Origin of the sequence: Mariniflexile sp. TRM1-10 (genome assembly GCF_003425985.1) — a bacterium.
Taxonomy (GTDB): domain Bacteria; phylum Bacteroidota; class Bacteroidia; order Flavobacteriales; family Flavobacteriaceae; genus Mariniflexile.
In genome coordinates this window covers 729,557-787,227 of the sequence record NZ_CP022985.1, presented here as the reverse complement: position 1 = coordinate 787,227, position 57,671 = coordinate 729,557, and the positions used below count along the sequence as shown (strand labels likewise).

At 35.6% G+C, this 57,671-nt stretch carries 42 protein-coding genes and 1 tRNA gene (2 of these 43 running past the window's edge); 24 read left to right on the top strand and 19 right to left on the bottom strand.

Translation table 11 applies throughout. The features are described 5' to 3' along the window. Positions 1 to 645 carry the 5' portion of an alpha/beta fold hydrolase gene (locus CJ739_RS03615; protein ID WP_117172684.1) on the bottom strand. It extends 120 nt beyond the left edge of the window, so 645 of the gene's 765 nt are visible here — the first part of the coding sequence; the start codon lies at positions 643 to 645; its stop codon lies beyond the left edge, outside the window. Positions 646 to 937: 292 nt separating this feature from the next. Here CJ739_RS03615 and mraZ point away from each other — a divergent pair, with 292 nt between their 5' ends. The 13 genes from mraZ to ftsZ all read left to right on the top strand — a co-directional run bounded on the left by mraZ (position 938) and on the right by ftsZ (position 17,066). Then, on the top strand, positions 938 to 1,408 hold the full coding sequence (gene mraZ, locus CJ739_RS03610; protein WP_117172683.1) for a division/cell wall cluster transcriptional repressor MraZ: 471 nt from the start codon (positions 938 to 940) through the stop codon (positions 1,406 to 1,408). Continuing rightward, positions 1,395 to 2,291 carry a 16S rRNA (cytosine(1402)-N(4))-methyltransferase RsmH gene (rsmH, locus tag CJ739_RS03605; RefSeq protein ID WP_117172682.1) on the top strand — a complete coding sequence of 299 codons (897 nt, stop codon included), beginning with the start codon at positions 1,395 to 1,397 and terminating at the stop codon, positions 2,289 to 2,291. Before mraZ ends, rsmH begins: the two co-directional genes overlap by 14 nt. A 114-nt stretch (positions 2,292 to 2,405) precedes the next feature. Further along, positions 2,406 to 2,723, top strand: coding sequence for an FtsL-like putative cell division protein (locus CJ739_RS03600; RefSeq protein ID WP_117172681.1), 318 nt, complete (start codon positions 2,406 to 2,408; stop codon positions 2,721 to 2,723). A gap of 62 nt (positions 2,724 to 2,785) precedes the next feature. Beyond that, positions 2,786 to 4,747 carry a PASTA domain-containing penicillin-binding protein gene (locus CJ739_RS03595; RefSeq protein ID WP_117172680.1) on the top strand — a complete coding sequence of 654 codons (1,962 nt, stop codon included), beginning with the start codon at positions 2,786 to 2,788 and terminating at the stop codon, positions 4,745 to 4,747. Continuing rightward, positions 4,744 to 6,207 (top strand): UDP-N-acetylmuramoyl-L-alanyl-D-glutamate--2,6-diaminopimelate ligase, encoded by a 1,464-nt coding sequence (locus CJ739_RS03590; protein ID WP_117172679.1) that lies wholly within the window; start codon positions 4,744 to 4,746, stop codon positions 6,205 to 6,207. The genes CJ739_RS03595 and CJ739_RS03590 overlap by 4 nt, the downstream gene beginning before the upstream one ends. Positions 6,208 to 6,269: 62 nt before the next feature. Then, positions 6,270 to 7,511 carry a phospho-N-acetylmuramoyl-pentapeptide-transferase gene (mraY, locus tag CJ739_RS03585; RefSeq protein WP_117172678.1) on the top strand — a complete coding sequence of 414 codons (1,242 nt, stop codon included), beginning with the start codon at positions 6,270 to 6,272 and terminating at the stop codon, positions 7,509 to 7,511. Between the two features lie 176 nt (positions 7,512 to 7,687). Continuing rightward, positions 7,688 to 9,019, top strand: coding sequence for a UDP-N-acetylmuramoyl-L-alanine--D-glutamate ligase (gene murD / locus CJ739_RS03580; RefSeq protein ID WP_117172677.1), 1,332 nt, complete (start codon positions 7,688 to 7,690; stop codon positions 9,017 to 9,019). A 69-nt stretch (positions 9,020 to 9,088) separates the two neighbouring features. After that, complete coding sequence (locus CJ739_RS03575; RefSeq protein WP_117172676.1) at positions 9,089 to 10,282, top strand: FtsW/RodA/SpoVE family cell cycle protein; 1,194 nt, start codon at positions 9,089 to 9,091, stop codon at positions 10,280 to 10,282. Between the two features lie 251 nt (positions 10,283 to 10,533). Beyond that, positions 10,534 to 11,640, top strand: a complete 1,107-nt coding sequence (gene murG / locus CJ739_RS03570; protein WP_117172675.1) for an undecaprenyldiphospho-muramoylpentapeptide beta-N-acetylglucosaminyltransferase — start codon at positions 10,534 to 10,536, stop codon at positions 11,638 to 11,640. Beyond that, positions 11,637 to 12,989, top strand: a complete 1,353-nt coding sequence (murC, locus tag CJ739_RS03565; protein ID WP_117172674.1) for a UDP-N-acetylmuramate--L-alanine ligase — start codon at positions 11,637 to 11,639, stop codon at positions 12,987 to 12,989. The genes murG and murC overlap by 4 nt, the downstream gene beginning before the upstream one ends. Before the next feature lie 16 nt (positions 12,990 to 13,005). Then, complete coding sequence (locus tag CJ739_RS03560) at positions 13,006 to 13,698, top strand: cell division protein FtsQ/DivIB (protein ID WP_335645418.1); 693 nt, start codon at positions 13,006 to 13,008, stop codon at positions 13,696 to 13,698. A 3-nt stretch (positions 13,699 to 13,701) separates the two neighbouring features. Beyond that, entirely contained in the window at positions 13,702 to 15,012 is a 1,311-nt protein-coding gene (gene ftsA, locus CJ739_RS03555; protein WP_117172672.1) for a cell division protein FtsA, read from the top strand. A 56-nt stretch (positions 15,013 to 15,068) separates the two neighbouring features. Beyond that, complete coding sequence (gene ftsZ, locus CJ739_RS03550) at positions 15,069 to 17,066, top strand: cell division protein FtsZ (protein WP_117172671.1); 1,998 nt, start codon at positions 15,069 to 15,071, stop codon at positions 17,064 to 17,066. A 301-nt stretch (positions 17,067 to 17,367) separates the two neighbouring features. Here the strand turns inward: ftsZ and CJ739_RS03545 are convergent, their stop codons facing one another. After that, positions 17,368 to 20,031 carry a rhamnogalacturonan lyase family protein gene (locus CJ739_RS03545; RefSeq protein ID WP_117172670.1) on the bottom strand — a complete coding sequence of 888 codons (2,664 nt, stop codon included), beginning with the start codon at positions 20,029 to 20,031 and terminating at the stop codon, positions 17,368 to 17,370. Between the two features lie 423 nt (positions 20,032 to 20,454). Between CJ739_RS03545 and CJ739_RS03535 the strand changes: the two genes are divergently transcribed. Then, on the top strand, positions 20,455 to 20,679 hold the full coding sequence (locus CJ739_RS03535; protein WP_236951591.1) for a hypothetical protein: 225 nt from the start codon (positions 20,455 to 20,457) through the stop codon (positions 20,677 to 20,679). 432 nt (positions 20,680 to 21,111) lie between these two features. Here CJ739_RS03535 and CJ739_RS03530 read toward each other — a convergent pair whose 3' ends face one another. From CJ739_RS03530 to CJ739_RS03505, 6 genes are all read right to left on the bottom strand, one after another. Further along, entirely contained in the window at positions 21,112 to 23,892 is a 2,781-nt protein-coding gene (locus tag CJ739_RS03530) for a DUF8487 domain-containing protein (RefSeq protein WP_117172668.1), read from the bottom strand. 193 nt (positions 23,893 to 24,085) lie between these two features. Beyond that, the gene (locus tag CJ739_RS03525; protein WP_117172667.1) at positions 24,086 to 25,288 is read right to left on the bottom strand and encodes a glycoside hydrolase family 27 protein; all 1,203 of its coding nucleotides are present in this window, start codon (positions 25,286 to 25,288) and stop codon (positions 24,086 to 24,088) included. A gap of 82 nt (positions 25,289 to 25,370) precedes the next feature. Then, on the bottom strand, positions 25,371 to 26,483 hold the full coding sequence (locus CJ739_RS03520) for a hypothetical protein (protein ID WP_117172666.1): 1,113 nt from the start codon (positions 26,481 to 26,483) through the stop codon (positions 25,371 to 25,373). Between the two features lie 17 nt (positions 26,484 to 26,500). After that, positions 26,501 to 28,105 (bottom strand): RagB/SusD family nutrient uptake outer membrane protein, encoded by a 1,605-nt coding sequence (locus tag CJ739_RS03515; RefSeq protein WP_117172665.1) that lies wholly within the window; start codon positions 28,103 to 28,105, stop codon positions 26,501 to 26,503. A gap of 12 nt (positions 28,106 to 28,117) precedes the next feature. Continuing rightward, positions 28,118 to 31,309 carry a SusC/RagA family TonB-linked outer membrane protein gene (locus CJ739_RS03510; protein ID WP_117172664.1) on the bottom strand — a complete coding sequence of 1,064 codons (3,192 nt, stop codon included), beginning with the start codon at positions 31,307 to 31,309 and terminating at the stop codon, positions 28,118 to 28,120. 296 nt (positions 31,310 to 31,605) lie between these two features. Then, complete coding sequence (locus tag CJ739_RS03505; protein ID WP_117172663.1) at positions 31,606 to 32,484, bottom strand: helix-turn-helix domain-containing protein; 879 nt, start codon at positions 32,482 to 32,484, stop codon at positions 31,606 to 31,608. A 208-nt stretch (positions 32,485 to 32,692) separates the two neighbouring features. On the opposite strand from CJ739_RS03505, the gene CJ739_RS03500 reads away from it, so the two are divergent. From CJ739_RS03500 to CJ739_RS03475, 6 genes are read left to right on the top strand one after another with little or no spacing between them, the layout of a single operon-like run. Then, the gene (locus CJ739_RS03500; protein ID WP_162880118.1) at positions 32,693 to 33,820 is read left to right on the top strand and encodes a glycoside hydrolase family 26 protein; all 1,128 of its coding nucleotides are present in this window, start codon (positions 32,693 to 32,695) and stop codon (positions 33,818 to 33,820) included. 14 nt (positions 33,821 to 33,834) lie between these two features. Beyond that, on the top strand, positions 33,835 to 35,673 hold the full coding sequence (locus CJ739_RS03495) for a sodium:solute symporter family protein (protein ID WP_117172661.1): 1,839 nt from the start codon (positions 33,835 to 33,837) through the stop codon (positions 35,671 to 35,673). 20 nt (positions 35,674 to 35,693) lie between these two features. Continuing rightward, entirely contained in the window at positions 35,694 to 36,869 is a 1,176-nt protein-coding gene (locus CJ739_RS03490; protein ID WP_442914938.1) for a glycoside hydrolase family 130 protein, read from the top strand. Positions 36,870 to 36,871: 2 nt separating this feature from the next. Then, positions 36,872 to 38,050 carry an AGE family epimerase/isomerase gene (locus tag CJ739_RS03485; RefSeq protein WP_117172660.1) on the top strand — a complete coding sequence of 393 codons (1,179 nt, stop codon included), beginning with the start codon at positions 36,872 to 36,874 and terminating at the stop codon, positions 38,048 to 38,050. Between the two features lie 23 nt (positions 38,051 to 38,073). Further along, positions 38,074 to 39,315 carry a glycoside hydrolase family 26 protein gene (locus tag CJ739_RS03480; RefSeq protein ID WP_236951590.1) on the top strand — a complete coding sequence of 414 codons (1,242 nt, stop codon included), beginning with the start codon at positions 38,074 to 38,076 and terminating at the stop codon, positions 39,313 to 39,315. Positions 39,316 to 39,324: 9 nt separating this feature from the next. After that, complete coding sequence (locus CJ739_RS03475) at positions 39,325 to 40,656, top strand: glycoside hydrolase 5 family protein (RefSeq protein ID WP_236951589.1); 1,332 nt, start codon at positions 39,325 to 39,327, stop codon at positions 40,654 to 40,656. Here CJ739_RS03475 and bglX read toward each other — a convergent pair. The 4 genes from bglX to CJ739_RS03455 are packed head-to-tail and all read right to left on the bottom strand — an operon-like array spanning position 40,640 to position 46,455. Further along, complete coding sequence (gene bglX / locus CJ739_RS03470) at positions 40,640 to 42,928, bottom strand: beta-glucosidase BglX (protein WP_117172658.1); 2,289 nt, start codon at positions 42,926 to 42,928, stop codon at positions 40,640 to 40,642. The genes CJ739_RS03475 and bglX overlap by 17 nt on opposite strands. Before the next feature lie 18 nt (positions 42,929 to 42,946). Beyond that, the gene (locus CJ739_RS03465) at positions 42,947 to 44,320 is read right to left on the bottom strand and encodes a sialate O-acetylesterase (protein WP_117172657.1); all 1,374 of its coding nucleotides are present in this window, start codon (positions 44,318 to 44,320) and stop codon (positions 42,947 to 42,949) included. Then, entirely contained in the window at positions 44,320 to 45,414 is a 1,095-nt protein-coding gene (locus tag CJ739_RS03460; protein ID WP_117172656.1) for an SGNH/GDSL hydrolase family protein, read from the bottom strand. Before CJ739_RS03460 ends, CJ739_RS03465 begins: the two co-directional genes overlap by 1 nt. 30 nt (positions 45,415 to 45,444) lie before the next feature. Then, on the bottom strand, positions 45,445 to 46,455 hold the full coding sequence (locus tag CJ739_RS03455) for a glycoside hydrolase family 5 protein (RefSeq protein WP_117172655.1): 1,011 nt from the start codon (positions 46,453 to 46,455) through the stop codon (positions 45,445 to 45,447). Positions 46,456 to 47,175: 720 nt separating this feature from the next. On the opposite strand from CJ739_RS03455, the gene CJ739_RS03450 reads away from it, so the two are divergent. Beyond that, entirely contained in the window at positions 47,176 to 47,625 is a 450-nt protein-coding gene (locus CJ739_RS03450; RefSeq protein ID WP_117172654.1) for a GatB/YqeY domain-containing protein, read from the top strand. A 62-nt stretch (positions 47,626 to 47,687) separates the two neighbouring features. After that, a tRNA-Arg gene (locus CJ739_RS03445) sits at positions 47,688 to 47,761 on the top strand. Here the strand turns inward: CJ739_RS03445 and CJ739_RS03440 are convergent. The 4 genes from CJ739_RS03440 to CJ739_RS03425 form a co-directional block, all read right to left on the bottom strand. After that, on the bottom strand, positions 47,715 to 49,277 hold the full coding sequence (locus tag CJ739_RS03440) for a recombinase family protein (RefSeq protein WP_117178693.1): 1,563 nt from the start codon (positions 49,275 to 49,277) through the stop codon (positions 47,715 to 47,717). The two genes, CJ739_RS03445 and CJ739_RS03440, sit on opposite strands and share 47 nt — an antisense overlap. A 39-nt stretch (positions 49,278 to 49,316) precedes the next feature. After that, entirely contained in the window at positions 49,317 to 49,760 is a 444-nt protein-coding gene (locus CJ739_RS03435; protein WP_117172653.1) for a MarR family winged helix-turn-helix transcriptional regulator, read from the bottom strand. Between the two features lie 319 nt (positions 49,761 to 50,079). Continuing rightward, positions 50,080 to 51,540: a recombinase family protein gene (locus CJ739_RS03430; protein ID WP_117172652.1), complete on the bottom strand. Its 1,461-nt coding sequence runs from the start codon at positions 51,538 to 51,540 to the stop codon at positions 50,080 to 50,082. Beyond that, positions 51,506 to 51,652: a hypothetical protein gene (locus CJ739_RS03425; RefSeq protein ID WP_162880117.1), complete on the bottom strand. Its 147-nt coding sequence runs from the start codon at positions 51,650 to 51,652 to the stop codon at positions 51,506 to 51,508. The genes CJ739_RS03430 and CJ739_RS03425 overlap by 35 nt, the downstream gene beginning before the upstream one ends. A gap of 804 nt (positions 51,653 to 52,456) precedes the next feature. On the opposite strand from CJ739_RS03425, the gene CJ739_RS03420 reads away from it, so the two are divergent. Beyond that, the gene (locus CJ739_RS03420) at positions 52,457 to 52,921 is read left to right on the top strand and encodes a MauE/DoxX family redox-associated membrane protein (protein ID WP_117172650.1); all 465 of its coding nucleotides are present in this window, start codon (positions 52,457 to 52,459) and stop codon (positions 52,919 to 52,921) included. A gap of 33 nt (positions 52,922 to 52,954) precedes the next feature. Then, positions 52,955 to 53,215 (top strand): hypothetical protein, encoded by a 261-nt coding sequence (locus tag CJ739_RS03415; RefSeq protein WP_162880116.1) that lies wholly within the window; start codon positions 52,955 to 52,957, stop codon positions 53,213 to 53,215. A gap of 36 nt (positions 53,216 to 53,251) precedes the next feature. Here the strand turns inward: CJ739_RS03415 and CJ739_RS03410 are convergent, their stop codons facing one another. The 3 genes from CJ739_RS03410 to CJ739_RS03400 form a co-directional block, all read right to left on the bottom strand. Beyond that, positions 53,252 to 54,748, bottom strand: a complete 1,497-nt coding sequence (locus CJ739_RS03410) for a TlpA family protein disulfide reductase (protein WP_117172648.1) — start codon at positions 54,746 to 54,748, stop codon at positions 53,252 to 53,254. A 99-nt stretch (positions 54,749 to 54,847) separates the two neighbouring features. After that, entirely contained in the window at positions 54,848 to 56,233 is a 1,386-nt protein-coding gene (locus CJ739_RS03405) for a RagB/SusD family nutrient uptake outer membrane protein (protein ID WP_117172647.1), read from the bottom strand. 10 nt (positions 56,234 to 56,243) lie between these two features. Beyond that, positions 56,244 to 57,671, bottom strand: partial view of a SusC/RagA family TonB-linked outer membrane protein gene (locus CJ739_RS03400; protein ID WP_117172646.1) — the end only. 2,100 nt of this gene lie beyond the right edge of the window; only the last 1,428 of its 3,528 coding nucleotides appear in the window; the start codon falls outside the window, past its right edge; the stop codon is at positions 56,244 to 56,246.

Genomic DNA, 57,671 nt, shown 5'->3' with positions numbered 1-57,671 from the left:
GTCAAATTCTTCGGCGACTTCCGGCGGTGTTACGGTGTCGTTTTTACCCCAAATAATACAGGTGGGGATGTTCATTTTTGGTAAATCCTTTGCCATGTTATGCCGAATGGCACTTTTGGCAATGGCTAATGTTTTTATAAGCTTGTTACGGTCGTTTACGGTTTCGTAAACTTCATCTACAATGGCCTTGGTTGCAATAGAAGGATCGTAAAAAACATCCTGTGCTTTCTTTTTAATAACTTCATAATCGCTGCGTTTGGTGTAACCACCACCCATAGCGCTCTCGTATAGGCCAGAACTTCCTGTTATGACCAATGCTTTTACTTTATCGGGGTATTGTTTTGTGTGATATAAACCAATGTGTCCGCCCAACGAATTACCTAGTAAAATAACTTCTTCATAGCCTTTGAATTCTATAAAGTCGTGTAGGTATCTAGCAAAACTTTTTACATTGGTTTTAAGTAAAGACATGGAGTAAATAGGAAGTTCAGGAATAACAACATTATATCCTCTTTGGCTAAAATATTTAATTACCGAATCAAAATTACTTAAGCCGCCCATTAATCCGTGTAATACTATAATTGGTGTGCCTTCACCAGCTTCAATATAGCTGTAATTCTTCTCTTTTTTTAAACTATGGGTCATTAATCGGATGTCATTGCTTTAAAAACAAATATAGTTATTTCATTCATATTTCAATCATTTTATTGATTTTCAAAAATAATATTTCGAAACTGAGATGTTAACAATCGTGGCATTGTTGAAAAGTTATGTTTAACCTATTGATACTAAGTGGTAGTGGGTGTTGTTGTGATTTAAAAACCCTCATAAGTTGCGTTTAGTCGAAAAATTATTAACAAAGTGGTATAAAGTGGTAAAAAGTGGTAAAATTTTCAATATATTTGAAACATAAACACAAAAAAGCTCACAAATCACATTGGACTTATTAACAGGAACATACGATTGTAAAGTGGATGCAAAAGGCAGGCTAATGATGCCTTCTCCGCTTAAAAAGCAACTGTCTTCGGTTTTGCCAGATGGATTTGTGTTGCGACGTTCTGTGTTTCAAAAGTGTTTGGAATTGTACCCCATGAGCGAATGGCAGGTGCTTATGCAGAAAATGAATAAGCTTAATCGGTTCAATAAAAAGAACAACGATTTTATCCGTCGTTTTACAGCAGGTGTTAAAATGGTTGAGGTAGATGTGAACGGACGCTTATTGATTCCTAAAGATTTAACGGTATTTGCAAATATTTCAAAAGACATCGTGGTAACCTCTGCCATTAATATTATTGAGATTTGGGATAAGGATTTATATGAACAAGCCATAGATGATGCTGCTGTAGATTTTGCAGATTTGGCAGAAGAAGTTATGGGACAAGATGATGACGACCATGGAATATCATAACCCAGTATTATTGAAAGAAGCTGTTGACGGGTTGAATATTAATCCAGATGGTATTTATGTAGATGTCACTTTTGGTGGTGGTGGGCACAGTAAAGAAATATTAAAACGACTTGGTGATAAAGGAAAATTATTTGCTTTCGATCAAGATCAAGACGCTCTTAAAAATACGATTGACGATTCAAGATTCACCTTGATAAATGAAAACTTTCGTTACATAAAACGCTTTTTAAGATTTTATGGTGTAAAGAAAGTGGATGGGGTTTTGGCGGATTTTGGTGTGTCGTCACATCAATTTGATGTTGCGGAACGTGGTTTTTCAACGCGTTTTGAGGCGGATTTGGACATGCGAATGGATCAGCAAAATATGTTGTCAGCTTTTCAGGTTGTAAATAAATACGAGGAAGAGCAATTGAAACAGGTGTTTTTGCAGTATGGCGAATTGAGGGCGGCACCAGCGATGGCAAAATTAATTGTTGAACACCGGGAATCGCAACCTATTGTTACTAGTGAAGAGTTGAAAGCAGTATTGAAAAAGTTTTTGCCACCACGACATGAAAATAAAGTGTTGGCCCAAATATATCAAGCGATAAGAATTGAAGTGAACCAAGAAATTGAGGCTTTAAAAGAGTTTTTGGAGCAAACGCCAGAGCTTTTAAATGAAGGCGGCCGATTAAGTTTGATTTCTTATCACTCGTTGGAAGATAGATTGGTAAAGCGTTTTATAAGAAATGGCTTGTTTGAAGGGGAGCCTGAGCGCGATATGTATGGAAATTTTGAAGTACCACTTAAAAAAGTAAATGGTTTAATAGTGCCTTCAAAAGAAGAAATAAAAAATAATAGTAGAGCAAGAAGTGCAAAACTTCGAATTGCGGAAAAAATATAATGCATCCTAACTCTTTCCAAAAGGAAGGAGTTCTGCTAAAAGCAGTGAGGATTTTAGTGATAATTAAATAACTAATTCTCTCCTTTGGAGAGATGTCTAGGAGAGGCAGGGAGGATGAAAACAAACATCTATAAAATATTAAAAGGCACTTTTTTGGTAAGTGATGACTCTTTTAAGAATTGGAGGTTTATCATATTTATTTCGGCTTTGGCTATAGTGATGATTGCGAGTTCACACAGTGCTGATAAAAAGGTGTATGAAATAGCGCGATTAAAAAATGAAGTAAGCGAAATGCGGTCGGCCTTTATTGATGGTCGCTCAAGGCTTATGAAATTAAAAATGGAATCGCATGTTATGGAAGTTATGTTGCAAAAAGGCATAGAACCATCGGTAATTCCACCAAAAAAAATAAAAGTAAAATCTCAAAAATAACATAGGGCTTAGTGATAAACGAGAAAAGCATATTAAACCGATTGTATTTTGTGGCAGGGTGTATGTTCATCTTCGGACTTGCTGTGCTGTTCAAATTGGTTAGTCTTCAGTTTTTCCAAGGCGATAAGTATAGAGCTTTAGCTGGCGAGCGTGTCATTAAAAATGTGGTGATTCCTGCAAATAGAGGTAATGTGTATTCTCTTAAAGGAAATTTGCTGGCAACTTCCATTCCTAAATACGATATTAGGTTTGATGCGTTAACGCCAACAGCGAAAACCTTCGAAAAATACGTAAAGCCTTTAAGTGATTCGCTTTCAAAATATTATGGAAAACCTTCTGGTTATTATCAAAACGAACTTAGAAAAGCACGTGTGAATAAAAATAGGTACCACTTAATCGCTAGAAATGTTGGGTACTTTGATTATATCCGTTTACGCAATTTCCCATTGTTGGAGTTGGGGGCATACAAAGGCGGGTTGATTGTAGAGCAAACGACCAAGCGTGAACATCCTATGGGTGGTATTGCACAGCGTTCTATTGGTTATGAGCGTTTTGATGAAAAGGGAAATGTGACTAGAGCGGGTATTGATGGTGCTTTTGGAGTGAAGTATTTACGTGGAACCGATGGGCAACGAAAAAAACAGCAAATAGGAAAAGGGCAGTGGAAGCCTTTGAATGATGCCAATGAAATTGATCCTAAAAACGGCTATGATGTTTATACAACCATCGATGTCAATATTCAGGATATTGCGCACCATGCACTTTTGGAGCAATTGGAAAAATACAAAGCAGATCATGGTTGTGTAGTGGTGATGGAAACAAAAACTGGCGAAGTTCGTGCTATTTCAAATTTAGGAAGAAACAGCGATGGCTATTATTACGAACGTTTAAATTATGCGGTTGGTGAATCCCATGAGCCAGGTTCTACTTTTAAATTAATGGCCTTAACTGCTGGCATTGAGGATAAAGTTATTGATACCAGCGATGTCGTAGATACCGAGAAGGGGATTATAAAATTCTACGGTGAATCGGTTGAAGATTCGCATCGTGGTGGTTATGGTAAAATTACGGTATCTAAAGCGTTTGAGGTGTCTTCGAACACAGGAATTGTAAAGGCTATTGATAAAGCTTATGGTAAATCACCGAGCAAATTTGTTGATAGGTTATACGCCATGAATCTTAATAATGATTTAGACCTACCTATTATTGGAGAGCCTAAGCCTGTTATTCCAGACCCACGAGTTAAAAACGGGCGTTGGAGTGGTATTGCTTTGCAGTGGATGGCTTATGGTTATGGCGTGTCTCTCACACCTCTACAAACTTTAACCTTTTATAACGCCATTGCTAATGATGGAGAAATGGTTAAGCCTCAATTTTTAAGGGAGGTAAAAGAGTTTGACGATGTGGTGGTGCCTTTTAAAAAGGAAGTGTTAAACGAGCAAATTTGTTCAAAAGAAACCATTTTAAAAGTAAAGCAATTACTTAAAAATGTCGTGGAGAAAAAACATGGTACTGGACACAGGTTGTATTCTGAAAACTTCTCGATGGCAGGGAAAACAGGAACCAGTCAAAAAGATTATGCTAATAAAGATAAGTTAAGTTATATCTCATCATTTGCAGGTTATTTTCCTGCTGAGAACCCAAAATATTCATGTATTGTGGTTATTCACGAGCCCGATAAAAGTGTGGGGTATTATGGTGCCGATGTATCTGGTCCAGTATTCAAAAGAATAGCCCAGAAAATATTTACTGATACGCCCATTATAGACGAGGTGAAGTCTTTGGATGTTAGAGTAGCTTCGGTAGAAACCGAATATGAAAGTTTCTATAAAACAGCCCAAACGTACAAAACCATTATGCCAAATGTGGTTGGTTTACCCGCTATGGATGCTTTGGCATTGCTGGAAAATATGCAGGTTAAGGTAAAAGTGAAATTAGAAGGAAATGGTATTGTTAAAAAGCAGTCCGTAGAACAAAATATAAAGTTAAAGAATAACCAAGTAGTCGTTTTAAAAGCTTCATGACCATATTAAAAGACATATTATATAAAGTAACTATTAACGCTGTGGTAGGTTCTACGGGTGTTGGAGTGACTGCTATTGATTTCGACTCTAGGAATATTAAGGGCGGCTATGTGTTTGTTGCTATTAAAGGAAGTGTTTCAGATGGTCATAAGTTTATTGATGTTGCCATAAAACAAGGCGCGGTTGCCGTGATTTGTGAAGTTTTGCCCGAAAAACTAAGTGATGGAGTTACGTATGTTGAGGTAGACAATAGCAGTAAAGCCTTAGCGATAATGGCTTCAAATTATTATGAAAACCCTTCAGGGAATTTAAAGTTGGTTGGTGTTACGGGTACTAACGGAAAAACGACAGTCGCAAGTTTGTTGTATCAGTTATTCAAAAAAGCAGGTTATAAAGTGGGATTGTTGTCTACCGTAAAAATTATGGTTGATACTATCGAGTATAAAGCCACCCATACGACTCCCGATTCTTTAACTATCAATAAGTATTTACAAGCGATGAATACTGAAGGTGTTGAGTTTTGCTTTATGGAAGTAAGCTCTCATGGCATTCATCAACATAGAACAGAAGGCTTGCGGTTTGAAGGTGGTATTTTTACCAATCTAACGCACGATCATTTAGACTATCACAATACATTTTCCGAATACCGCGATGTGAAAAAATCCTTTTTTGATGCGCTTCCGGAAAAAGCATTCGCTCTTGTGAACACGGATGATAAGAACGGATTGGTGATGCTGCAAAATACCAAAGCACGAAAATACACTTATGCTTTAAAAGGGTATGCCGATTATAAATCCCAAATTTTGGAAAATCAATTTGGAGGCTTATTGTTAAAGATAAATGATGCTGAAGTTTGGACACGACTTATAGGGAATTTTAATGCTTATAATATCTTGGCAATTTACGCAACAGCAGAATTGTTAGGTCTTGAAAAAGTGGAGATTCTGCGTTTTATAAGCGAATTGGAAAGTGTAAGTGGCCGTTTTCAGTATGTCATTTCAAACGAAAAAATCACAGCGATTGTTGATTATGCACATACACCCGACGCACTTAAAAACGTATTGGAAACCATTAATAGCATCCGTACAAAAAACGAAGAGTTAATAACTGTTGTAGGTTGTGGTGGTGATAGAGATAAAACCAAGCGTCCTAAAATGGGGCATATTGCTACGGCTTTAAGCACCAAGGTTATTTTTACTAGTGATAATCCACGAAGTGAAGAGCCAGAAGCCATTCTAAAAGACATTGAAAAAGGAGTAGAACCTCAAAATTATAAAAAAACATTAACCATTACCGATAGGCTTCAGGCTATAAAAACAGCCTGCCAAATGGCACAGCCAAATGATATTATTCTTATAGCAGGCAAAGGGCATGAAACCTATCAAGAAATAAAAGGCGAACGTTTCGATTTTGATGATTTTAAAATAGTACAAGAGTTTTTAAACCAGTTAAGTAAATAACATAATTGTTACACCTCGAGCACAGTCGAGAGGTTTCATAATAATAAATAACCAATAACCAAATGCTGTATTACCTGTTTGATTATTTAGAAAAACAATTTCAATTACCAGGAGCATCTCTTTTTGGGTTTATAACCTTTAGGGCTGCCACAGCCATGATTTTGTCGTTGTTAATTTCTACTATTTACGGAAAGCGAATCATTCGTTTTTTACAAAAACAACAGGTAGGTGAAACCATTAGGGACTTAGGTTTGGTAGGACAGAACGAAAAAGCAGGTACCCCAACAATGGGCGGAATTATCATTATTCTTGCAACGCTCATTCCGGTATTATTATTAGCAAAATTAGGTAATGTTTATATTATTTTATTGATCGTCACCACGATTTGGATGGGGGTTATTGGGTTTATAGATGATTATATCAAGAAATTCAAAAAAGATAAAGAAGGATTAAAAGGACGTTTTAAAGTACTTGGTCAAGTAGGTTTAGGGATTATTGTGGGCGCTACCCTGTATTTTAATCCAAACGTCACGATTAAGGAGAAGCTACCCGTTGAAGTACGTCAGCAAATGTTAATAGAGGACCCTAATGTGTCTCCAACTCAATTTTTTAAAGCAGAAACAAAATCAACCAAAACAACCATTCCTTTTGTAAAAGGAAATGAGTTTGATTATAAGAATATAATCACTTGGATAAGTCCTAAGTTGGAAGATTATGGCTGGGTTATATTCATAATAATTTCGATTTTCATCATTACAGCGGTTTCAAATGGAGCAAATCTAACCGATGGTATCGATGGGTTAGCGGCAGGAACTTCCGCTATCATCGTACTTACCTTAGGCATTTTTGCCTGGGTGTCGGGTAATATTATTTTTTCAGATTATCTCAATATTATGTACATCCCAAGGGTCGAGGAAATCACCATTTACATCGCTGCTTTTGTGGGTGCGCTTATTGGGTTTTTATGGTACAATACCTATCCGGCACAAGTATTTATGGGAGATACGGGTAGTTTAACTATTGGAGGTATAATAGCGGTTATTGCTATTGCGGTGAGAAAAGAATGGCTGATTCCGGTACTGTGCGGTATCTTTTTAGCAGAAAATTTATCGGTGGTTATGCAGGTGAGTTGGTTTAAATATACCAAGAAAAAATGTGGTGAAGGACGACGCATTTTTAAAATGGCACCATTACATCATCACTATCAAAAAATTGGATACCATGAAAGTAAAATAGCTACTCGTTTTTGGATTGTAGGCATTTTGCTAGCCATCCTATCTATAGTGACATTGAAAATAAGATAAATGAATTTACGAATTACGATTTTAGAATTACGAATTGTTAATGAAAGAAGCTTTAAAGAATAGATTTCACAATTACAGAAAAAAATAGAATTAAAAAAAGTGATAAAAGAAGTTCACATAAAAGAAATTAACAAAAGCAGAGTGGTAAGTCCTTACCCTTTGGGGAAGGATTTAGGATGGGGCGTTTAGTTGTATTAGGAGGCGGAGAAAGTGGTGTAGGAACAGCACTTTTAGGAAAAGCAAAAGGCTACCACGTTTTTGTTTCCGATAAAGGAAAAATTAAAGATAAGTACAAAGAAGTTCTTATACATAATGAGATTGAATGGGAAGATGAAAAGCATTCAGAAGAGAAAATACTGAATGCCGACATCGTAATGAAAAGTCCAGGAATCCCAGATAAAGCACCTTTGTTAAAACAAATTCGCAAACAAGGAATTTTAGTGGTTTCTGAAATAGAGTTTGCTGCCAAATTTACAAACGCAACCATCGTGGGTATTACAGGAAGTAATGGTAAAACAACCACGGCAACTTTAACGCATCATCTTTTAAAAGAAGAGCTGCAAGTGGGGCTGGCAGGTAACATAGGGGATAGCTTTGCAAAACAAATTCTGGAAAAAGATTATCCAAACTATGTGTTAGAGATCAGTAGTTTTCAGTTAGATGATATTGTTGATTTTAAACCGAAAATAGCTGTAATCACAAACATTACGCCCGACCATTTAGATAGATATGATTACAAATTTGAAAATTATATCGCTTCAAAGTTTAGGATTACTGAAAATCAAACGAAAGATGATTATTTGATTTACGATGCCGATGATGAAGTGCTAACAAATTGGTTAAAAAACCACCCAGTTCAATCCACATTATTGCCCTTTTCATTAACAAAAACTATTGAAAATGGCGCCTATTTAAAAGATAAAAATATAATAATAACAATAAATAACACACAAATAATTATGCCAACATCAAGTCTTACTTTAGAAGGAAATCATAACGTTAAAAATGCGATGGCTGCTTCTACTGTGGCTCACTTATTAAAAATTAGAAAGCAAACCATACGCGAAAGCCTTGAAAATTTCCAAGGAGTAGAACATCGTTTGGAGCATGTGCTTAAAATTAATAAAGTGCAATACATAAACGATTCTAAAGCAACCAACGTAAATGCGACCTATTACGCCTTAGAAAGTATGGATGCACCAACGGTTTGGATCGTTGGAGGAGTAGATAAAGGCAATAACTATGAAGAGTTATTTCCCTTTATTAACGAAAAAGTGAAAGCTATTATTTGTTTAGGTGTTGATAATGAAAAACTTATGAATGCTTTTGGAGGGATGGTTGATGTTATTATAGAAACCCAGTCAATGAATGAAGCTGTTAAAATAGCTTATAAGCTAACCGAGGCAGGTGATAATGTGTTATTGTCTCCAGCATGTGCCAGTTTCGATTTATTTGAAAATTATGAAGATAGAGGGCGCCAATTTAAAGAGGCTGTAAGAAACTTATAATAAATTATGTTTTTGTCATGCTGAGCTTGTCGATGCATCTCATTATAATAGAAATTAGAAATATAAAAAGTGCAAACACTGTTTAATAACATAAAAGGCGATAGGTTAATTTGGGCAATAGTTGCGTTGTTAGCAATTGTGTCGTTCTTGCCAGTTTATAGTGCTGCTAGTAATTTGGCATATAAAAGCGTTGGCGGAAATACGTTTACCTTTTTTGTTAAGCATTTAGTGCATTTAGGATTAGGGTTTGGGATTATGTATGGTGTTCATAAAATACCGTACAGATATTTTAAAGGCTTGTCGTTGATCATGATTCCTATTGTATTGGTTTTATTGGGAATTACTATGTTGCAAGGAACCACCATTGAGGGCGCAAGTGCTAGTAGATGGATTCAAATACCCATAGTAGGCGTGTCTTTTCAAACATCTACTTTGGCATCGGTGGTGCTCATGATTTATGTGGCGAGGTATATGTCCAAAATAAAAGATAAAGACATCACTTTTAAGAGCTCAATTTTACCGCTTTGGGTGCCTGTGTTTATGATTTTGGCATTAATACTGCCTTCAAATTTTTCAACCACTGCCATTATATTTTTAATGGTGTTGATCTTGGTTTTTTTAGGAGGCTACCCCATGCGTTATATAGGAATTATACTGGGGTTGGGTTTAATAGCCTTAGTGCTTTTTGTAATGGTTGCCAAATTAACGACGGGGCCATTAAGTGTTAAAGTTGAAACTTGGGAAAACAGAATTAAGAACTATTCAAACAATGAAGATACCGAAGCTGATTATCAAATAGAAAAAGCTAAAATAGCGATAGCCTCGGGCGATGTTTTTGGTGTGGGTCCGGGTAAAAGTATTCAAAAAAACTTTTTACCACAATCATCCTCCGATTTTATTTTCGCCATTATTATAGAAGAATATGGTATTGTAGGCGGTTTTTTTATAATGATACTTTACATGTGGTTGTTGTTTAGGGTTGTTATAGTAGCGCAAAAAGCCGATACCATTTTTGGGAAATTATTGGTGTTGGGTGTAGGGCTGCCCATTGTATTTCAGGCATTAATCAATATGGCGGTAGCAGTGGAGCTATTTCCAGTAACAGGGCAAACATTACCTTTAATAAGTAGTGGAGGAACATCTATTTGGATGACCTGTTTAGCAATAGGAATTATATTAAGTGTTAGTTCTAAGAGGGAAGAAATAAAGGAGCAAGAAACTATGGAAGATAACCCTTTGGAAATTCTTTCGGAAACGATATGAGGAATGAAGATTTACGATTTGTGAAGATGAAAGAAAATAGAAAATAGAGAAAAGAATAAAGAGAAATAATACAAACATGTTATATTAAGGTGTTTTTTATTCTAAAAAAGAGCAATGTAAAATGACGTTTAGTTTGTCAGACTGAGCTTGTCGAAGTCCTAATTTAAAAGCGTCATTGGTAGCATGTTGAAGTGTAAACTGGAATTTTGAATTTATTTTTCTGAAGTTATAAAACAAACATTTGTGCATTAGTGGAAAAATCTAAAACATATAAAATCATATTATCGGGTGGGGGCACAGGTGGTCATATCTATCCTGCTATTGCTATTGCAAACGAGTTGAAGTTGCGTTTTCCAGATGCAGAATTTTTGTTTGTTGGAGCCAAAGATAGAATGGAAATGGAAAAAGTGCCACAAGCGGGATACGAAATCAAAGGGCTTTGGATTTCTGGAATTCAGCGGCAGTTAACATGGAAGAACTTAAAGTTTCCTTTTAAGTTGATCAGTAGTCTTTGGAATGCTAGAAAAATAGTTAAGGCGTTCAAACCAGATGTGGCGATAGGTACAGGTGGTTTTGCAAGCGGACCCTTGTTACAGATAGCTGCTGCCAATAAAATTCCGTACTTAATACAAGAGCAAAATTCTTACCCCGGAATTACCAATAAAATGCTTGCTAAAAAAGCTCAAAAAATTTGTGTGGCTTATGATGGGTTGGAGCGTTTCTTTCCAAAAGATAAAATCATAAAAACGGGAAATCCGGTTCGTAAAGGCTTATTGGATGTTGAAACAAAAACTGTTGAAGCCAAGAACTTTTTCGATTTAAAACACGGAAAATATACGCTCTTGGTTTTGGGTGGTAGTTTAGGTTCTAGACGTATAAATCAGTTAATTGAAAAAAAACTGGATTTTTTGGATACACAAAACGTTCAAGTTATATGGCAATGCGGTAGGCTGTATTATAGTCAGTATAAAATTTATAACAACACGAATAACGTGCAGGTTTACGAATTTTTAAATAATATGGATTTTGCTTATGCTGCTGCCGATATTGTGATTTCAAGAGCAGGCGCGAGTTCTGTTTCAGAGCTTTGTATTGTTGGTAAGCCAGTCATTTTTGTGCCATCGCCAAATGTTGCAGAAGATCATCAGACAAAAAATGCTATGGCGATTGTAGATAAAGATGCTGCTATGATCATTAAAGAAGAGGATTTAGAAGCCGATTTTGAAAATAAATTTTCGCAGCTTATTGCTTCGCCAGAAAAACAAAAGAAATTAGGAAGTAACATAAAAAAGTTAGCATTAGTAAATGCAACAAAACAAATAGCCGATGAGGTTGAAAAGCTTTTAAAGAGTAAATGAATTTAAAAACCAAACATAACGTTTATTTTATTGGCATTGGCGGTATTGGCATGAGTGCTTTGGCACGCTATTTTGTTGCCAATGGGAAGGTGGTTGCTGGTTATGATAAAACACCTTCTGATATTACCGATAGTTTAAGAGCTTTAGGTATTGAAGTTCATTTTGAAGATGCGGTTAAAAATATTCCTCAAGCTTGTTTAAATAAGGAAAACACGTTGGTTGTTTATACACCAGCAATTCCACAAGGTCATTTTGAATTGGAATATTTTAAAACCAATAATTTTCAAATATTAAAACGTTCCCAAGTTTTAGGCTTAATAACTGAAAACACCTTTTGTTTAGCGGTTGCAGGAACGCATGGAAAAACAACAACCTCCAGTATTTTGGGGCATTTGTTGAATGAATGCGATGTGCCGTTGACTGCTTTTTTAGGAGGCATTTGCGAAAATTATAACTCCAATTTAATTATTAATGGTACCGAAGTTTCGGTGGTTGAAGCAGACGAATTCGATCGCTCATTTTTAACCTTATCGCCAAATTTAGCCTGCATTACCTCTATGGATGCAGACCATTTGGATATTTATGGAGATGCTTCAGAATTAATAAAGTCATTCGAGGATTTTTCAAAAAAAATCAAGCCTAACGGGAAATTATTTGTTAGGAACGGTTTACCTATCCATGGCATTACTTACGGTATTGAAGACGACTCCGATTATTCGGTTCAAAACATAAAAATAAAGAACGGTAGTTATGTTTTTGATGTGAAAACACCAAAAACAGTGCTTGAAAATATACAATTTAACCTACCTGGTAGACATAATCTGTCTAATGCACTAATAGCCTTGGCGATGGCTGTAGAATATGGTTGCCCTCACCGGCAGCTCGCCAAAGCATTAGCGTCTTTTAAAGGCGTAAAGCGACGATTCACCTATCAAATTAAAACGGATAATTTCGTTTATATTGATGATTATGCGCATCATCCGGAAGAGATTAATGCTGTGCACCAAGCGGTGCGGGAAATGTATCCTAACAAAAAAGTGTTGGCCATTTTTCAACCACATTTATTCAGTCGAACCCGCGATTTTATTGATGGTTTCGCAAAAAGTTTATCGCAGTTTGATGAGGTCTTATTATTGGATATTTATCCAGCTAGGGAATTGCCAATGGAAGGGGTCACTTCGGCGTGGCTATTAAGCAAAATGACTAATGAAAACAAACAACTAGTTAGCAAAGCAGATTTATTGCAAAAAATACATGAAAGTAATGCGCAGATTGTACTAACTATTGGTGCAGGAGATATTGGGGAAGAAGTAAAACACATAAAAAAAGAATTTAGCCTTGAAAATTAACTGGAATTACATAAAGATGTTTGCTTTACTAGGTTTAGTAACCTTTTTGTTTGCTTTTGCATCAGCAAGAAATTCTGTTAGAAAAATATCTAAACCTAATGTGGTGTTTATTGGAGAAAACAATCTGTTTATAACAAACGAGAATGTTAGTAAATTGTTAATACAAAGTTTTAAAGGAGCTAAAAATATACCTAAAGAAACTTTAGATTTGAATGAGTTAGAAATTGCCCTAAAATCTAATCCAATGATAAAAACGGCAGAAGTGTATGTTACTGTAAATGGTACACTTAATGCTGAAGTTGAACAAAAAACGCCTATTGCAAGAGTAAGTACAAGTGCGTCTTATTATATAGATGATGACGGTTTTTATATGCCATTATCTGATAATTATTCTGCTAGAGTGCCACTAGTTACTGGTTATGTTGAAAAAAATAATTTAAAAAACATTTATATCGTTGCAAGTAAAATTAACAAAGATGAGTTTTTAAAAAAGCATGTAATAGAAATTCATCAAGGCATAGACAAGGTTGTGTATTTAAAACTGAGACAATGCCAATTTTTAGTGCAACTGGGAGATGTGACATTTTTAGATAAAAAAGTTAATAACCTAAAAGCGTTTTATCAAAAAAACCTAAAAGATAAAGCACTCGATAGTTATAGTAAAGTCAATTTGCAGTTTGATAACCAAGTAGTATGTACCAAAATATAAGCCATGGAGCATAATTTAGCAGTAGGATTAGACATAGGAACCACAAAAATTGTGGCTATGATTGGTCGTAAAAACGAGTACGGAAAAGTTGAAATTTTAGGCATTGGTAGGTCTAAAAGCTTGGGCGTGCATCGTGGTGTGGTAAATAATATTACACAAACCATTCAATCTATACAGCAAGCGGTTCAAGAGGCAGAAGTGGCTTCCGATATTAAAATTGAAGGTGTAACAGTAGGTATTGCAGGTCAGCATATACGTAGTCTGCAGCACAGCGATTATATAACCAGAGCAAATTCTGAAACGGTTATTGATGAAGAAGATATTGACAAGTTAATAAACCAAGTGCATAAACTAGTAATGCTTCCGGGTGAAGAAATTATTCACGTATTGCCACAAGAATATAAAGTAGATGGGCAAGGTGAAATTAAAGAACCTATCGGGATGTATGGCGGCCGTTTAGAAGCCAATTTCCATGTGGTAGTCGGTCAAGTATCGTCTATAAGGAACGTAGGTCGTTGTGTGCAAAGCTCCGGTTTAAATTTAGAAGGCATTACGTTAGAGCCTTTAGCATCGGCAAATGCCGTATTAAGTCAGGAAGAAAAAGAAGCAGGTGTTGCACTTATTGATATAGGAGGCGGTACAACCGATTTAGCCATTTTTAGAGATGGTATCATCCGTCATACAGCGGTCATTCCTTTCGGCGGAAACGTTATTACGGAAGACATCAAGGAAGGGTGTTCCATTATAGAAAAACAAGCCGAATTATTAAAGATAAAATTTGGTTCTGCATGGCCAGGAGAAAATAAGGATAATGAAATAGTATCCATTCCAGGTTTACGTGGCAGGGAACCAAAAGAGATAACCCTTAAAAATCTCTCTAAAATAATTCATGCGCGTATTGTTGAAATCATTGAGCAAGTATATGTAGAAATTAAAAACTACGGACACGAAGAACAAAAGAAAAAATTGATTGCCGGTATCGTTTTAACAGGTGGTGGTAGTCAATTAAAACATTTAAAGCAGTTAGTGGAGTACATAACAGGAATGGACACCAGAATAGGTTACCCTAACGAACATTTGGCGGGTAATAGTGATGATGATGTTACAAGTCCGTTATACGCCACTGCCGTTGGTTTGGTTTTAGATGGTTTAAAGCGTAACGAACGAAAAAAGATTGAACTGCAAGAGAAAAAGCAAGAGGCGGAAAATGAAAAGCCTATTGAAGAAATTAAAGAAAAACCAGTAAAAGAACGCCGTTCTTTTCTAGACAAATTAACCGAGCGTGTTAAAGATTTTTTAGACAACGCAGAGTAATAGAAAAATATCCATAGAACAAAAAGTAAAAGTATAATACCAGTAAAACAGAATTTATGAGCAGCAAGAAAGAATTCGAAAGTATTGCATTTGATTTACCAAAAAATCAATCAAATGTTATTAAGGTTATTGGTGTTGGCGGTGGCGGCAGTAATGCCATTAACCACATGTTCCAACAAGGCATTAAAGGCGTCGATTTTTACATCTGTAATACAGATGCACAAGCGCTTCAAAATAGCGGTGTACCAAACAAAATTCAATTAGGGGTAAACCTGACTGAAGGGCTGGGAGCAGGAGCAAACCCACAAGTTGGAGAACAATCTGCGGTTGAAAGTTTCGAGGATATTTCAAATATGCTTGATACCAATACCAAAATGGTTTTCATAACAGCGGGTATGGGAGGTGGAACGGGCACCGGTGCAGCACCTATTATAGCTAAAATGGCTAAAGATTTAGATATCTTAACCGTAGGAATTGTAACCATGCCATTTCAGTTTGAAGGCAAAATGCGTATTGAGCAATCCCAAATTGGCATTGAGAAATTAAGAAATGTGGTGGATTCGTTAATCGTAATAAATAACAACAAGCTTCGTGAAGTATATGGCAATCTTGGTTTTAAAGCAGGATTCTCTAAAGCCGATGAGGTGCTTTCCACAGCTGCTCGTGGTATAGCAGAAGTTATTACACACCACTATACACAAAATATCGATTTACGCGATGCTAAAACCGTATTAAGCAATAGTGGAACAGCTATTATGGGATCTGCATTGGCATCAGGGAAAAGCCGTGCACAAGATGCTATCCGTAAAGCTTTGGATTCACCATTGTTAAATGACAATAAAATTACTGGAGCTAAAAATGTATTGCTGCTAATAGTTTCTGGAACTCACGAAATTACCATTGATGAAATAGGTGAAATAAACGACCACATTCAAAATGAAGCGGGTCATGGTGCTAATATCATTATGGGTGTTGGGGAAGATGAAAGTTTAGAAGAATCTATTGCTGTAACTATTATTGCGACAGGTTTTAATATAGAGCAACAAGACGAAATTTCCAATACCGAAACAAAAAAGGTTGTGCATTCATTGGTTAGTGAAGATTTAGATTTCAGCCCTAAAGAAAAAGAACCTGTCATTATCGCTCCCGTTATTGAGTTAAAAGAAAAGAAAGAGCCCACAGTTGTAAAGCACACTTTGGATTTTGATATTGAAGAAGATGAGCCTGTTAAATCTGAAAAAACGATTGTAAACGAAGAAAAAGTTAGCAATCCTTCGATTGACAACAATATAGATTTAATACCAACTTCAGAACTTATAAAAAACATTCAAGTAGTTTATGAAGAGGTAAGAGCAAACGTTCAGGAGGATGACGATTTCATTATTAAACCAGTTACTAGAATGTCTAAAAAAGACAAAGATATTGCCGATATAGAAGTGGTTTCAGATTATATTGAAGAAGAGAAACAAATCACATTAACGTTTGATTTACCTTTATCTTCCAACGATAAAGTTGAAAAAGAAGAAGACCAAATAACATCATTTCAGTTAGACGATGATGTTAAGAAAATTTCGGTGAATGATTATGTGGAGTTAATACCAGTTAACGAAACAACCGAAAAAGGTGATATGCGTTATGCTTTGGAAGATTATATAGAAGTAGAATCTTCAATGAACAAAAAGCAAGCAAAAGCCAAAGAGATGATAGAAGAATTTGACCAAGAGGTCGTATTCGAAAAGAAAGTGGTTAAATCACCTGTTCAAGAAGAAAGCACTGATGATGAATTAGATCCAATGAATAGTCCTATTTCAGAAATGCTTAAAGAGCGCGCTGAAGAACGCAGACGTAAAATGAAAGACTTTAACTATAAATTCAACAATGCCAAGATTGATGATATAGAAAGAGTGCCAGCTTATAAGCGTCAAGGCGTTAATTTAGATGAAGCAAAACATTCTTCTGAAACAGATTTGTCTAGATCTAGCGTTGGGTTTGATGATAATGATGATATCCAAATAAGAAGCAATAATTCATTTTTACATGATAATGTAGATTAAAAGCATACTGGCCTTACTTAGTTATGAACCCGAAAAGTATCCCTCAGCTTTTCGGGTTTTTTAATTGATTTTTTACAGAGGCATCTGCGCTAGATTTTCCTCCTCTGAACAGGATTTTAAAAGCTTTTATTTTGGCATTGACAGATTCAACATTCGTGTTTTTTTTGTCTACTGAATTTTGGTATTATATTTTGTAGCTTTCATTCTTATTGGAAGCCGTTTAAAAACCATAGAAAAAAACCTATCAGAAACCGACGGTTTCTGATAGGTTTAGAAATATAATAAATATTGATACTATGTTCTATTCTTTGATGATGGTCTTATTTATAGTGCCATTTTCTGTAACTATCTGAACTGCGAATATGCCTGTACCGCTATTAATACTCACTTTCGTGATTTTATTTATAATGTCATTTGCTTTTATTAAACGTACTTGCTGTCCAAGCATATTGAATACCTCAATTTGTTTGACCTTCCCTGCCTTAGCTAAATCTATATAAAATTCATTTTTAAATGGCACGGGATAAATCTTCACTTCGGGCTTAACATCATTAACAACTAAACCAAGCGAATTTTTAGATGAAGCTGCTTTACTGGCATTGGCTGGGTCGCCCACTAAAAGCCATTGTGCATTTACATGGGTAGTATTTGCATATTGCCCAACAACAGACCCATTAGCAGTCCTTCCCATGCCATCTAAAAACAACCCTGTAGCACGATTTTGAATTCTGTAATAATCGCCGTTATATTGTTGCACGGACCATTGTGAATTATTACTAGTTGTATTGGCCCACTGGCCGCAATTAGATCCATTAGCAGTACGTCCCATACCATCAAGAATCATCCCTGTTCCACGGTTTACAAACTGTACATAACCATTACCAACATCTACCATTTCCCAATATGAATTATTGTGGTTCGTGGAGTTGGCATATTGATTGCAGTCATCACCATTACCCGTTTTACCATATCCATCTACTACTAAACCTGTTCCTCGGTTTTGTATTTGATAATAGTTGGTAACGCTGGTAGTATTTACCAATTGAATATTAGGAGATGGTGGTGTATCCATTCCGCCACCAAAATAAAACCCAAGATTTGGAGGCTGGTTATACGAATTGTTCTGCCATGCAATAGCTGACCTGTAGTTAGGGTCATGCATTAAGGTGTACATTCTTTGGTTAGTAACGAAAGGAGTAACAAAAACAATCAAACCTGTGTTGTCAGTACGTCTGTATATGACTTCTTCCCGCCAGTCACCCAAAATATCGGCCATAAGGCTAGGATTGGATTTAGATGAATTATTATCAGAAATTGGCGCCATATTATATAATGTGGCTACTCTGCCGGTCCCGGTTCCATTCCATTTACCAATTACAGTTTTGTCGAGTATTTCACGTTGAACATCGCCATCCCACCAAATACCAAAATTATAAGAAGCACCACCACCCGTAGAAGTTGGTATTGCAGTTGATATAAGTTGACCTGTGCAGCTGCGAAGACCAGAGCCATCAGAACCCCATATTTCCATGCCTTTGTAATTTGGATCTATATCTGCGGCCATACATCTTCCAATATCACCACTGGACCAATTTGCCCATTGTATAGTACCATTAGCAGCATTTCTTAATGATATACCCGGGATTGTTGAGCCATTCGCATACTCTTGACAGCTAAAATATTCCAGACCGGCAATATCAGGGTTAATATCTGCTAAATGAGCAGCATCGCCATGACCAAAACTGGTGGAGTAAAGACCATTGCCATTTTCATCAACCGCCATGCCTCCATAAGTTATCTCGTCTCTCCCGTCACCATCAACATCACCGGCAGCAAGATTATGGTTTCCTTGTCCGGTATAGGCAGTGGCTACACCATTAGGATCGCTATCCCAAGCCCACTCCTGTGTTAAAGAGCCATTTCTAAAATGCCACGCTTCAAGTTTTATTCGATTATAGATTCCTCTACCGATTACAAAGCTTGGATTTACACCATCGAGATAGGCAACTGCCCACATGCATTTGGTAGCCCTGTGACCAAGTTGAGAAAGGTTTTGGCCCGGTAGCCCCCATTGTGCTATTGGTTCCAGACCGATGTACCAATCCCATGCAATTTCTGCTCCTGTTTCGCCATCAAATATTGATATGTAATCGGGTCCTTCGGTTCTAAACCAAAAAGGACCATTTTGTGACGCTGTAGAACGATAGCTGATTTGTCCGTCCCCATCTCTGTCGCCAATATTATTTCCTAAGCCGTCTATCATACCATCTGAAGTTCTGGTAGCAACTTCGGCCTTTCCATCATTATCAAAATCGTATACCAAAAAGTTTACCTCTACCGCGTGTAACAAATTGGGCCCCAAATCAATGGCCCACATAAATGTGCCGTCAAGTTCATAAGCTTCAAGATAGTGATTATAGGGTGAGGTAGGGGATTCATCATTGGAGAGTCTTTTTATAACAATTTCGTATTCCCCGTCCCCATCCAGATCGCCAACAGAGGCATCATTCAGATGATGGGTAGTGTATCCACCGTTAACCGATCTGACGGGAATAGTGAAATACCCACTTCCCCTAACACCTGTAGCGCCAGAAAGTGCTTGCTCTGTTCCTCCAATAACAGCAGCTACACTATAAGAATTATCGGTACTGATTGCATCAACATAATTTGAAACGTTAAGATTGGAAGCGATTAGTGTTGACCCACGATATAGATTGTAGGTAGCATTCTGGGTGTATTCGTCACCGGGAATCCGCCAACTTATTAGCACGGAGTTAGTATTGGTTCGCATGGCAATTAATCCTCTGTCAAGGTTTTCCATGTAACGTTGTCCGAAAAGTGAGCAACTCCAAAGAGCCATGATGCTAATTAAAGACAGGCTCATAAGGAACCTATTTTTAAATAGTTTTTTAACCGTGAATTGATGAACTAACGGGGTGTTTTTAATGGTAAGTTTTGTTTTCATAATTAGTTTAATTGGTTATTTTTTAAGCCGAAGCTTGGTTTTTATGCATTTAAATAATGCACTTATTAGTTGGTATGTAAACAAATATATTTTTAATTTCTATTATATCTGTCCTGTACTTACATGTGCAAAAACGGACATAGTGTACCACTGGATTTGCAACAAAAGTGCGATAATCTATACAACGGAATAAGTGCCACGTCCTGAATAAAGGCTGCTTTATGTGCGCAAAAGATAAATCCGACTGGCATAATAAGCGCAACCAAAACGTGCCACTGAATTTCGGAACGGCATATATTTGCGTAATAAAAATCCTAAAAAAGTGAGTGCGGCTGGTAACATTGTATATAAAAAATGCTTAGTTTAGTGCTATATAGTAACCGTTGACAACAACTAAAAACAGATAAATTAAAAATTTGAAAAATGGAAAAAAATTGGATTATAGGAATGGCAATCTTGATTTTTTTAGTGGTTACTTTTCTTTATTGGAAGCTAACTGGTGGCTATGCTGAAAAAGAATATGGCAAAAAAATGTGGAAACAATGGGGAACGAGAACTTTTTATTGGACGGCTGCCTTATTCATTAGTGGAGGACTTGCGATTGCAATAATGTTTCTTTTGAAATGGGTAAATGTTCTGACTTTTTAAGGGTCTAAACGTTACAACTGATTTTAAAACTATTTCGGAATTGGATTTTCGAGAGTTGCCGATGTTTATCTCCAATGGACAGCTGAATAAATTTATGTATGGGTTTGATAAGGCTTTAGACGAAGTCTGTGGCTTCCCGTTGTTCCTTAGTGGGGGCTATCACTAACTTACAGTTAGTAACGTTAAGAGTAAGCATTAAAAAACAGTTTAAATAAAATAAAAACAAGTTGTATTTAAATAAGATCTCAGGCCCAGTCTGGTCACTTTAATTAACTTTCAACGAGTGGTTACAAAAACCTTGGAAATTATAATATTTTAAGGTTTTACTTTGTTAGGGGATTATTTTATTTGATTCTAAAAGAGGGCGTATTTGAATTTGTTTGAGCCTAAAATTGTAATTATTTTTAGATAATATGATGCGTTCGTATTTTACTATAATAATTCTTCCAATTCTTTTGAAGTCAGTGTAAAATTAGGTTTAAAATCCTCAGAATTCATATAGTTAATTATGGATTGATACAATTGAAGCGCTTCTGGTTTATCCAACATTTTGTTTAGCTGAGACATACAAATTATCAATTTTCCTTTACCAACTTTAAATTCAAAGATTAAACCCAATTTGTGATTTCTTTCAAGGTTATCAATTACCTGTACAATCGGGTAATAATCATTAGCGGTACTATCCAGAATCAACGAATTACTTGCTTTAATTATGGAAAACCATTGCCAATTGGTATGGAAATCGGTTGGAAAAGAATTAAATAGCTTATGGTCAGGATTCATTAAGAGTCCCAAAGTCCCTGGGGATACAGGCCTGTTTACATGTTCACTAATGGTTTTAAACATGCCATAGTTCCAAAATTCGGGAGGAAAATGTCCTGGCAAACTGGTTGATTTTACATCTTCGGTTTGAGGAAATAGCAATACTTTAGCTCCATGATTTAATTTGGTGCGTATATTATTATTTAAATCCTCTGTTACTAAAATATCATTAGGGATTTGAATAGTTGTTTTCGCTGGATACACCCAAATAGGATGGGAATTGGAATATTTGGTATTAACTATATATGTGTGAAGGGTTAATTTCTCAGCTTCAGAAATACTCGAAAGACGGATGTTAATGCTTCCAACATCATTTAGTCCATTTATAATCTTTAAATTTAAAAAATGACCTTGCTGTATCATGGTTCCATCTTGTTTTCTTAGTTCCCAATGCAGTGGGTTACTAATGGTTGTGTTGGAATAATTTGCTACTTTAATTTTTGCTTGGAAGTTTTCTTTATTAATATAACAGTATTTGGGGAACTCTGGTAGTATGGCTAATTCGTTACATGATTGTTTCCAATCTTTCGGGGTAACGACATTTTTACTATCCATAAAGGCATCTAAAATACCAACAAGAGCAGTGCCTTGTCCAGGGAAATCCTGTAAATCCAATAGCTGAAATCCTGCCAATCCTTTTGTTCGTAAAGCAGCTTCTATTTCTGCTTTGTAGCAAAGTGCAGACCATGCTCCAGATGCTTTTTGAAACAGACTATCCATTTCTTGCATTCCAGATTTTTTAAGACGATTCTTAAAAACTTCTAAATTCCAAGCTCGTAAAACACCTGTGTATTTGTGAATTTCTTTATAGTTTGGATATATTTGATATTGCCCTATTTCATGGCCAACAATTGGGATGCTTAATTGCGAAACCGCATCGTCGAAATTAATTTCGGTTGAAGGTTGTAGAGTATTCAATATGCCACCGTCATTGGCATCGGCAAAAGCATGGGTTAATCGGGTATGTCCTTGTATGGTGTTTCCGTTTGTAGGAATACGTGCGCCCACAAAAAAATCGGCATAATCTGTGGGTGGCATATAACCAATATTATTGTTGGAACCCATGGTGTAAAGTGGTCTAGAGTCAAACTTTTTAAAGGCAAGCATCATTTTTTCGACCTTGTCGTGTCCATCCCATATTTCGTTACCAGGTGAAAACATAACGAACGAGGGGTGATTTGCATAGGCTTTTAACATGGCAAGTCCTTCTTTTTTTAACTCCTGGGCAATGGTATGGGATTCCAAACCACCCCAGAATGGCAACTCGGCTTGAATATAGATGCCTTCTTGGTCGGCAGCGGTAAAAGCAGCTTCTGGCGGACAATACGTGTGAAAGCGATAATGGTTTATTCCATAGGATTTTGCAATTTTAAAAACGCGTAGCCAATCATCAACATTCATGGGTGTATATCCGGTTAACGGAAAAACGGCTGCTTCATGTTTCCCTCTTAAAAAGGTTGTGCGCCCATTTATCGCAAATTGTGTACCCTTCGTTTCAAATTTTCGCATGCCAAAACCAACCGTTTTAGCATCTTTCGTTTTTTCGTTGGATATGATTGCTTTTAAGAGATATAGTGGTTGCTCGTATTCATCCCATAAGTCTGGTTTTTCATCAAATACATAAACTAACTTTGTTTTCGGTTTATAATCGATGGTCGATTTGTGTGACTTTAGTTTTGTGGTTTTACCTTTATATGTCTTTTCAACAACAAGTTCAATATTAAATGTGCTATAGTTTAAAGGATTTTCTATTTCCAATTCAACATCAAATTTATCTTCATCTACATTTGGATATACTTGAAGGTTTGAAATATAGGTTTTAGGCGATGCTTCTAAGTATATGTCGCCAATGATACCGTTCCAGTTGGTTTGTGTGTCATCTGAATAAATATGAACATTGCCATACGGCGTTTGTTTCAAATCATTATTTATTTGAATAGTTATATAATGCTCACCAGGCGATAGATAATTAGAAACATTGAAAGTTTGAGCAGATTGAAGTAGTTTGGATTCTCCAACAAAACTACTGTCTATCCATATTTTTGATGCTTTGGTGCGTTCTAAAAAAAGTTGAATATGTTTATTGTTAAAATTCTTGGGGACGGCCACTTTTTTTCGATACCATGCGACTCCTTCATATTTATACACTCTATTAAGGTGCATGGTGGTCGTGTCTTTATTGTGAATGCCTTTTTGATTGGTATCTGTAGTCCCAGGTAATTTAACAACATCATTTAAGTTGCTATTATACCATTGCTGTTCCATACCAATATTTAAAGAGTCTAGAGAAAATTGCCATGCGCCTTCAAGATCAAGACGCGCTCTATAATCTTCTTTGTTAGAATTGCAAGACACATAAATTAACAAAAAAATGAGATAAATATTCTTCATACTATTTTTTATAGCTTTTTTTTTTTTTTAACGTTCAGCTTATAGAAGCTGGATTTAAATATTAAGTTAAGCGTAGTCGAAACCTAAAAAACTATCGATGTTCAGAACTTTTCGACTGTCCTAAAGGCGATAATTAGCAGTAATAGTAATATTTATCCTTGTGTTTGAATCAAACTCACGTTTATATAAGTTATTATTCTTTCAAAGTCACCATCAATACATCATGAGGTTCTATTTTTGCTTTTAAATTGGTGGAGGTGTCCCCTAAATTTTTATGGTTGAATACATCTCTTATTTTAAAAACGTTTTTTTTCATGTCTACATAGCGACCATTTACATCATCACCAATGTTATGTTTTTTCCAATCAAAAACAAAATCTACAGGATTATCACTCATATTTATAAAAGTCATGGCCCATTGATTATTGTCAAGTGGCTTTAACCATATTTCCATATTGTTTTCATTGGTAAAACGAAATCCTTGAATGCCTAATTTATCTTGATTTACGGCAATTACTTCTTTATTGGATAGTGTTTTTATGGTTTCTTTAGAAGCAGTTCTTAAATCATTACCCATAATTAATGGTGACGCCAACATACTCCACATGGCAAAATGAGTTCTATCTTCGGCACCCGTCATGCCATTGCCAACTTCCATCATATCAAAATCGTTCCAATGGCCAGGACCAGCAGCTTTACGGATATCCTTTCTCATATTAATAATTTTCCAAATACCTGATGAAGACCAAGAGCCATGGCCAACTTCGCAATCCCAACAATTAATAATATCTCCAGTAACGCGCCATAGATGTCCAATGTCCTTCGCCCATTTCCAAGGCTCATTATCACCCCATTCACAAATACTAAAAACGACAGGTCTTCCTGCTTTATACAAAGCATCTCTCATGGTTGTGTATGCGCTTTCTGCATTTATTTTATCCGTATTGCACCAGTCGTATTTAAGATAATCGACATCCCATGATGCATACGTACGTGCGTCTTGATATTCATGCCCTCTACTACCGGGATAACCGGCACATGTAGTAGCCCCTGCGCAATTATAAAGTCCGAATTTTAGACCTTTGGAATGGATATAATCCGCTAAGGCTTTCATGCCGTTTGGGAATTTTATTGGATCTGCAACGAGATTACCATTGGCATCACGCTCTTTCGACATCCAGCCATCATCTAAAACAATATATTGATATCCGGCATCTTTGAGACCTAATTCAACAAATTTGTCTGCAATGCCTTTTACCAATTCTTCATTTATGTCCGTGCCAAAAGTGTTCCAGCTGTTCCAGCCTAATGGTGGGGTTTGTGCTAGGTTTTCAAATTTTTGGGCATGACTTAATGCCATTGCTAATAACAAAAATAGTATAGTTGTCTTTTTCATAATAATTTTAATAAATAAAAAGAACCCTAAAATAACTGTTTAGGGTTCTTCTTTTTAAACTAAACAATAAACTAAACTAAATTTATTTAATAAATCCAACACTATCAACGTAAACAGTACCAGCACTACCTGTAAATTCTTGAATAACAAAATCGCCTGAAGCACCAGTTAGATTATTTGATATTTCTGAAACAGGTATCAAGTAATCCGTCCATTTTCCTTCTGCGATATTTATATCTTTTTTGCTGTTAGCATCCCAATCCATAAATATCCTTACAGTGGTATTTGTTGCAGAATAGAAAGAGATTTTAAGATATTTGTAATCTGATAATACTATTGGATTATTGAAAGGATCGTTGCTTAAATTCATATATAAAGCATCCCAACCATTAAATACTAATTTCTCTGAATACACACCGTCTCTAACTTGTTCGGTTGATGGTTCGTGTATGGGACACCAGCTCCAATCATTAAATAATTCAGACTCTTCAAAAAGAGGGTAATCAGCACCATAGACAACAGGAGCGGCAGCCGTACCACCAGGAGTCTTTACAAAAATATTGCCTGTAGATGGAATCACATCAGGAACTTTTACTGTAATGTTTTTTTCATCGAATGAAATGATTTCGCCCATGACAGTATTATCAACACCGTTTATAATGGTTCCAAATCTAACTTCTTCTAAATTATTAAAATCCGACCCTTTAATTGTTACCGTTTCGCCACCAATTAATGCCAATGGTTGCGCGCTTATAGTTGGATATGGCTGTCCTATAATAAATGGCGTCGCTATTTCACCAAACGCCGTTTCAATGCGTAAATCATTTGGTGTACTGTCATTAGAATATGGTACTCCAGCAGGAAGCACTATAAAAATTTGATTATTGGTAACCAAGGTTGGATTAAAATCTATTTCCATGCCATTAACCGTGATTTTTTTTGCAGTTAACAACCCTGTGCCTCTAACTAAATAACTTATTCCAGAATACCCTATAGTAGTTAAAGAATCTAGTGGCGCTGAATAATCAATAGGAGCGTTTTCAGATGGTCGCACATAAGCATATTTGTATACGCCTGCTATTTGAGGATTGTCATTCATGTCTTCATCTGAATTTGAATCACATGAATAAAATAGTGCCATAGGAATGGTTGCCAAAAGGAAAACCACTAATAATTTTGTTTTTAATCTTTTCATAATTTTAGCTTTTATGGTTAATTAAAAGTGTAAGGTTCAACTTCTGTTAATTTTGGATTTTTAATCAAATCCTCTTCAGGATAAGGTAGTAAAAGGCTAGTTCCAGTAATAGTGATGTAGTTTTCCGTGTCTTGATCGCCTCTATTCTGACTTTCTAAGATAGTTTTAGCTTGACTAAAAGGGAGGCGTCCTAAATCAAAATAATAATCGCCTTCACCAGCTAATTCAGCACGTCTTTCTTTAAAAATATCTTCAAAAGAAATTTCGGTAACCGATGGCAATCCAGCTCTATTATGAACAGCATTAAATGATTTAAGGGCAGCAGGGTCTGAAGTTGTTCCCGATTGTCCTCCTAATATGGCTTCGGCATGAATTAGTAATAACTCAGCATAACGCATCATATAAGTGTTCATGCTACTTTCCCCATTAAATTGTGGGTTGAATTTGCCAGTTATAGGAAGATTCTCTTTACCTATAACATATTTTTTAAATCCTGCTCCAGAATTTTGTGCTTCATATTCCTCTTCAAAAGTGTAACCTAGTAATATAGGAGCGTTTAGTTCTAGTGTTTCGGCATAACTTAAGTTAGGGTAATAATCTCCTGGTAGCATAAATGTTTCTTTTCTTCTTCTGTCTCCAGCGACAAAACCATTTTCGATTAAATCTTGGGAAGGTGCTATTTGTCCAGAATAGGTAGTTTCTACCAATCTATTCTCAGGAGCAAATAATGTGTTTGTAAAGCTTCCGTCGAAATAAGTTCCTGCGCCTGTCCATTGCCATGCAAAAATAGATTCTTCATTATTGTTATTTTTTTGCAAAAATAAATCGGCGAAAGACATATTTGGTAATGTTTCACCACCCAATAATTTAAATTCACCACTGTTTATAACTTCTTCGGCTAAAGCTCTTGCTTCAGCATATCTTTTTTGGTATAAATAAACTTTTGCTAAATAGGCTTTTGCTGATCCGCTAGAGACATGAGCATTATCGGCATAATTAGACCCTCTGTTTTTAGTTCTTAAATTTTCGATGGCAAATAGCAAATCGTTTTCAATAAATTTATAAACGTCTGCAACGGGATTACTTGGAATCACAAAGTTTTGAGAATACTCTGCGTTATTTTCAATGATTGGTACATTGCCATAAGTTCTTACCAAGAAAAAATAAGCGAACGCTCTAATAAAACGGCATTCACCCAATGCATTATTCAGCGCTTCATCACTGACGTTAGGCCCGACACTTTGTGGCAAATTGTTTAGGTATGCGTTAGAATTAGCGATGGCTCCAAAACAAGATCTCCAAGCATCTTTAATAAAGGTTTGTGAGCTTGTGAAACTCAAATCGGTGAATTTACCAAATTCATTATAAGGTCCAGCATACATGTTTCCAGAAAGAACATCGGTAATGCCATAAAAGGCGGATGAGTTTAAATTAAACCAAACCAAACCATAAAGACCATTTGTGGCGTTGTCAACTTTCTCGTCAGAATCATAATAATTACCCATAGTAGGTGCTCCTTCTGCGGGAACATCAATAAAGTCTTCGGAACAAGATGATGAGATTGCTAACGTTATAATTAACATTAGAATCAAATTTATTTTTAATCCTTTTATATTTTTCATTTTAATAATTTTTTAGAATTCAATATTACAACCAATAGAGATTAATCTAGGCGTAGGGTAACGGCCGTTATCCACACCTGTTATCAGAGCGTCTTGGTTATAAGAACCAATTTCGGGATCATAACCAGAATAATTGGTTATTGTGAATAGGTTTTGTGCTGTAGCGTATATCCTTAATTTAGATAGTTTTATTTGCGATAATACATCTGTAGGTAATGTATAGCCTAAAGTAATGTTCTGTAGTCTTAAATAAGAGCCATCTTCAATAAGACGCGTTGATACGGCATTATTAATATGGTTGTAAGCTGAAGGTCTTGGTAAGCTTGCATCTGTATTTGTGGCTGAATAAAAATCTGCAGCTTCTACTAAATAATTTGTGCCAACAAAGCTATTTAAAGTTCCAGATAAACGGGTTAAATTCATTAATTTGTTGCCATAAGAACCTTGGAAGAAAATAGATAACTCTAAGTTTTTATATTTAAAGTTATTGGTGAACCCATAGGTAAAGTCTGGATTAGGATTTCCAATATTCACTAAATCTTTGGTGTCAATAATACCATCATTATTTTGATCTTTATAAATCATATCTCCTTTGGCGAAATTGGGCGTCAAAGAATTTGTTCCATCTTTTAAAGGAACTCGTTGGTCATTAGCATCTGTAAAACCATAGGTAAGTAAATCGTCATCTGTTCTGTAAATCCCTAAAGCTTCATAACCAATATAGGATCCAATTGGTAGACCTTCTTGAGTTCTTGAAACCGACACGGTATTAAATGCAAGTGTGCCTTGGGTTTTTACAATATTTAAACCAGCCATATTGGTAACCGTATTTTCATATTTAGAAAAGTTGAGATTGGCGTTCCAAGAAAAGTTATCGGAAAATTTAGTGTTATAGCCGATTGTAAATTCCAAACCTTTATTAAGCATGCTTCCTAGGTTAAAATATGGTGGATTTATACCACCTTCATAATCACCACCTCCAGAAAGGAAAAGTGGTAATGGTACTTGATATAAGAAATCTTCAGAAACTTTTCTATACCAATCGACAGTTGCAGTTAATCTAGAGTCAAATAAAGTGAAATCTAATCCTAGGTTGGTTTGTACTTGTGTTTCCCACTTTAAATCTTTGTTAGGCGTATTTGATGGAAGAAAAGAATTTCCAATAGGGCTATTGACCAAATGCAAATTGGAGTCATACAAATTGTTCCCAATTTGATTATTTCCAGTTTCACCATAACCAAACCTGAATTTTATATTATCAATATATTTTTTAGTGTCACTCATGAAGCTTTCGTTCGAAAGTTTCCAAGAAGCGCCAAATGATCTAAACACACCCCATTTGTTTCCAACGAAAAATTTTGAAGACCCATCCGTTCTTATAGCTGCTGAAATCCCATATTTATTATCATAGTCATACACAACACGTCCTAAATAAGACGATAAAGTTTGTGTTCCTTGATAAACGCCATCTAACACTGCTTTAGATAAATCAGACCCAGTAAGTTCTTGGTCACTATTGTCTTTGTATCCATGACCTGTTAAAGAATAGCCTTCCCAGTGGCTTCTATTTGATTCTTGTACTGCCAGTAAAGTAAAACGATGTTTACCGATGCTCTTGTTATAAGTAAGCATGTTTTTTAAATTCCAAGAGTTGGAATCTGATGGTCGGTAATATAAGTTGGCAAAACTTTTTACGGCATTACCTAACTCGTACATGGGATTGAACTCTTTGCTTAAATTATTGCTTAAATAGCCTCCTAGTTCGAAACGGTAATCTAAGCCCTCTATTAACTTAATTTGTGTGTAAAAATTACCGGAATAGTTTTTTCTAACCAGGTTGTTTGAACCTAATAATGATACGGCCACTGGGTTAACAAAAGACGTATTCCCACCAGATGGAGGGCCAGCAAAAGCACCAGACAGATCTCTAACAGGTACATCTGGTGTGCTTAATAATGAGGTAGCAACTACACCGTTAAATTGACCATTTAAGGTTAATTTTTCATCAGTAAGAGCACCACTAACATTCAGTCCCACTTTTATAAATTTATTGATATCTGCATTAACATTGGCTCTGATGTTATACCTTTTAAAGCCAGATTCAATAACAATCCCATCTTGTTTTAATTGACCCCCAGATATATAATAGTTAATGCCTTCCTTTCCGCCTGAAAAAGACAATTGGGTCGTAGTCATGATACCTGTTTTGTAGATTTCATCTTGCCAGTTTGTACCCTCGCCCAAAGCAGATGGATTGGCAAACTCTACACGAAGCGTAGAAGGGTCATAAACATTTGATAAAGCATTTTGATGCGCTGCATATTCTCTTAAATTCATAGCATTCAATTGTTTTGGAATACTACTGAATGATGTAGAATGATCAAAAGCAAATTTTCCGGCCCCTTTTTTACCAGATTTAGTGGTAACTATAATAACACCATTAGAGCCACGAGATCCATATATGGCAGTCGCCGATGCATCTTTTAGTATATCGATAGACTCTATGTCGTTAGGGTTTATTGAAGATAACGGACTAATTGTTATGTTACCGGCATTTGAAAAATTGGAATTACCCTCAGCATTTCTTCCTGAAGTAGATGAATTTCTAGCGTCTCCAGAAATAGGAACACCATCAATTACATATAAAGGTTCATTTGTGCCAGTTAATGAAGAAACCCCTCTAATCCTTACAGAGACATTACTTCCTGGTTGGCCAGAGTTGTTGCTTATAACAACACCAGCGGCTTTACCTTGCATCATTTGTTCAAAAGAAGGCGCTTTAATATCTTCAATATCCTTCGCTTTAATAGATGAAATGGCACTATTAACATCGCTTCTTCTTTGGGTTCCATAACCAATTACAACCACCTCTCCCAGATCTTCAATAGATTCTATTAAAGTAACATCGATTTTAGATTTGCCATTGACCAAAACTTGTTGGGTTTGAAATCCTAAATAGCTAAAAACCAACGTAGAATTATTTTTGACCGTGATGGTGTAGTTGCCGTCAAAATCGGTTGTTGTACCGTTACTGGTACCCATTTCAAGTATAGTTACTCCAGGGAGTGCTAAGCCTTTTGAGTCATTTACAATGCCTTTAACCTGAATTTGGGCTAAAGCAATTTGGCTAACTAGAAAAAATAATAATAATGGCAAGTAATGATTTACGCCACCATGCATATTTTTAAAAAATGTTTTTCGCATGTCTTTTAGTTTAGTGGTGTTAATTGTTGATTTTATAACTAACTATTTTACGATATATATAATTAGTCACTTAGTTTTTTGTTAATTTCAAAATTAGCTTAAAAGCTAAGCTAACGTTAATATTATTTTGTCAATTACCAATAAAATATTTTCGCCAAAGACAGGTATGAATGCGCTTCTTATAATTATTTATTTAATAAAGAGCTATTTGTAGAAGTGAACACTCTTCTTTGAGTGAACTTTTAAATGTTTTAAAAGGGATATTTTGATAAAAAAGTATTATCAAGGTTATTAAATTATAGAATCCTTTTGATTCCGGAAAAGTCATTTTTATATTGACTTGGTGTGCATTTTTTAGATTTTTTAAAGACTCTATTAAAATTGGCTATATTATTGAAACCACAGTTAAATGCGATTTCAGATATGCTTACATCTTTTTCGATTAATCTAATGGAAGCATAACCAATTCTAACATCGTTAACATAATCAACAAAAGTCTTACCAGTTCTTTTTTTCATAAATCTATTAAAAGATACTTGACTCATATTCACAAGTTCAGAAGCTTCGGCAAGTGTTATCTTTTTGTCGTAATTTTCCTGAACGTATTCGTAGATCCTTTTAATTTTATCACTGTTTTCAAAACTATCCCGATTTGTAGTATAGCTGGAAAGAAGTCTTTGGTTTCTAGAATTAGCTAGATCATGCAGAATGGAGATTATTTCCAAAAAGTAGTCCATGCTATCTAATTTAGAAACTTGCGAAATACGTTCAAACATATCAGTGCTTACTTTTTTAGAAAATAAAATACCATGTATAGATCTGTCAAACATATCTTTAATAGGTTTCATTATCTTTCTTGATAAAAACTCATTGTTGAATAGGTTATCATGAAACTGAATAGTGATTTCGCGAATTTCTTTGCTTTTGCAATTGTGGGTTAACCAGCCATGATGGAGATTTGGGCCTACTAAAACAAGTTCGATATTGTCAATCTCCTCAATGCTATCGCCAACAACTCTATTAACCCCTTTGCCATTGCTAATAAAATTCAATTCATATTCAGGATGGAAATGGATAGGAAAATCAAACTCATCCTTAACTCTGTCGAAAACTAAAAAACTGTCTTCTGGAGATAGGGGTGTTATTTCTCTGTGTAGTTTATTTAAGATATTCATTTTAGTTGTAATTATATTTTATCATATTGATAAAATAATATCATAGATGGACTCTATATAATTGCTAATTTTGACTTTCATAAAATTGTCGAGGTAAAATTATATATTTTATATTTAATGTAATATGAAATTATCAAAAAATGGTTATTAAATAAGTATGGGTTGTAAAATATGTGATTTTCAAAAAAGACTAGCAACGATTTTAATTATGGGATTCATAACTATTTTTAATTCCTGTAAGCCTTTTTATAATACGGTTTATAAAAAGCCCCTATTGGTTGATGCTAAAGCGTCAAAGCGAGTAAAAACACTACATAAAAAATTATTTTACCTTTCAAAAGAAGGATTTGCTGTTGGTCATCAAGATGCCACAGCTTATGGTATTGGCTGGAAACATGCTGATTTTCCAAATCTCATTAAAAGTGATGTGTATGATATGGTAGAAGATTTTCCTGCCGTTTACGGATTTGACATCAGTGGTGTTGAATTAGGGAATGCCAATAATATTGATGGTGTCCCTTTTAATACGATGAAAGTCTTAATGGTTGATGCATATAGTAAAGGGGGTATCATAACGGTAAGTTGGCATGCCGATAATCCAAAAACCAATAGTAATTCTTGGGATACAACACCAGCTGTAAATGAAATTATAGGAGAAGGCGCACTTGTTGAAAAATATGAGTCATGGTTGAGCAAAGTAGCCGCTTTTCTAAAATCCGTAAAATATAAGGGAAGAGAAATTCCGATCATATTTAGACCTTATCATGAAATGAACGGCGGATGGTTTTGGTGGGGTAATCCTAATTGTAATTCAATAGAGTACATACAATTATGGCGAAATACGGTCTATTCACTAAGAGACAAGTATCAGGTTCATAATTTAATATATGTGTATGCTCCAAACAAATTAAATCCTAACGATAATTATTTGGATTATTACCCTGGGGATACTTTTGTAGATGTTTTAGGTATTGATATTTATGACTTTCAAAATGCTGTTGAATACAGTAACTCTGTTGTAAACGATTTGGGAATTATAAAAAATATTGCAAACGAAAAATATAAACTATATGCACTTACAGAAACGGGGATACATAAATCAGGTGGCATAAACTGGTTTACAGAATCATCTTATCCTGACCAGAATTGGTTTAATAACGTGTTGTACCCAAATCTTGAAAATTCAGGGATTTCCTGGGTGCTTTTTTGGAGAAATGGCAGCGGAGGCGAACAATACATGCCAAACAAAACTCATAAGAGTGAAGCGGATTTTAAAGCATTTGCAAAACAGCCCCAAGCATTATTTTTAAAAGACATTAATAATATAAAATACTAACCTAAACGAATTTTATGAAATTTCTCCATACTGTAGATATATTAATTATAGCTGCTTATTTAGTGACCATTATTGTTATAGGATTAGTACTTAGGAAAAGAGCTCAGCGTAGTAAAGACGATTATCTATTAGGAGGTAAAACGATTCCTTGGTATTTGCTTGGTCTTTCCAATGCATCGGGAATGTTTGATATTTCCGGTACCATTTGGCTTGTTACCATCATGTTTGTTTATGGTATTAAAAGTGCTTGGATTCCTTGGTTATGGCCCGTGTTTAATCAGATATTTTTAATGGTTTATTTGTCTAAATGGTTGAGACGGTCTAATGCCACAACGGGAGCAGAATGGATAGGTACGCGGTTTGGATTTAAAAAAGGAGCGAAACTATCGCATATCATTGTTGTGGTTTTTGCTTTAATTATGTGTTTAGGTTATTTGGCTTACGGGTTTATAGGTTTAGGTAAATTTATAGAAATCTTTATTCCTTGGGAAGTTATAAGCGAATATATTCCTTTCTCAGTAACTCCAGAATTTGTCCCTCATTTTTACGGTATTATTTTTACACTTTTTGCAGTGTTCTACTCACTTCTTGGTGGGATGTCTGGTATTGTTTGGGCAGATGTTGTTCAATTTGCGATTATGACGATTGCTGCATTGGTAATTGGATATTTAGGATATATGGCAATTGGTGCAAACACACTTGTTGTGCCAAATGGTTGGTTAAGTCCGTTTTTTGATTGGAAATTAAATATGGATTGGAGTTCAATCATTCCTGAGGTCAATCAAAAGATCAAAGAAGACGGTTTTAACTTATTCACTATTTTCTTTATGATGATGGTTTTTAAAGGCGTTTTGGTAAGTGTCGCAGGTCCAGCGCCTACCTATGATATGCAAAAGATACTCTCAACAAAATCTTCTGCGGAAGCATCAAAAATGAGCGGATTTGTATCTGTCATCTTAATGCCAATTCGTTATTTGATGATTGCAGGATTTGCAGCTTTAGCCTTAGTGTATTATGAAAAATTAGATTTGTTAACAGTTTCTGGTAATATTGATTTTGAGTTAATCCTACCAACTGCCATAAAAGAATTTGTCCCTGTTGGCTTATTAGGTCTTTTGTTAGCTGGTCTTATCGCAGCGTTTATGTCGACTTTTGCTGGAACCTTAAACGCAGCACAAGCTTATTTGGTAAATGATATTTATTTAAAATATAAAAATCCAGAGGCCAGTCCCAACCAATTAAAAACCATGAATTATGCTACTGGCATTATTGTGGTTTTTATTAGTATCGTATTAGGGTTGTTTGCAAAAGATGTTAACTCTGTATTACAGTGGATAGTTTCCGTGTTATACGGTAGTTATGTAGGGGCTAATATTTTAAAATGGCATTGGTGGCGTTTTAATGGGGAAGGGTTCTTTTGGGGCATGGCGTCAGGACTCTTGGCAGCAGCTATTGTTCCAGAATTATTTCCAGATGTTTTAGGTTTATATCTGTTTCCTATTTTACTTGTGATATCAATTATTGGCTCTATTATAGGGACTTATTCTGCGCCTCCAACCGAGGAAGCTGTTTTAAAAACATTTTATAAAAACGTAAGGCCCTGGGGCTTTTGGGCGCCGATTTATGAGAAATTAAAACTCGAAAATCCAGACTTTAAAAAGAACTCAGATTTTGGGAGAGACATGTTCAATGTTGCCATAGGTATTATAGCCCAAACAGCTTTAGTGATTATCCCCATGTATCTCATATTTAGGCAGAATACACCACTATATATATCCATGATAGTTTTAATCGTTTGTATTGTTCTATTAAAGAAATATTGGTGGAATACATTAGAAGAAAAATTAGATTAGTAACTTTTAAAAATAATACATTGTACAAAATAATTAACCATATAGAAGATGTGAAAATGGCTCATCAAAGATTAATTTGTAGAGAAAATGAGCCTATTTCTAAATCAAATGGCGTTTATAATAGATATAAAAATCCAGTTGTAACTGCCGAGCATATTCCAATCCATTGGAGATATGATTTAAATCCAGAAACAAACCCAAATGCTTTGGAAAGAATAGGGTTCAATGCGGTAATGAATTCGGGGGCAATAAAATGGCATGATAAGTATGTATTGTGTCTTCGAACAGAAGGTAATGATAGAAAATCATTTTTTGCCATGGCTGAAAGCCCGAATGGTATTGATAATTTTGAGTTTTGGGATAAGCCTTGTGTGATACCCCAAATTGAGGAAAATCCAGATACCAATATATACGATATGCGCTTAATAACTCATGAAGATGGTTGGATTTATGGTATTTTCTGCACAGAACGAAAGGATCCGAATGTTCCGCCAGAAGACACTAGTAGTGCTATTGCTAATGCTGGAATTGTAAGAACAAAAGATTTGATCAATTGGGAGCGATTGCCAGATTTAATTTCAAATACCGGACAGCAACGCAATGTTGTACTTCATCCTGAGTTTGTTGATGGAAAGTACGCTGTTTATACAAGGCCACAACAAGGGTTTATAGATGTTGGAAGTGGCGGCGGCATTGGCTTGGGGTATATTGATGATATGACGAATCCAGTTGTAAAAGGTGAAAGAATAATCAATAATAAAGTATACCATACAATCTACGAACTTAAAAACGGTTTGGGTCCAGCACCAATTAAGACAGATAAAGGTTGGTTGCATCTTGCGCATGGAGTAAGAAATACAGCTGCAGGATTGCGTTATACCTTGTATATGTTTATGACAGATTTAAACGACATCTCAAAAGTAATTCACCACCCAGCCGGTTATTTTATGGCGCCGGAAAATGAAGAAAGAGTAGGAGATGTGTCTAACGTATTATTTTCAAATGGTTGGATAGCCGATAAGGATGGCACTGTATATATTTACTATGCATCATGCGATACAAGAATGCATGTAGCAACTTCAACCATTGAAAAGTTAGTGGATTATTGTATGAACACACCAGAAGATAAATTTACTTCAGCGGGGTCTGTACAAACAATTTTAAATCTCATAGAAAAAAATAAAGGTTTGTATTAATTATGGACGCCTACAACCAACTTAAATCAGAGCTGAATTCTGAATTAAAAAACATACTAAGTTATTGGACTAATAACACATTAGATTTAGAACATGGAGGGTTTGTAGGCAAAATTAATCATTATAATAAAGTTGTTTCAGAAGCCCCCAAGGGTATTATTTTAAATTCACGCATTCTTTGGTCTTTTTCAGCAGCTTCCAATTATTTAAAAACAAATGAATATCGAACAATTTCAGATAGAGCATTCAATTATTTAAACACTTATTTTCGTGATCACACCCATAAAGGTGTTTTTTGGGAGTTAGACTATAAAGGGCAACCAATAAATAAAAGAAAACAAATTTATGCGCAAGCATTTACTATTTATGCATTATCTGAATATTATATCTTCACAAAAAATGAGGCTGCCAAAAAGTGGGCTATAGAAATTTTTGAACTTATAGAGAAGCATGCAAAAGACCCATTACATAGAGGTTATTTCGAAGCTTTTAATGAAGATTGGAGTCCGATAGAAGATATGCGATTAAGTGATAAAGACATGAATGCTTCCAAAACAATGAATACACATTTACATGTTTTGGAAGCTTATACGACATTGCTTAAAATTTATGACACTATTCAATTAAGAGATTCTTTAAAAACACTTATAAACCTGTTTTTTAAAAAATTCTTGAACAATCAAAATCATTACGATTTATTTTTTGATGACACTTGGACTTTATTAAGCCGTACAGTGTCTTATGGTCATGATATTGAAACCGCATGGTTGGTTATTGAAGCAGCAAAACAATTGAATAATGAAGATTTGGTAAATCAAGCGAATGTTATAGCCATAAAAGTGGTTAATACCTTTTTAAGTGAAGCTATTGATGATGATGGCGCTGTTTTAAACGAAAAAAATTTAATCACAAACCATATAGATACAGATAAGCATTGGTGGCCACAAGTGGAAGCTTTAATAGGATTAAAATATGCCAATCATTTAGAACCCGATGAAAGTTATAGGAATGCCTCTATTAAAATATGGAATTACACTAAAAACCATCTCATAGATCATGAAAACGGGGAATGGTTTTTTAGGGTAGATAAAAAAGGAAATGTTTATACGGAAGAAAATAAGGTAAGTATGTGGAAAGCACCTTACCACACATCTAGGGCATGTATAGTTTTAAATGAATAAAACTTTTCACTACATTTAATAAGATGAAAAACCAAAGTAAACTATTATTAAATAAAACCAGGACTTATAGATTATTTGCTATGATCTTATTAACAGCGGGTTGTGCTAAGGATGAACTCCCAGAAGATCCTCCAAATCCAGATGCTACTTTTGTGTTACAACCACAAGACACTAGATTATATATGGTAAACCCAAATGCTACAGCCGAAACAGTTGCTTTGTTTTACAATCTTAAAACACTATCAAGAACACACTTTATCGTTGGTCAGCATAATGCGTTTCATGATTTTTATAATAACATTGCAGGAGATTCCGATATTAAGAAGACAACCGGGAGTGATCCAGGATTATTAGGATCGGATTTTTTGTTTATTACAGACGACCTGAATGATGGGGCATCTTCAAATTGGTTTTATCAGCAAGAACAACGCATTAAATCCGATGCCATTGAAGCCTACAATAAAGGCATGGTAAATGCATTTAGTTGGCACTTAAGAGAACCTTATGAAGGTGTATCTTTTTACACCAGTGAAATGACAGATTTCCAGAAAAGCAATGCCTTTATTAGTATTTTACCTGGAGGGGATAATCATGAATATTATAAACAAAAACTTGAAAAAGTTGCTGAAGTTGCCAAAAGTATGTTCGGTGACGATGGTAAATTAGTGCCATTTATATTTAGGCCTTTTCATGAGTTTGATGGTGATTGGTTTTGGTGGGGAAAATCATATTGCACACCGCAACAATTTATTTCTCTTTGGCAATTTACCGTTGAATATTTAAGAGATATTTTGAATGTTAATAATATTCTTTTTGCTTTTTCTCCCGATAATAGCTTTGATTCTTCAATTGAATATTTAGAAAGATATCCAGGGGATAGTTATGTAGATATTCTTGGAATGGATAATTATGGCGATTTAAATAACCAAGGACAAACTGGCGTTAATAATGCCAATAAAAAACTTCAAATTATTTCAAATTTGGTGATAGAAAAGGTTAAAATAGCTGCACTCACCGAAACGGGTTATTTTATCACACCTGGAACAAATAATCCAATTCCTGATTTTTATTCAATAAACTTGTATAATGCCATAACAGCTAATAATACTGAAATTGGTTATATGATGTTTTGGTATAACACGGAGACTACATACTGTACACCCGCACCAGGGTTACCAGATACTGCTGATTTTATTGCCTTTGCAAATAAACCAAAAACGGTACTTCAAAATGAATTGCCTACTATGTATACGTTACCAAACTAAAACCCATTTATGATGAAAATAAATAAATTTATCCTGTTCATTTCTACAATTGTGCTTTTTTCGGCTTGTAAAAGTGCTCAATATAGAAAAGCTGTAAGAAGTGTAGATATCGACCAAATTAGGGTTCAGGATTCCCAGTTTATAAAAGATGGTAAGCCCTATTATTTTGTTGGTGCAAATTATTGGTATGGCCCATTAATAGCGGCTAAAAATAGTGGGGATAGGGATCGCCTCATTAAAGAATTGGACTTAATGAAAGAAGTAGGTATTGACAATTTACGTATTCTAGTTGGAGCAGAAGGCGATGGAGGGGATTCTAAAGTATATCCAACTTTACAACCAGAACAAGGGGTTTATAATAAGGATTTATTAGATGGTTTGGATTTTTTGATGGCAGAAATGCGTAAACGACAGATGTATGCCGTTTTATATTTAAACAATAATTGGATTTGGTCTGGAGGTATGTCCGAATATCTAAAATGGAATGGCTATGGGGAAGTTCCAAACCCCTTTTTAGAACAATATTCTTGGGATGAGTATATGAATTACACCAAACAATTTCATAGCTGTAAACCATGTAAAGAGGCTTATTATAATCATCTTAAATTTATTATTGGCAGAACCAATAAATATTCTGGGATAAAATATGTGAATGATAATACGATCATGTCTTGGCAAGTTGCTAATGAGCCTAGAGTGTTAATGACTCCCAATCACGAAAAAGCCTTTGCTAGTTGGCTAAATGAAACCGTTGATTTAATTAAGTCTCTAGATCCAAACCACTTGGTGTCTACAGGAGCAGAAGGAAAAGCTAGTTATTTAGATGACATCAAGATGTACGAAAGATTGCATTCCAACAAGAACATTGATTATTTAACCATGCACATGTGGCCTAAAAATTGGAGTTGGTATGATATCAATAATGAAAAACAAACGACACAAGAATCCATTGTAAAAGCTTATGAATATATGGATGAACATATCGAAATAGCCAAGAAACTCAATAAGCCCATTGTGGTGTCTGAATTTGGTTTTCCACGTGAAAAAGAAAGTTTGTCTCTAGAGGCTTCTATAGAAAATCGAAATATATTTTACAACGCTATTTTTGTCAGAATTACCGAAAGCCATACAAAGCAAGAGATTCTTGCGGGATTAAACTTTTGGGGATTTGCAGGGTTTGCTAAAACCAATCCTGAAAAAGGCAAATGGCAACACGGCGATGATTTTACGGCAGATCCGCCACAAGAACCCCAAGGTTTGAACTCCGTTTTTGCCACAGATAGTTCAACCTTGGAACTGATAAAAACAGCCAATAAGGCGTTGGTTAATCAATCAAATTAAAGTCTGCCTCTAGAGTTGTTATAGAGCTTCCCCCAACAAATACTTTGAAATCCCCTGGTTCTACAATATATGTTCCATCATTATCGTAGAACCCTAAGGTTTCTTTGTTTAAGGTGAAATGAATGGTTTTTGTTTCCCCAGCTTTTAATTCAACCAATTCGAAGCCTTTTAACTCTTTTACAGGTCGTGTTACAGAGGCAAATAAATCCCTAATATATAACTGTACCACTTCTTTTCCTGTAAGGTCCCCCGTATTTTTTAAAGTAACAGATACTTTTACATCTTCACCCATTTTAAAGGAATTCCCATTCAATTTTAAATTAGAATATTCAAAAGTGGTATAACTTAACCCGTATCCAAAAGGATATAAAGGCGTTTTTTCTACATCGGTGTAATGCGACCAAAACACATTATTGTCTTTATTTGTGGGACGTCCTGTGTTTTTATAATTGTAATAAATGGGTATTTGGCCGACGTTTCTAGGAAATGTCATTGGCAATTTTCCGCTTGGGTTGTAATCACCATATAAAACCTGGGCAACGGCGTTACCGGTTTCTGTACCTAACTGCCAAGCTTCAACAATCGCTGGAATATGTTCATCAGCCCAATTGATAGCTAATGGCCGACCGTTATTTAATACTAAAACAATATTTGGGTTTACTTTATACACTGCTTCCAATAACTCCTGTTGCACGCCAGGTAACAGTAAATTGGTTCTGCTTCTGCCTTCACCAGTTTGAAATCCATGTTCACCTAAAACCATCACCACAACATCAGATTGCTTAGCGATGGCAAGGGCTTCGTCAAACCCATTTTTGTCGGTTGTATTGATAACTACTTCTTGAACAAAGGTGGCCTTTTCAGTTGTTATATCTGCTCCTTTAGCATAGGTCAGTGTATTGCCTTTGTATCGCTGCATTCCTTCTAAAACAGATACGGCTGTATCGTCTTCGGCGGCAATTCTCCAGCTTCCTAAAGGACTGGATTTGTCATTAGCCAATGCGCCAATCAAAGCGATTTCTTGCCCTTCTTTTTTTAACGGAAGCAACTTGTTATCGTTTTTTAAAAGCACAATGGATTTTTTAGCCATATCCAATACCACTTCATGGTTTTTTGAGCTGCCTATGGTTTCCTTTTCACGTGTTTCATCGCAATATTTATAAGGATCATCAAATAGACCCAACTCAAATTTTACTCTTAATATCCTTCTAACGGCATCATCTACTAGCGATTCGCTTACAACACCATCTTTTACCAATTGTGCTAATGCTTCAATATACACATAGCCTTCCATATCCATGTCCGAACCTGCTGTAGCTGCTATTTTTGCAGCTTCACGTTTGTCTTTGGCATATCCCCAAGTAATCATTTCATTTAAGGAAGCCCAATCTGAAACTACAAAACCATCAAAATGCCATGCGCCTTTTAAAATGTCTCTTTGTAAGTAAGCGTTTCCTGTAGCTGGTATGCCATTTACTTCATTAAAAGAGTTCATTAATGTTCTAACCCCTACATCAACTGCTGTTTTAAATGGTGGTAATACTATATTATGCAAGGTTGAAGTCCCAATATCAACGGTGTTATATTCTTTTCCAGCTTCTGAAAAACCGTACCCAGCAAAATGTTTGGCACAGGCGGCAATGGTGTTTACTGCAGATAGGTCGTCACCTTGAAACCCTTTTATTCTGGCTTCGGCGATTTTGCTTCCTAAGAACGGATCTTCACCTGCACCTTCCATAACACGTCCCCAACGAGCATCACGTGAGATGTCAACCATAGGGCCAAAGGTCCAATTTATTCCAGAAGCTGATGCTTCGGCTGCCGCTGTTTGAGCCGATTTTTTGATGGCTTCTAAGTCCCAACTGGCAGCTTCGGCCAATGGAATGGGACTTAGCGTTTTATATCCATGGATCACATCAAAACCTATAATTAATGGAATGCCCAAGCGTGTTTCTTCTACGGCTATTTTTTGAACAGCTCTTACTGCTTTTGCGCCTCTTACCGTAAGCATGGAACCGACCCATCCCTTTCGTAAATGGGCGTATTTTTTTTCTGCACTACCTCCTTCAGGTGCAGGCCCAGTAACGTCCCAAAACCCATTGTATTGATTCATTTGACCTACTTTTTCTTCTACGGTCATTCGTTTTAAAAGGGCATCAATTTTTTGTTCTATGGTGTTTTTCGTATTCATTGGTGTTGGTTTTTGTGCATGGCAACTCATAAAAGCTATGAGTATTAAAGTGAAAATGAGTTGCGATTTTTTTAAATTCATGATATCTAATCTACGTTTTTATTTTTCTGTTGTAAAACTGGAAGCTGGTAGGTCAGCCTTGTTAAACAGATTGGATTGTAAAGTGTTTCCCCAAGCGAATCTAACGTATTTGGGGGTTGTAATTTTATTTGATGAAAGGATAATATCTGTGCCCTGTATCTTATAAGTAGCATGGTAAAACATTTTATCAGCTTCGGCAATCTCAAATAACGATTTCTTGTCTTTTAAGTAAAGTCCTTCGGCATTTTTAAAAGAAACAATGGCTTTGTTTTTTTTGAATGTTACATTAGAAAAGCTTGGACTTTCAACCAATCCATCCAACGTGTTATAATGTTTTTTTAAAGCTAAATTAGCTAATCTAATGCCCACTGATTTTTTGTCCTTTGGATGAATGTCATCTATAGGAGATATGTCACTGATAACGACCATGCCGGTATTTTCAATTTTATCAGTGACTTTGCGTTGTGCATCCCTAACTTCAACACCTGAAAAATGATTTTCCCCATACGTGTAGGGAGCTATTTGGACAAAATAAAAAGGAACATTTTTCTGCCATAAATGGCGCCAAGATTGAATTAATGCTTCAAGGGTTTTATCATATACCTTTGAACCCACATTCGATTCTCCTTGATACCAAAGTACACCTGAGATGTTGTAACCAATTAGCGGATTGATCATAGCATTAAAGGCTCTAGCTGGCTTTATGGGACCATATGTGGTAGGTGCTAATTTATTTGCGGCTTTATTCAATATAGAATCTCTTTTTATAATTTCTTCAGGCATCCAAATTTCGGCAGGTGTTCCGCCCCATGCAGAAACCAATAGTCCAACGGGCACATCGTTTAGGTTTTCCTGTATTCTTTTGGCAAAAAAATAAGCCAAGGCACTCGTGTGTTCCATGCTCTCGGAGGTGCAGACTTGCCAATTGGCTATTAAATTATTCTGAGGTTTTTCAGCAGAAGCCTTTGGAACTGTGAAAAATCGAATGTTTGGATGATTGGCTTCAGCTATTTCCTCTATACCATTTTCAATTCCCCAGCTGGCCGACATTTCCATATTGGATTGCCCCGAGCACAACCATACTTCTCCAATTAAGATGTCCTTTAAAACAATTTCATTATAGCCTTTAATTACAATGGTAAATGGTCCGCCAAATTTCGGGGTCTTTATGGTAAGTTCCCAAAACGCTTGATTGGTTGCTTTTGTTTTGTAATCTTCATCTGTCCAAGATGGTGATATAACCACTTCTTCATCTGGATTTGCCCAACCCCAGAACCTCACGTTGTCTTGTTGTTGCAAAACCATATGGTCTGAAAAAACTGAAGGTAGAATCACATTTGCATAGGATACTTTTGCAACCAATAACAGCACGATGATTTTTAAGAACTTCATTATTTAGTATTTAAAATGTTTTTAAAAAAAGGCGTTAGTTTTTCGGCTATTTGTCTATGATCTTCAACACTGGGATGCCATAAACAACCGTTTGTATATGTTTTGTCAAACTCAAATAATAAAATAGATTTATTATTGTTTTCAGCAAAATAGGATTGTACTTCTTTTAAACATGAAAGCAATAATATATTATTTTCGCCACCAACCATGGGGCTGTTCAGTAAAACTATTTGTGTGTTGGGATAGTGGTTATAGACTGTTTTTACAAAGTTAATGTAATTGGCTGTGTACTTTTCTTTATTAAAAGCTAAGCGAGGTTTTATACCATCACCATTTGATAAATCATTGGTTCCTAAACAAATACTAACAATGTTTGGCTTGCGTTCAAAATTATATTTTTTTGAATGATTCGTATCTAGATATAAGTTTTCATAAACCTGTGGCATGATGGGTTCTTCTATGTTTTCATCGTTCCAATTTCTGTACATTCCGATGCCTGATACAGAGCTTAGCATAAAATCAGCTTGTAATGCTCTGGCCATATTGGCGCCATAAGAATAATATACATTTTCATGGTCAAAATAGTTCCCTTCATCACAAGGCATCACACTGTCATCTGATACGGCACCACATGTAATGGAATCGCCAATATATTCAATATAATATTTTCGTTGTTGAGTATAGCCCATAACTTTCTCTACCTTAATCCCGCTAAATAAGACAAATCCATTACTGGCTTCAGACTCTTTAATAATTTTTAAGGTATGTATCTTTTCTTTTGAAGAGACTTCTAAAACATAAGGTTCAGTGGTTTCGCTTTCAATTTTTTTTCTGCCGAGATATTTCCCATCTAATTCAAATGCTACGTAATTATAGGGGACTTTTTCAGCCTTTAAATATATTTCGCAAACATTCCCTGAAAAGTTGATAGATACAGAGGCTCCCGGAGATATTAATGCGGCACCATTTTCAATAAGGTCATATCTGCCATTATATTGAAAATTCTTGTTGCCTGCACCATATTTTGTTGGCAGTGTTTCATTGCAATTAAATAATAATGAAAGCATGAGTATTTGAAGAAGGTGTATGTTCATATATGGTATTTTTAATCTACGGACCCTTTATTAATTGTAGTTATAGCTTTGAAGTTTTTTCTTAAAATACTTCCCATGTCTTGATGGGGTGTAGTTCCAGTTTTCAAATAATCTTGGCGCCCAATTAGGATCAAAAACCCAAATCACATATGAAATTTCTTTTTCATCACAATAATTGGTTATGGCATCTCCATAAGATTCATCTCCTATAACGGGATGGTGCTGACCTATATCTTCAGGGCCACAAAACCCAATCTCAGTAAGTATTACTGGATATGTTTCTTTTACAAATCCCCAATCTGCTGTCCATGCGTCTTCCCATGGCTTTTCTCTTTTTTCTGGATAAGGGTGACTTACGTACGCAATACCTTCTGCATGGATTGGATTATTGATAATTGGAGTCAAATCATAGGCCCAATTGAAACCTGCCACAAGCGGAATACCTTCGCCGCCATTAGCTCTAACAATGGTGATCATTTCCTCATTAAGTGTTTTCCATGTTTCCCAATCTGCTGTCCCTAAAGTATTATTGTAAGTGGTAGGTTCATTAAATAACTCATAAAAGGCTACCGTTGTGTTTTTTCCATATTTTACAGCGATGGTTCTCCAGAAATCATAGGTTTGTTTTAATGTGGTATCGTACATATCGTGCTGATACATTTCTGTTTGTAAATTACCAATGCTATGCCAATCAATTATAACGTAAAGACCTAACTCTTCCGCCCATTTTATACCATCATCTAGAAGCTTAAGATAATTTTTCTTTCCTCTTTTTGTCCAAGTTGTTGGATGTATAGGGAAGCGAACTATGTTTGCACCCCATTTTTTTATTTCTTTAAAGTAGGATTTGTTCCAATGGCCTTGGGATTCCAGTTTATCGGGGTCGCTTGTATTCAAACCTCTAAAAACAAGGATATTTCCTTTTTCATTAATAAAATTGTTTGAACTAACCGATACCCTCTCTAAAGAGCTCTGGGCAAAGCCAAGGGTTATATATGAAAAATAAATACATATTATTAATTTGCCTTTAAAATTATTCATGTCTTAGATTATGGTGTTGTGAACTCATCTTGACTTTTTCTATTTCCTAAAACCTGCCTGCCGGCAGGCAGGAATGGCTAAAATTTATCCATATTTCGTTACTTTTTTTATGCGTAGCGACGCTATGCCTTGCAAAAAGCGCCTCATCTGTACAAATTTTATCCCATTTTCGGTTAAAAACAAAAAGTCAAGATGAGTTCGTTTTTGAATAGAATATAAACCATAGCAATTTATTTTATTATTAATTAATTTGAAAGTAAAAATTGTGGATTGACAAAATTGTAAATGTAAATGACAATATTGTATGGATTTAAGCAATGATTCATTTGTACATAATATTATATTAAAAGAATACGGACCTTACTTAGAGACTGTATAAGTTTTATCCTTTGGCTCTTTTATGTGCCTTTTCCGCCATACATCAGCTATTTTTCGGTTCATAGCTATGTACCTCTCCCTCGCGGCAGCCTGGCTCCTTCGCTAAAAAGGTCTCCCAAACCTTTTATATACGCTCGGCCCTATCTGGCAAAAAAATACCCTATAAAACATTCCGAAAAAAAATTAAACAATCTCTTAAGTTATGAACCTGAAGAGTATCCCTCGGCTTTTTGGTTTTTTTATTCCTGTAATTTTGTCATTCGTAATATAGGCAGGAATGTGTTTTTCAGCTATATTTTATTATAAATTTGTTTTATCTTCGCATTCTAATAAAACAAAGCAATGAGTTTACAACAGGATATTATGGTGGCTTTAAAGGAAGCCATGAAAGCTAAAGATCAAACAGCATTAACAGCGTTGCGAGCTGTAAAATCGGCTATTTTATTGGCGCAAACAGAAAGCGGAGCAAAGGAAGAACTAACAGAAGAGGAGGGACTTAAGATACTTCAAAAACAAGTTAAGCAGCGTAGAGATAGTGCTGCCATTTATTTGGAGCAAGGACGTGAGGATTTAGCAGCACCAGAATTAGCCGAAGCTGAGGTTATCAGTCAGTTTTTACCAACTGCGCTAAGCGATGAAGATGTTGAAAAAGTAGTTGTAAATATTATAAACCAAGTTGGTGCGCAAGGCATGAAAGATATGGGCAAAGTTATGGGATTGGTTAGTAAAGAATTGGCTGGACAAGCTGATGGCAAAACCATTTCCAATATTGTAAAAGCTAAGTTGTCTTAAAGTATAAATAAGATTCCCGCCGAAGTTTATCTTGAGCGATAGTCGAAAGGCGGGAATAATTCGGCTGCGTAGTTCAATTGGATAGAATATCAGATTTCGGCTCTGAGGGTTGGGGGTTCGAATCCCTTCGCGGTCACTTGACGGGACAAAGAGGAAAAATCCTTTTTTGTCCCGTTTTTATTTCTATATAACTTCTTGTTAATCTGATATATAGCTCCTGTTATTTCGTTAATCCTTTTGGTTCGAACTGAGGAATTCTCAAAAGTGAGATTTTCAGGAAAAATCGAACCAATTATATCTCGATTTTCTGCCCAGCCTTTGTCTTTAAAGGATTCGCTTAGTTTTAGCAGATTGTTGATGCCAATATCAAGCAAGCCTTCTACATCTTCCAAATCACTTTTTTTTGAGGTCAGTTTTGTTTCCAATTTCGAAATATTTTGATTGTATTCCTCTTTCATATCTCTGTAATCCAGAGAATCTATTTGTTTGGTCACCAATAATTCTCTTGCATATGAAAGCTTATTTTCGTAGTCACTTATTTGTTTAAGAATCTCACTTTTATTACTGCCCATAGTTATAGCTTGTTTATTATATGCATCCATTATTAAGCATGTATAAAGTTCTTTAACATCCCTGTTAGGAAGATAGCTTTTCAGATATTCCTCAAATGATTCATTAACCTGTTGGGCATTAACTCGGTGTTTACAGCCATTTCTACAATGATAATAGGCGTAATATTTGCTACGTCCTTTGGATTTACTCCCCGTAAGTATTTTGTCGCAATCAGGGCATATTAAAAAGTTTCGAAGGGGAAAATCTTCAACAACAACTACTTTAGCGCGATAGGTACGCCCTCTGCCATCCAGTACATCCTGCACCCTATAAAATAAATCCTCTGAAATAAGTGCCTCATGCTGACCGTTTACCAATTGACTTTCTTCATCTTTATATTGGGGAATAAATATCTTTCCATAGTACACTGGATTTCTTAGTATTCCCCAAACCTGACTGTTACTTTTTACATATCCTTTTTCTTTGGCCATTTTCCAAATCTGATTTGTATTGAAAACACCCTTTGCCACTTCTTCAAAAATCCATTTAACCTGAGAAGCTTTTGGTTCTTTGAGAGCTATGTACTTAATTCCATTTTCTGTAATTTTATTTTCATATCCTAAGGGTGCAGATCCCATACAGCGACCTTCTTTTTTCGCCCTACGCATGCCAAAGAAAGTATTCAAAGACCTTCTGTCGTTTTCTACTTCAGGAGCCGCCAAATAGAAGGCCAACATCATTTTATTTTCTGGGATAGATAAATCCAAGGGTTGTTCTATAGCTTGCGGTTCAACGCCCAATCTTCTTAATGTGCTTATCATTTGATAAGCATCCCCTGCATTACGACTAAACCTGTCCCATTTCAGGAATAACACCAAATTTGTTTTATGCTTGTATCTTCTAAGCGTCTGAAGGTACTTTTTCCATGCAGGTCTGTTAAAAGATTTTGCGGAATAATCTTCAAAAATGATATGTCGAACGGTAATTTTATTGATTTCACAATACTTTCGTAAAAGTTCCTGTTGGCTTCGTTGAGAATATCCTTTATCTGCTTGTTCGTCTGTACTTACCCGTATATATAAATCTGCTATTTTTTCCATTTTTTAATATTTTGCTATTCTATTAAAATATTTTGATTTTTAATTTATCAGCTTTTTTAACTCTTTGCGAATACTGTCCTTAATCTCCAATTTTTCGAAGAAATAATTGTTTATGTTTGTCTTAATTTCAATTACCTTTTTTAAAGTATCTATTCCCTTATTAGTTAAGAAAACACATTTTGCCCTAGTATCCGTACCATGTTCTTTGCGTTTTATAAGTCCTCTTTGTTGTAGAGTCCGAAGGGTTTTTGATACCATCATCCTGTCAAAATTGCTATGATTGGAAATTTCCATCTGAACAACATCATCGGAATTCTGTAAAAGCCAACCTAGTGATATCAAGATCATACATTGGGTAAAAGAGAGATCCAGTGTATGTAATTCTATAGTCATTTGACGTTGCCATAACGTAGTGGTACGTAATAACAAGTAGCCTAGATCATCTTCGGGTCTATCAAGAATATAATTATTTTCCTTATTCATAAAAGTGAATTTTGCTTTGTTAAGAATCCAAAAAGAATTTTGATGGTGTGACTGTTATTTTCAGAAAGGACATAATGTTGCATCAAATATAATAAAAAAAGCAACAATATAAAAAAATCAAACTATCTTTATATTGATTTGATATGCAGTTTATTAAAAGGGTAAAAGAAGTCTTGTTTATTTGCGGCTTCTTCAATAAACTGAATTAAAAGTAACTTTTAATAGAGGATTTTAAAATTGATTTCAAAAACTAATTAGACTTTTTACAATTTAGTAAACGTAGTTGAATGGTTAATAGCAAAAGAAGACTTGCCCATTTTTATCTGTTGTAATCGTAAATGATACTAATTGCACTAGTCGTTTTTGGAGATAAGAAATGATCTCCATTAAAGGTTATTGGCTCGGAGAATATTGAACCAATGATATTCCGAAGGCTTGCTATATTTCCTTTGTTATAATTTAGTAGAAGTGACATACTTCTTTCTATTCCATTACTTAATAGACCTTCCAATTTGATTGTATTGCTATTAAGTGTTGTTAATTTCAATTTAAGGGTATCTACAACTTGACTGTACTCCAGTTTCATTTCAGAATATTCAGTAGGCTCTATTTTTTTTGTGATTAATAATTCCTTTGCATAAGACAACCGCTCTTGGTAGTGTGATATTTCTTTTGAAACCTGCTTCTTTTGCTGATGCATCTCTTTTGTCATTTCGAAATAGGTTTCAATAAGTACTGTTTTGAAAACGTTTTTCATTGGATCTTTGGGAACATATTTTTTTAACTCTTCAAGAAGGGCTGCATTCATTACTTCAGTTCTTATTCTGTAATTACAGCTTCCTTTACAATGGTAATAGGCGTAATATTTATTTCTTCCTTTTGATTTACTTGCCGTGAGTAGCTTGTTACAATTTGGACACTTTAAAAAACCTCTTAAGGGAAAATCTTCTTTTGTTTGTATTTTTGTTCTGTATGTTCTTCCTCTGCCATCCAGTATTGCTTGAACTAGATTAAAAAGCACTTCGGAAATAAGTCCTTGGTGTTGACTTTGTACAAATCCACCTTCTTCATCTTTAAATTTAGGTACATAAATTTTACCACAGTATATAGGATTGCGGATTATAGTCCAAAAGTTACTTTTACTACTTTTCAATCCTTTTTGTTTTGCCATTTTGTAAACCTGTTCGGTATTGAATATACCTCTTGAAAGCTCATTAAAGACCCATTTTATAATTGAAGCTTCAGGTTCTTTAGGACGAATGTATTTTTTACCGTCGTCGCGAATCTTATTCTCGTATCCAGTAGGTGCCAAACCCATGTAACGCCCTTCTTTTTTGGCTCTTCGCATTCCATAAAAAGTATTTAAAGCTCTTCTATCATTTTCTACTTCCGGAGCAGCTAGATAAAAGGCTAGCATCATTTTATTTTCTGGTATTGATAAATCCAAGGGTTGTTCAATGGCTTGCGGTTCTACGCCCAAATGCTTTAATAATCCAATCATTTGATAGGCATCACTGGCATTACGGCTAAACCGATCCCATTTTGTAAAGAGAACGAGATTCGTTTTGTTTTTATTTTTTTTTAAGTTTTGAATGAGCTTTTTCCACTGGGGACGATTAAAGGACTTAGCTGAATGGTCTTCAAATATTACATTTCTGATTTCAATAGCATTCAATTGACAGTACCTGCATAGCATCTCTTCTTGGTTGCGTTGCGAATACCCTTTATCAGCTTGCTCATCTGTACTAACCCTTATGTATAAATCTGCTATTTTGTTCATTCTTTAAATATTCGGATACGGCTATTTTAGCCAGTTTCTTCATAAACGCCAGTACCTCTGTCGCCAACTCAATATCTATATCCACAGCTTGCGTTTTAAGTAGCTCTCTCATTTTTTCAGACGTCATTTTAGTTCTATAACTAAGATTCTTCATAATTCATTTTCTTACTTGGTGTTATTAAACCGCTATACAGAATGAAATTATGGACTTGTTTATGACCTAAAGAAGGAGGGGAGCTAGTTGGCTTTAAAAGGATTTACTTGTCGTAATGGAAAATATTGTTTTCTATTGCAAAATGATACTATCAAATCACAACTTTTTAGTGCAAATTAAAAGACTTCTCCACGGGGTGTTTTTCCAAAATTCACAAGTTGAATAAATTGAATTTTAATTTCAAAAATTAGCCCTAGCTCGCGCCTCGTTTTTTCAAAAACAGCAAAAAACACCGAAAATGCCTGTTTTTGTACCCCTAAATGATTGATTTGGTATACCCGTTTTTTCGATTATAGTTAGTAACTTTATAAGGATAGTAATCAAAAACCTACATCATGCGAAGTAATAAAGCTACATATTCTATTATCGTTGAAATTATTTTGTTTGATTTATGTCCTTTTATTTGTTTATGCAGTTTTTAGTAAGTTAATGGAAGGGCACAAGTTATATGACGACCCTATTTCATATTAAATGTGGGATGGATTGGATTTGGCAATGCAAAATTATTGTAGTTGCCCGACTGTAACGGTAGAAAATAAGCATTTAATGGCTTTTATGTTTTACCGATGTGAATTAAAAGTATGCTATCAGTAAAATGCGCAGTTTACTGGTATTGTGGAAAGTGGTACCTAGGCCTTATTGCCCTATCTACAGTGTATGTTTTTTACAACTATTTTATCTCATCTTTAAACGGTTTGCATTATGGTTACTTTAGTGAATAAACAGTCCTTTTTTCGGCTTAGTCCAAGACTAAAGGATGCGATTGTCCTTATCATTTGCTTGGGTGGTGTATTTCTTTTTCTAACTTCTGCTTATACCAAAATAGTGGATCACGAAAGATTTATCCTAGGCCTTGCTAAGGTAACATTTGTTGGGTCACTGGCAACTTTTGTCGGCTGGATGGTTCCGATAAGTGAAATCGCTATATCGCTATTGCTTATCATGCCCAAAACACAACGTGTCGGACTATATGCCTTTACTGGTTTAATGGGTGTCTTTACACTCTATATAGTTAGCATGTATTTCTGGGCTGAAAAGCTTCCATGCCAATGCAACCTGATTATCGAAAGACTAGGCTGGGGTGGTCATCTAGTGTTTAACAGTGCATGTATTGCACTAGCTGTGATTGCCCTGAGACTTAGCAAATCAATTTTTAAAAACAATTAAACTATGAAAAATTTTCAAAAACTTGCAATGGGCATGCTGGTAGCAGTCCTTGCTATTGGATTTAGTGCCTTTAGAGCATCAGAGAACGTAGCTTCGGTTACATTTTATCAGTTAAGTCTTGATAATTACACAAAAATCACAAATCCTGAGGGATTTTGCGATCCGGATCAAGTGGTTGATCACGGATGTAAGATTATATATGCCAACGACCCTGGAGTATCTTCCTTTAACTATTCTAGCCGACCTCCTGGAGGGACAGAATCGGGCGGTAACAGACTTTGGAATCAAGACTAGTAAACAAACAGGCTCCGGCAAAACCGGAGCCTTTTTTTATAAATTCTCAAGAATCATTTTGTCAAGCTCTGATTTCAAGACTTCATAATTTCCTCCTACTGCTGGATTTGCAGAGATTAGATTCCCGTTTTTATCAAACACCAATACTTGCGGGTAACCCACAAAGTTGTAATATTTTAGCATTGGATGATCAAACCCTTCCCCGAAAGTAGACAGGTTAATTTCATCGGGGGAACAATAGACTCCGGACTGTAGCCCTTTTTCCCATTGTCCTTTTTTGTTGTTAACATTTATACTGATAAATTCCACCTCCTTGTTATCCTTATATTTTAGTTTCCAGGGTTTTAATACTTTGTGTAGATAGGTACAACCTCCGCAACCGGTAAACCAAAGCTTACATACCACTACTTTTCCTTTAAAATCGTCGGGTGTATAGACTTTACCGTTTACATCCGGAAGGGCAAAGGGAAACACCTTTTTACCTGCCGTTCTTGCTTCTCTTATAACCCTTAATATTTCACGATAATCAGGATCTTTTACAGAAGCATGGCTACGGCTTAGGTAGGTATAGGAAGCCTTACTGGAATTCATATACCTAATAGACAACACTGTTAATAGCTTATCCCTTAACAGTCCTTGGTAGTTTTTATCAATATTCTTATAAATTTTCGCAAACAACTGCTCCTGATTTGCTAAAGGACTAGTAAGTTGATGATAGTTACGTATATAGCTTAACAGATATTCGGCATAGTTGATGGAGTATCTAACCTGAAGGGTATCAGATATAATATCCAAAGTTTCAAAATCACTGATTATTCTGCTTTTTGCCTTGTATTTAAGGCTATCATTATGGGAAAATAGAGCGTAACTATTCACCTTGGTCATAAAAATAGCGTTTTGTTGTGTCTGGTAATGAATTTTTAAAGTGTTTAATACTTCAGGGGCTACCTTTCCTTCATACTGGGAGAATATTTCTTCATAACGATTAAAAGCACTATCTTTATAATCAGAAAGCCTTGATACCGCAGAAGAATTCTCTGTTATTGGGTATTCACTGATGTTTTTTACTTCCATTAAATCAAGTTGGCACTGAAGCAATTGGGGGTTGTTGGAATTTATTATACATTTTTCACTATCCTGTATGTCAATATGGATGGAGTCTCCTGGCACAATAAAAAAGGAACCCTTTTTTAAGATCTTTGAGGGAAAACTTGCCAAACTAACAAAACTAAAATCACCTTGGGGTTTTATCGTGATACTAAAATTATTGCTTTTAAGTTCTACTTTACAACGCTGTATATGATTTAGATCAGATCCTGATAAAAACTGTGATTGCACAACAACTTCTTCTTCAATTTTTTCTCTATCTGAGGCTTTAATTTCTACGCCTAAAGTGCCATAAATGACAATATTTCTGTTTAAAGGCGTATCTGAATCTGCTTTTTTACAGGCTGTTAACTGTAACAGGGTTATAATGCCCAAAAGTATAATGGGATTTAGTTTCTGTACAAAATATTTTTTATTTGTTTTCATCTTAAATAACGTTTCTACATTTATTAAAAGCAGGAAAAGAGTAAGTACCGTCACAATTTAAAGACGGTTATTTTTCCTACCATTATTTATTTTTAGGATCTACCTAGGGTTTTGTTCTATTCCGCTATAGCTTATTTCATCAGAAGGAATAGGAAAGACATATCTTGGGGCATTTGGAGCTAAAGTATAGGACTGGCCGTTCAGAACCCTTGTGAGTGTAATATTTGCTCCTTCCTTATTATAACGTTTCAGGTCAGACCATCTCAGTCCCCTAAAAACCAATTCCTTTTGTCTTTCTTCCAATACGGTTGCTAAAACGTTAGGGGTGTTTCCAACCGTCAGGGGAGTAAATGTCCCAGTAGCAAATCGGTTTTCCAACAGGGTGTTTAATGTTTCCAATGCCACAGGATAATCGGTCCTTCGTGCTGCACACTCTGCTTTTATCAGGTACACTTCATCTGTAGCCAAGCCTGTAAAGAATAAAGGATGCCCGCTATAGGTCCTTTTTCTTATGGTATTCCCGCTGGCCACTAAAGAAAAATAAAGCGACCTTCTCAAATCGTTGGAATCGTACATTGCCAGAACAGAAGGCTTTACCGTATATTTTGCACTGGATAAGGAGGCTGAAACAGCGGTCAGGTCAGTTGTTTGTACACTGTAGTAAATATTTTCTACATTTGAGTTCCTAAACGGTGTTGAAGCGGTTTTCGAAATGGTATTGTAATCAATAAGCGCGTTATAGGTGGCCAAACAAAGGTCTGCATAATTTTCGGCTTCAGCGTATTGCCCCATGCTTAGATAAACCCTTGCAAAAAAAGCGTATACAGCGGCTTTTGAAGGCTGATAACGAAAATCTTCAGAGATATCGTTATCCAGCAAATCATCTGCCTGGGTCAAATCGGAGAGGATTTGCTCATAGGTTTTCTGCAATGTTGATCTCTGCACAATTTCATCGACACCAGGTTTAAGCCTGATGGGAATTCCCAAAGTACTCCCGGCGGTATCACTATCATAGGTTTCACAGAAATTCTGAGCTAGGTCATAGAAAGCATAGGCACGTGAAAATAGAGCCCATCCCTTTATTTTGTTCCAATCTGCTGTTCCTATATTATTTGAGGTTTGTAATCCTTCCAGTACATTGTTAGTGTAAAAAACAGCAGTATAAGGAAGGTTCCACTGTGGTACATTTACCTGCCCGCCATATAGGTCTTTTTCCCAAGTATAGGAATTACGAGCCGTTAATTGTGTAAGGGCAAGATAGGCCTCATAAGTAGGGATTTCGTATTCATCTGAAGCAGCCAATACTAGAGAGCTTGTCTGGTTGAATACATCGGTATTGCTCAAAAGTTGCTCAAAATCAGCAATAGTATGCGGTTGCTGTAAGGCAGTGCTAGGTTTTTCTTCCAGAAAGCCCTCATTACAACCGTATATGAAAGAAAAAAGGGAAAAGATAAGCCATATTGTATTTTTTGTATAGTTCTTCATGTCCTGAATTTTAAAAAGTTGTGTTTACCCCAAATGCAAATGTTCTCACTGCCGGAATTAACTGCGTTCCGACATCTGGATCAATTCCCTTTTTATTGGCTCGCCATATTATACCTATATTATTGATATAGCTATAGATTTGAATCGTGTGAAAAGGGAGCCATTTAAGGTTGTTTTTATTAAGCTGATAACTAAGTCTTATATCCTGCAGTCGGATATGGTCACCCTTTTCCACTACATCCTCCGAACTTAAATAAAAGAGATCTCTCAGGTAATTCTGCGGGTATACTAAAGACGGAACCCTAGTCGTTAATTCATCGCCCTGATTTTGCCATCGGTCAGGAAAATCGCCCTGCGTATAATTGCTATAATTACTTCCAGAAAATGCACCTGTCCTGCGGAAATAGTAATCCAGCTTGTAAATAACATTGACCGATAAAGAGAAGTCCTTAAATTGTAAATTATTCCTCAGACTACCGAAAGAGATTGGAACCGCAGACCCCTTAAAGATCAATTCATCCGAATCGGTTGAGTTATAAATCTCTGAATATTCCGTACTAATATCCCCATTAAGATAACCTTGCGGATTACCCTCACTATCCAATCCAGCTGATCTGAAGGCGAAAACGGAAGAATAAGGATAGCCTTCTAAAGGATTGCTATAATTACCATTTATAATTACCCCATTGTATCCCTGCAAGGCTTTATACTTGGTAATTTTATTTGACATATAGCTATAAAGAAAGTCAATATCCCATTTAACCCTTTTGTTCAAGGCTATAAAATTGATAGTGGCATCAAATCCATTAATCTCACTATTAGCATTGTTCCCTCTATAATAGGTAACTCCCGTTTGTGGCGCAATTGGGCTGTTACCTATTAAGTCTGTTCCCTTTTTTTGGTAATATTCTAATGAACCGGAAACAACATGATTTTTTAATGCGAAATCTAACCCCAAGTTAACATTTTGAATTTTCTCCCATCCCAAAGAAGGGTTAGGAGGATTTATAATGGTACTGTAGTTAACATTCCAGTTATTATAGAACAAGGCATTAGCTGTCAGGTAGGCGGAAGTAGTTTTATCAACATTGCCGTTATATCCAAAAGACATTCTGAGTTTTAGATTCGGAAGTAAGGCACTATGATAAAAGGCTTCTTTCCCAATGTTCCAGCTAGCTCCGGCAGACCATAAAGGCACTCCTTTCTGGTTTGCTTTTACACCAAACAAGTTAGTCTCGTCTTTCCTTACACTTCCACTGATAGTATACAGGTTGTTAAAGGTATAGGCCGCATTGAAATACCATGAACGGTAGCGGTCTGTTGCCCCTGATTCGGATGGGTCGGTAGCAATGGTAGAATAACCAAAAGGGTCATAGTAAATCTTATAGTATTGCATTGGGTTGATTTGCGAATTACTATTGGTTCCCAGTTCAGGGTT

Bases quoted from the DNA above. Each gene is read 5' to 3' on its own strand.
- CJ739_RS03460 (WP_117172656.1), bottom strand. From the start codon at position 45,414: ATGAACATACACCTTCTTCAAATACTCATGCTTTCATTATTATTTAAT.
- CJ739_RS03450 (WP_117172654.1), top strand. From the start codon at position 47,176: ATGAGTTTACAACAGGATATTATGGTGGCTTTAAAGGAAGCCATGAAA.
- murD (WP_117172677.1), top strand. From the start codon at position 7,688: ATGGGGCGTTTAGTTGTATTAGGAGGCGGAGAAAGTGGTGTAGGAACA.
- CJ739_RS03525 (WP_117172667.1), bottom strand. From the start codon at position 25,288: ATGAAAAAGACAACTATACTATTTTTGTTATTAGCAATGGCATTAAGT.
- rsmH (WP_117172682.1), top strand. From the start codon at position 1,395: ATGGAATATCATAACCCAGTATTATTGAAAGAAGCTGTTGACGGGTTG.
- CJ739_RS03600 (WP_117172681.1), top strand. From the start codon at position 2,406: ATGAAAACAAACATCTATAAAATATTAAAAGGCACTTTTTTGGTAAGT.
- CJ739_RS03410 (WP_117172648.1), bottom strand. From the start codon at position 54,748: ATGAAAACAAATAAAAAATATTTTGTACAGAAACTAAATCCCATTATA.
- murC (WP_117172674.1), top strand. From the start codon at position 11,637: ATGAATTTAAAAACCAAACATAACGTTTATTTTATTGGCATTGGCGGT.
- CJ739_RS03515 (WP_117172665.1), bottom strand. From the start codon at position 28,105: ATGAAAAATATAAAAGGATTAAAAATAAATTTGATTCTAATGTTAATT.
- CJ739_RS03440 (WP_117178693.1), bottom strand. From the start codon at position 49,277: ATGGAAAAAATAGCAGATTTATATATACGGGTAAGTACAGACGAACAA.
- CJ739_RS03405 (WP_117172647.1), bottom strand. From the start codon at position 56,233: ATGAAGAACTATACAAAAAATACAATATGGCTTATCTTTTCCCTTTTT.
- CJ739_RS03430 (WP_117172652.1), bottom strand. From the start codon at position 51,540: ATGAACAAAATAGCAGATTTATACATAAGGGTTAGTACAGATGAGCAA.
- CJ739_RS03420 (WP_117172650.1), top strand. From the start codon at position 52,457: ATGGTTACTTTAGTGAATAAACAGTCCTTTTTTCGGCTTAGTCCAAGA.
- ftsA (WP_117172672.1), top strand. From the start codon at position 13,702: ATGGAGCATAATTTAGCAGTAGGATTAGACATAGGAACCACAAAAATT.
- CJ739_RS03500 (WP_162880118.1), top strand. From the start codon at position 32,693: ATGGGATTCATAACTATTTTTAATTCCTGTAAGCCTTTTTATAATACG.
- CJ739_RS03510 (WP_117172664.1), bottom strand. From the start codon at position 31,309: ATGCGAAAAACATTTTTTAAAAATATGCATGGTGGCGTAAATCATTAC.
- CJ739_RS03480 (WP_236951590.1), top strand. From the start codon at position 38,074: ATGAAAAACCAAAGTAAACTATTATTAAATAAAACCAGGACTTATAGA.
- CJ739_RS03465 (WP_117172657.1), bottom strand. From the start codon at position 44,320: ATGAAGTTCTTAAAAATCATCGTGCTGTTATTGGTTGCAAAAGTATCC.
- CJ739_RS03455 (WP_117172655.1), bottom strand. From the start codon at position 46,455: ATGAATAATTTTAAAGGCAAATTAATAATATGTATTTATTTTTCATAT.
- CJ739_RS03530 (WP_117172668.1), bottom strand. From the start codon at position 23,892: ATGAAGAATATTTATCTCATTTTTTTGTTAATTTATGTGTCTTGCAAT.
- CJ739_RS03435 (WP_117172653.1), bottom strand. From the start codon at position 49,760: ATGAATAAGGAAAATAATTATATTCTTGATAGACCCGAAGATGATCTA.
- CJ739_RS03505 (WP_117172663.1), bottom strand. From the start codon at position 32,484: ATGAATATCTTAAATAAACTACACAGAGAAATAACACCCCTATCTCCA.
- ftsZ (WP_117172671.1), top strand. From the start codon at position 15,069: ATGAGCAGCAAGAAAGAATTCGAAAGTATTGCATTTGATTTACCAAAA.
- CJ739_RS03535 (WP_236951591.1), top strand. From the start codon at position 20,455: ATGGAAAAAAATTGGATTATAGGAATGGCAATCTTGATTTTTTTAGTG.
- CJ739_RS03560 (WP_335645418.1), top strand. From the start codon at position 13,006: ATGTTTGCTTTACTAGGTTTAGTAACCTTTTTGTTTGCTTTTGCATCA.
- CJ739_RS03545 (WP_117172670.1), bottom strand. From the start codon at position 20,031: ATGAAAACAAAACTTACCATTAAAAACACCCCGTTAGTTCATCAATTC.
- CJ739_RS03415 (WP_162880116.1), top strand. From the start codon at position 52,955: ATGCTGGTAGCAGTCCTTGCTATTGGATTTAGTGCCTTTAGAGCATCA.
- CJ739_RS03475 (WP_236951589.1), top strand. From the start codon at position 39,325: ATGATGAAAATAAATAAATTTATCCTGTTCATTTCTACAATTGTGCTT.
- CJ739_RS03425 (WP_162880117.1), bottom strand. From the start codon at position 51,652: ATGAGAGAGCTACTTAAAACGCAAGCTGTGGATATAGATATTGAGTTG.
- bglX (WP_117172658.1), bottom strand. From the start codon at position 42,928: ATGAATTTAAAAAAATCGCAACTCATTTTCACTTTAATACTCATAGCT.
- CJ739_RS03495 (WP_117172661.1), top strand. From the start codon at position 33,835: ATGAAATTTCTCCATACTGTAGATATATTAATTATAGCTGCTTATTTA.
- CJ739_RS03520 (WP_117172666.1), bottom strand. From the start codon at position 26,483: ATGAAAAGATTAAAAACAAAATTATTAGTGGTTTTCCTTTTGGCAACC.
- mraY (WP_117172678.1), top strand. From the start codon at position 6,270: ATGCTGTATTACCTGTTTGATTATTTAGAAAAACAATTTCAATTACCA.
- CJ739_RS03595 (WP_117172680.1), top strand. From the start codon at position 2,786: ATGTTCATCTTCGGACTTGCTGTGCTGTTCAAATTGGTTAGTCTTCAG.
- CJ739_RS03485 (WP_117172660.1), top strand. From the start codon at position 36,872: ATGGACGCCTACAACCAACTTAAATCAGAGCTGAATTCTGAATTAAAA.
- CJ739_RS03590 (WP_117172679.1), top strand. From the start codon at position 4,744: ATGACCATATTAAAAGACATATTATATAAAGTAACTATTAACGCTGTG.